Annotated in this window: 34 protein-coding genes; 17 read left to right on the forward strand and 17 right to left on the reverse strand. The window is 45.7% G+C overall.

Annotated elements, in window-relative coordinates:
- The first annotated feature begins 454 nt into the window (after nucleotides 1–454).
- Together QUA16_RS18250 and QUA16_RS18255 are read left to right on the forward strand one after the other, a co-directional pair.
- The gene (locus QUA16_RS18250) at nucleotides 455–1,297 is read left to right on the forward strand and encodes an SH3 domain-containing protein (RefSeq protein ID WP_333103944.1); all 843 of its coding nucleotides are present in this window, start codon (nucleotides 455–457) and stop codon (nucleotides 1,295–1,297) included.
- Between the two features lie 256 nt (nucleotides 1,298–1,553).
- Nucleotides 1,554–1,877, forward strand: a complete 324-nt coding sequence (locus QUA16_RS18255) for a transcriptional regulator (RefSeq protein WP_333103943.1) — start codon at nucleotides 1,554–1,556, stop codon at nucleotides 1,875–1,877.
- Between the two features lie 256 nt (nucleotides 1,878–2,133).
- Here the strand turns inward: QUA16_RS18255 and QUA16_RS18260 are convergent, their stop codons facing one another.
- From QUA16_RS18260 to purB, 3 genes are all read right to left on the reverse strand, one after another.
- Nucleotides 2,134–2,859, reverse strand: a complete 726-nt coding sequence (locus tag QUA16_RS18260; protein WP_333103942.1) for a M15 family metallopeptidase — start codon at nucleotides 2,857–2,859, stop codon at nucleotides 2,134–2,136.
- 73 nt (nucleotides 2,860–2,932) lie between these two features.
- Nucleotides 2,933–3,772: a Uma2 family endonuclease gene (locus QUA16_RS18265; protein ID WP_333103941.1), complete on the reverse strand. Its 840-nt coding sequence runs from the start codon at nucleotides 3,770–3,772 to the stop codon at nucleotides 2,933–2,935.
- Between the two features lie 169 nt (nucleotides 3,773–3,941).
- Nucleotides 3,942–5,237, reverse strand: coding sequence for an adenylosuccinate lyase (gene purB, locus QUA16_RS18270; RefSeq protein ID WP_333103945.1), 1,296 nt, complete (start codon nucleotides 5,235–5,237; stop codon nucleotides 3,942–3,944).
- A 215-nt stretch (nucleotides 5,238–5,452) separates the two neighbouring features.
- Between purB and QUA16_RS18275 the strand changes: the two genes are divergently transcribed.
- Nucleotides 5,453–5,659, forward strand: coding sequence for a type II toxin-antitoxin system HicA family toxin (locus QUA16_RS18275; protein ID WP_106148795.1), 207 nt, complete (start codon nucleotides 5,453–5,455; stop codon nucleotides 5,657–5,659).
- Nucleotides 5,656–5,886, forward strand: coding sequence for a type II toxin-antitoxin system HicB family antitoxin (locus QUA16_RS18280; RefSeq protein WP_293354324.1), 231 nt, complete (start codon nucleotides 5,656–5,658; stop codon nucleotides 5,884–5,886). The genes QUA16_RS18275 and QUA16_RS18280 overlap by 4 nt, the downstream gene beginning before the upstream one ends.
- A gap of 142 nt (nucleotides 5,887–6,028) precedes the next feature.
- Here QUA16_RS18280 and QUA16_RS18285 read toward each other — a convergent pair whose 3' ends face one another.
- Nucleotides 6,029–6,352 carry a DUF2281 domain-containing protein gene (locus QUA16_RS18285; protein ID WP_333181288.1) on the reverse strand — a complete coding sequence of 108 codons (324 nt, stop codon included), beginning with the start codon at nucleotides 6,350–6,352 and terminating at the stop codon, nucleotides 6,029–6,031.
- A gap of 499 nt (nucleotides 6,353–6,851) precedes the next feature.
- Between QUA16_RS18285 and QUA16_RS18290 the strand changes: the two genes are divergently transcribed.
- Nucleotides 6,852–7,298 (forward strand): helix-turn-helix domain-containing protein, encoded by a 447-nt coding sequence (locus QUA16_RS18290; RefSeq protein WP_333103939.1) that lies wholly within the window; start codon nucleotides 6,852–6,854, stop codon nucleotides 7,296–7,298.
- A gap of 19 nt (nucleotides 7,299–7,317) precedes the next feature.
- Entirely contained in the window at nucleotides 7,318–8,115 is a 798-nt protein-coding gene (locus tag QUA16_RS18295) for a PIN domain-containing protein (RefSeq protein ID WP_333103938.1), read from the forward strand.
- A 380-nt stretch (nucleotides 8,116–8,495) separates the two neighbouring features.
- On the opposite strand, the gene QUA16_RS18300 is transcribed toward QUA16_RS18295, so the two are convergent.
- Genes QUA16_RS18300 through QUA16_RS18310 form a run of 3 tightly spaced genes read right to left on the reverse strand, consistent with a single transcriptional unit; the run spans nucleotide 8,496 to nucleotide 17,314 of the window.
- Nucleotides 8,496–14,273: a DEAD/DEAH box helicase gene (locus QUA16_RS18300; protein WP_333103937.1), complete on the reverse strand. Its 5,778-nt coding sequence runs from the start codon at nucleotides 14,271–14,273 to the stop codon at nucleotides 8,496–8,498.
- Nucleotides 14,274–14,289: 16 nt separating this feature from the next.
- Entirely contained in the window at nucleotides 14,290–15,288 is a 999-nt protein-coding gene (locus QUA16_RS18305; RefSeq protein ID WP_333103936.1) for a hypothetical protein, read from the reverse strand.
- On the reverse strand, nucleotides 15,281–17,314 hold the full coding sequence (locus QUA16_RS18310; protein WP_333103935.1) for a hypothetical protein: 2,034 nt from the start codon (nucleotides 17,312–17,314) through the stop codon (nucleotides 15,281–15,283). Before QUA16_RS18310 ends, QUA16_RS18305 begins: the two co-directional genes overlap by 8 nt.
- Before the next feature lie 272 nt (nucleotides 17,315–17,586).
- Between QUA16_RS18310 and QUA16_RS18315 the strand changes: the two genes are divergently transcribed.
- Nucleotides 17,587–17,811, forward strand: a complete 225-nt coding sequence (locus QUA16_RS18315; protein WP_333103934.1) for a type II toxin-antitoxin system HicB family antitoxin — start codon at nucleotides 17,587–17,589, stop codon at nucleotides 17,809–17,811.
- Here QUA16_RS18315 and QUA16_RS18320 read toward each other — a convergent pair.
- On the reverse strand, nucleotides 17,777–18,952 hold the full coding sequence (locus QUA16_RS18320; RefSeq protein ID WP_333103933.1) for a DNA cytosine methyltransferase: 1,176 nt from the start codon (nucleotides 18,950–18,952) through the stop codon (nucleotides 17,777–17,779). The two genes, QUA16_RS18315 and QUA16_RS18320, sit on opposite strands and share 35 nt — an antisense overlap.
- Nucleotides 18,953–18,983: 31 nt before the next feature.
- Entirely contained in the window at nucleotides 18,984–19,208 is a 225-nt protein-coding gene (locus QUA16_RS18325; RefSeq protein ID WP_333103932.1) for a hypothetical protein, read from the reverse strand.
- Between the two features lie 226 nt (nucleotides 19,209–19,434).
- On the opposite strand from QUA16_RS18325, the gene QUA16_RS18330 reads away from it, so the two are divergent.
- The 3 genes from QUA16_RS18330 to QUA16_RS18340 all read left to right on the forward strand — a co-directional run bounded on the left by QUA16_RS18330 (nucleotide 19,435) and on the right by QUA16_RS18340 (nucleotide 23,303).
- Nucleotides 19,435–21,036, forward strand: a complete 1,602-nt coding sequence (locus QUA16_RS18330) for a metallophosphoesterase (RefSeq protein WP_333103931.1) — start codon at nucleotides 19,435–19,437, stop codon at nucleotides 21,034–21,036.
- Nucleotides 21,037–21,102: 66 nt separating this feature from the next.
- A complete protein-coding gene (locus QUA16_RS18335) occupies nucleotides 21,103–21,945 on the forward strand; it encodes a DUF3891 family protein (protein WP_333103930.1) in 843 nt (280 codons plus the stop codon).
- Nucleotides 21,946–22,334: 389 nt separating this feature from the next.
- Nucleotides 22,335–23,303, forward strand: a complete 969-nt coding sequence (locus QUA16_RS18340; RefSeq protein ID WP_333103929.1) for a YegS/Rv2252/BmrU family lipid kinase — start codon at nucleotides 22,335–22,337, stop codon at nucleotides 23,301–23,303.
- Between the two features lie 52 nt (nucleotides 23,304–23,355).
- Here the strand turns inward: QUA16_RS18340 and QUA16_RS18345 are convergent, their stop codons facing one another.
- Entirely contained in the window at nucleotides 23,356–23,712 is a 357-nt protein-coding gene (locus tag QUA16_RS18345; RefSeq protein ID WP_190740317.1) for a hypothetical protein, read from the reverse strand.
- A gap of 830 nt (nucleotides 23,713–24,542) precedes the next feature.
- On the opposite strand from QUA16_RS18345, the gene QUA16_RS18350 reads away from it, so the two are divergent.
- Genes QUA16_RS18350 through QUA16_RS18360 form a run of 3 tightly spaced genes read left to right on the forward strand, consistent with a single transcriptional unit; the run spans nucleotide 24,543 to nucleotide 29,726 of the window.
- Nucleotides 24,543–29,036 carry a WD40 domain-containing protein gene (locus tag QUA16_RS18350; protein ID WP_333103928.1) on the forward strand — a complete coding sequence of 1,498 codons (4,494 nt, stop codon included), beginning with the start codon at nucleotides 24,543–24,545 and terminating at the stop codon, nucleotides 29,034–29,036.
- Nucleotides 29,037–29,055: 19 nt separating this feature from the next.
- The gene (locus QUA16_RS18355) at nucleotides 29,056–29,295 is read left to right on the forward strand and encodes a hypothetical protein (RefSeq protein ID WP_333103927.1); all 240 of its coding nucleotides are present in this window, start codon (nucleotides 29,056–29,058) and stop codon (nucleotides 29,293–29,295) included.
- Entirely contained in the window at nucleotides 29,283–29,726 is a 444-nt protein-coding gene (locus tag QUA16_RS18360) for a PIN domain-containing protein (protein WP_333103926.1), read from the forward strand. The genes QUA16_RS18355 and QUA16_RS18360 overlap by 13 nt, the downstream gene beginning before the upstream one ends.
- A gap of 256 nt (nucleotides 29,727–29,982) precedes the next feature.
- Here the strand turns inward: QUA16_RS18360 and QUA16_RS18365 are convergent, their stop codons facing one another.
- Both QUA16_RS18365 and QUA16_RS18370 read right to left on the reverse strand, forming a co-directional pair.
- On the reverse strand, nucleotides 29,983–31,740 hold the full coding sequence (locus QUA16_RS18365; RefSeq protein WP_333103925.1) for an ABC transporter ATP-binding protein: 1,758 nt from the start codon (nucleotides 31,738–31,740) through the stop codon (nucleotides 29,983–29,985).
- Nucleotides 31,741–31,962: 222 nt separating this feature from the next.
- Nucleotides 31,963–32,445, reverse strand: a complete 483-nt coding sequence (locus QUA16_RS18370) for an FxLYD domain-containing protein (protein ID WP_333103924.1) — start codon at nucleotides 32,443–32,445, stop codon at nucleotides 31,963–31,965.
- Between the two features lie 284 nt (nucleotides 32,446–32,729).
- On the opposite strand from QUA16_RS18370, the gene QUA16_RS18375 reads away from it, so the two are divergent.
- Nucleotides 32,730–33,506 (forward strand): Uma2 family endonuclease, encoded by a 777-nt coding sequence (locus tag QUA16_RS18375; RefSeq protein WP_333103923.1) that lies wholly within the window; start codon nucleotides 32,730–32,732, stop codon nucleotides 33,504–33,506.
- 139 nt (nucleotides 33,507–33,645) lie between these two features.
- On the opposite strand, the gene QUA16_RS18380 is transcribed toward QUA16_RS18375, so the two are convergent.
- On the reverse strand, nucleotides 33,646–35,373 hold the full coding sequence (locus QUA16_RS18380) for an NAD(P)/FAD-dependent oxidoreductase (protein ID WP_333103922.1): 1,728 nt from the start codon (nucleotides 35,371–35,373) through the stop codon (nucleotides 33,646–33,648).
- A 93-nt stretch (nucleotides 35,374–35,466) separates the two neighbouring features.
- Here QUA16_RS18380 and QUA16_RS18385 point away from each other — a divergent pair, with 93 nt between their 5' ends.
- Nucleotides 35,467–36,381: a PPC domain-containing protein gene (locus tag QUA16_RS18385; RefSeq protein WP_333103921.1), complete on the forward strand. Its 915-nt coding sequence runs from the start codon at nucleotides 35,467–35,469 to the stop codon at nucleotides 36,379–36,381.
- 79 nt (nucleotides 36,382–36,460) lie between these two features.
- Here QUA16_RS18385 and QUA16_RS18390 read toward each other — a convergent pair whose 3' ends face one another.
- The 4 genes from QUA16_RS18390 to ribD all read right to left on the reverse strand — a co-directional run bounded on the left by QUA16_RS18390 (nucleotide 36,461) and on the right by ribD (nucleotide 41,981).
- The gene (locus QUA16_RS18390) at nucleotides 36,461–37,945 is read right to left on the reverse strand and encodes a DNA-processing protein DprA (RefSeq protein WP_333103920.1); all 1,485 of its coding nucleotides are present in this window, start codon (nucleotides 37,943–37,945) and stop codon (nucleotides 36,461–36,463) included.
- 4 nt (nucleotides 37,946–37,949) lie between these two features.
- A complete protein-coding gene (locus QUA16_RS18395; protein WP_333103919.1) occupies nucleotides 37,950–40,046 on the reverse strand; it encodes a RecQ family ATP-dependent DNA helicase in 2,097 nt (698 codons plus the stop codon).
- A 110-nt stretch (nucleotides 40,047–40,156) separates the two neighbouring features.
- Entirely contained in the window at nucleotides 40,157–40,753 is a 597-nt protein-coding gene (locus QUA16_RS18400) for a hypothetical protein (protein ID WP_333103918.1), read from the reverse strand.
- 52 nt (nucleotides 40,754–40,805) lie between these two features.
- Nucleotides 40,806–41,981 (reverse strand): bifunctional diaminohydroxyphosphoribosylaminopyrimidine deaminase/5-amino-6-(5-phosphoribosylamino)uracil reductase RibD, encoded by a 1,176-nt coding sequence (gene ribD, locus QUA16_RS18405; RefSeq protein ID WP_333103917.1) that lies wholly within the window; start codon nucleotides 41,979–41,981, stop codon nucleotides 40,806–40,808.
- 6 nt (nucleotides 41,982–41,987) lie between these two features.
- Here ribD and QUA16_RS18410 point away from each other — a divergent pair, with 6 nt between their 5' ends.
- Together QUA16_RS18410 and QUA16_RS18415 are read left to right on the forward strand one after the other, a co-directional pair.
- The gene (locus tag QUA16_RS18410) at nucleotides 41,988–42,260 is read left to right on the forward strand and encodes a hypothetical protein (RefSeq protein ID WP_333103916.1); all 273 of its coding nucleotides are present in this window, start codon (nucleotides 41,988–41,990) and stop codon (nucleotides 42,258–42,260) included.
- Between the two features lie 40 nt (nucleotides 42,261–42,300).
- Nucleotides 42,301–43,161, forward strand: a complete 861-nt coding sequence (locus QUA16_RS18415) for an FAD-binding domain-containing protein (protein WP_333103915.1) — start codon at nucleotides 42,301–42,303, stop codon at nucleotides 43,159–43,161.
- The last annotated feature ends 161 nt before the right edge of the window (nucleotides 43,162–43,322 follow it).

Raw genomic sequence — 43,322 nt, forward strand, 5'->3', positions numbered from 1 at the left:
ACTCATATATTTTGTTCACTTCAAGCATTTGTAAAATTGGAGTTTATGCGGTCTGAAAAAATAATTAGTAACTGGTATGAAGTCCAAAGGAATTTATTCACTTCAGTTATACGTGAGCATATTTTGGCAAACCGATTCAGTGATGGTATCGTCTAGAATACATAGATGATATTTTTTGTCAATGCGTAAGTCCTAATTTTATCTAAAAATCCTGACCAAAAATTTCTTGATGGTATCCGCCACGTGATTTATCCCTGGAATCAATCCAAAATCTCAAATCTAAAATCCTCAAGCCCCCGAATTTATCTCGCGCAAGTCAATCCAAAATCCAAAATCTAAAATCTAAAATCGAATGACCCTGTGGGCCGCACTAGGTATTTCCACTATAAATTAACTGGCGATCGCCCCAACTCCTAAACAAAAATTATTAATATAGATACAGAGAGGGTTTTTTATGTCATTTACGAAGGGTCAAATCATCACAGTAAGCTTAGCAGGAATGGCAACAGCGGTGGGAGTAGCTGTTGCCACTATACAGTCGGGTGCGATGAAACAATCCAATCCTCCCCTTGCAGAATCGCCCGCATCCACCAGAAACCAGATTGCAGGGCCGACGAACAACCCTGAATCTCGGCAACCAGAACCTCTGCAAGCACAAACCCAGGCCGCACAATCTCCGAAATCCGAACCCCAACCTGCAAAAACACCAGCACTTCAATCCTCGCTAGTTGCAGGAGTCTCTGGATCAAAAGTTGAGCCAGTAGTTGTCACACCGCCAAATTCGGGTTGCAAAATCACCCAGGCTGTAGTCAGCGATCCGAATCCACCGCTAAATGTGCGATCGAGCCCGCAAGTAAGCGGCAGCCAAATATTAGGAAAACTTAAAAATAATACCTTTGTTTCAGTCGCCGAAGAACAAAACGGTTGGCTGCGAATTACCGATCCAGTTCCCGGTTGGGTTGCGAAAAGACGCACCGAAAGCAGTTGTTCTAACGTCAACCAGCCGATTAATTTTCTACCGGGAGGAGATGAGGCAATTGTTAAAGGTCGAATCATCGGCGGCGGCAGCCACTCTTACCGGATTCGCGCCCGAAAAGGTCAAACAATGACTGTTAGGAATCGGAAAGATGTTTTCCCGCAAATTATAACTCCTCGTGGCAAAGTTTTAGCCGGAGATCCTTATCAAGGCAATGAAACAGAGTGGACAGGAAAAGTGCCAGTAACAGGCAATTACACATTACAATTAGACTCAAACTTCCGGGGATACGAATACGAATTTTCGGTACAGGTGCGTTGACATACTCACCGCCCTTTCATGTGCGGTGGTTAGTGAGCGTAGTCGAACTATGATTCTTGACGCTTCTTTGGGGTCTGCTACCTTCGGTAGTCTTACGTCCCCTCTGCGTCGTCAGTCAAGCGAGTCGTGGCAATGCCCTATCCCGACTTTGTTTGTATTTTTGGCTGCGTTGATTGACTGTAAAATGAGTTATTCTGGTATAATACAGGCGATACAATTATGCCGGCGGTAACTCCTTAGCTAGTAGAAAACAGGAATGTCAACAAAAGTAGAGGAAAATCTAGCGATCAATACTGGAATCCATAAACGTCTCGGTCAGTTAATAGAGGCGTTGGTGGAGGATGAGCGCGTTGGTAGTTCTAGGGAACTAGGAAGGATTACAGGAGTTTCATTCAACACCCTGGTGAACTGGAACGAGGGCAAAGCCGATCCCAGATTGCAAAAGTTAGTTCAGTTTGCCTATGCTATCGGTTGGTCTATGACAGAGTTGATGCAATATGCGGAAGGGGATGAAGATCCCTATGAAGCGATCGCTCGTAAAAAAAGAGCAGGACAGCAGAAGTATCGGAAATCGTCTTAACCAGAGAAAAATATCCATTTATTCAATATTTCAATGCCACGCTAACTACCGAACAAATTCCGAAGCGCGACTTATTTTTACAGCGTATTAAATACGTTATTGAAGGGTTTTGGCAAGCGGTCTCGACTTTCCTGGTGCGATCGCCTGCTAACACAATTCTTTCTGACGGCGGGATTTGTGCGATGTAGAGCTTCATTAACCGATGAACGATCGGGCCCTTGTATCTTGTAGTGCCTCGTAGACGCTACTCCAGTAATTAAGGAATCTCGGCAAGTGATATATCAAGAATCGCAAATTTCTGCCAATCTTCCGAATCAAAGTGCCACCATTCTGTTGTGATACCGATAAATCCGTGTTTTTTCATCGCCTCCTTAAGCACTTGACGGTTTTTCCGAGATTCTGCGCTGCCGCCTTGATAATCTCCGTGAGCTTTTTCGGTAAAATCATCGTAAGGTGTTGGCATTTCTAATTCTTTGCCAGTGCGATCGACTAAAGTCAAATCTATAGCAGCACCGCGATTGTGCCGGGAACCCCTAGCAGGATTAGCAACATAGCGCGGATCTGGCCAAGCTTGCCACATTTGCTTAGTCACAGAGAAAGGCCTGTAGCAATCGTAAACTTTCAAACCCAATCCGATTTTTTCCAAATCTGTTTGAACTAGCCCTAACTGTTGAGCAACAGAACTTCTCAAGGCGCATTTCGATATAGGGTAAAGCTTTCGTTTCAAGAAATTGTTAGTAGTGGCGTATCGGATATCGAGGCGAATGTTGGGATTTACGCTGCGGATGTCAACCAGTCGCGCCGAACTGGGAAGTTGACTCATGAAAATACTTTCAGGTACTACGGGGTTTGGTTCGGGTTGGGTAATTTGCACTTGTGGCGGCTCCTGGGCGCGGACAAATGTTGTATGGTGCAGACCTATCGCACATAGCAACACTAGCATAAATGCGATCGGGTATTTTCTAAAACGTTTAAATTTCATAGCTGTTCTGATTGTTAGTCTTAGAGAGTAGATTACAACCAAAAGCTAAATGCAACACACCGATCGCCAAGGCTCAAATCAGATCGGGATCAATACCCTGCGAGCGCAAATAAGCCGCTAATCGTTCTTTTTGTTGCTGTTCCCGATCGGCTCGTTGGCTCTCAGCTTCAGCCCGTTGGCTCTCAGCTTCAGCCCGTTGGCGTTCCTGTTCGGTATGAAGGCGTTCGAGTCGGGCTTGTTCGCTTCCAATCAGCAACAAATTACCCTGGTTATCCCACCAACGCAACCATCGCTGTGTTTGATTTTGATAACTACCTTCCCATACACCCAACTCCACTCCCATTAGTTCGATCGAGTAGTGTCCGCGATCGTTTGGTTCCAAGCGAATATAACGAGTATTCACCCAGTTGTAGACTTCTAGTTCACCGGTTTTGATGATGTAGATAGCGTAGTAGGGAATCCGAATAATCTGCTCGTATACCCAGAACTTTCCAGGCTTCTGAGTTACACCTTCTGAGCTGCGAGATAGAGGAGTATTATCGCGTTCTTCCGAACCATTTCCACTAGCAAGCTCGATCGCAATTAGCGGCACCATATACTCGCGCCACAACACGTAAGAGCGACGAATTTCTCCATCCACGAGGGGTGGAACATTGGGGACGTAGAACCAGTCGGGGGCTTCGGCTCCGCGTTCTGGTGGGTCGGTTTCACGCCAGTAGATGCCACTATCTTGCCCGATCGCATACATTCCGTCGGGGTGGAGAGTTTGCAGCGTGGTTCCCAGGGAGTCGGTGAGCAGAATACACTGAGGATGTTCTTGGAAGTTTTTCACAAACGTGCCGTCGGATTCGGGGAGTTGCGTGTGATCGGGGAAGGCGCGGACTGGGGTTATAGGACTAAGGCTTTGGGTCATGACGGGTACGCGATCGATTGGCGATCGGGACTGATGCTCTGTTCACAGCATAGCGATTGCTGCTGCAATTGTGTCGATCGAAGCAGGTTTTGACATAACCTAGTGGGACTTAGACAAAAACTGAGGTTAAAATGTCTAAGTCTCATTAGCTAGAAAATTCCCGATTTCTTCAAATTCCCAAGCGCTGATACACTAAATCTAAGTGCCTCAATTGATACTGCGGATCGAAACAATCATCAATCTCTTTGGTGGTCATCTTAGCTGTTACCCGATCGTCCTTAGCAATTAAATTGTAGAAATTGCCGCCCGGTTTGTTCCAAGCTTCGTGAGCACAAGATTGCACAATTTTGTAGGCGTCTTCGCGACTGGTGCCTTTTTCTACTAAGGCTAACATCACGCGCTGGCTGAAGATGACTCCGCCGTAAAGGTTCATGTTTTGCTTCATGTTTTCGGGATAGACTAGCAGGTGTTTTACTAAGTCTGTGGTTTCTACTAACATGAAGTGAGTTACTGTAGAACTGTCGGGCAAAATCATTCGTTCTACGGAACTGTGAGAGATGTCTCTTTCGTGCCAAAGCGCTACGTTTTCTAAGGCTGCGACGGCGTTGGCGCGGACGATTCTCGCCATTCCTGTGAGTCTTTCCGATCGAATCGGGTTGCGTTTGTGAGGCATGGCGGATGAGCCTTTTTGCCCTTTGGAAAAGAATTCTTCGACTTCGAGAACATCGGTGCGTTGCAGGTTGCGGATTTCTACTGCAAAACGCTCGATCGATGCTGCTAAGAGTGCTAAGGTTTGGACGTATTCGGCGTGGCGATCGCGCGAAATGACTTGAGTCGATGCGGTATCGGGTTCGAGTCCGAGGTTTTGACAGGCGATCGCTTCAATTCGCGGGTCAATATTAGCATAGGTTCCGACTGCGCCGGAGATTTTGCCGACTGCAATGGACGATCGCAAATTCACCAATCTTTCTCGGCTGCGAAACACTTCTGCCAGCCATCCTGCTAGTTTAAAGCCAAAGGTGATGGGTTCGGCGTGAATTCCGTGCGATCGGCCAACCATGACGGTATTGCGATGCTGTTGAGCCTGATAGCGAATAGCTTGACTCAATTCTTCGACACGTTCTAACAAAATATTGACGCTAGCGACTAATTGCAGCGCCAAAGCGGTATCGAGCACATCGGAACTGGTTAAGCCGAGGTGAATGTAGCGGCCGGCATCGCCTACATATTCGTTGACATTTGTCAAGAAGGCGATCATGTCGTGGCGGACTTCGGCTTCAATTTCGAGGACTCGTTTGGGGTCAAAATTAGCCTTAGCTTTGATTTCTTCGACTGCGGCGGCGGGGATGTAGCCGAGTTCGGCTTGAGCTTCGCAGACAGCGATTTCTACTTGCAGCCAGCTTTTGAGTTTGGCGGTTTCAGTCCAGATGTTGCCCATTTCGGGCAAGGTGTAGCGCTCTATCACGGTGGGAGTTGGGGAATGCGATCGTCCTATTGTACCTCTGCGAGGGGATACAAGAGTCATAGGACTTACACATGGGCCCAGAAACCGGGTTTTTTACGAAAATACTTTGTTTCAGCCCGCAGATTTGGTAAAAACCCGGTTTCTTAAATCAACTCGGTTTTTGTCGTTTGGGCGATCGGCTATAATATCCTAAACCTCATTAGCGGGCATCACTCATGCCTAAAAAAATCAGAGAATTGAAAAGCCTATTACTAAAAGCCGGCTTTACTTACAGACAGGGAAAAGGCAGTCACACTGTATGGGAACACCCATTATTACCTGAAAAAATTACACTATCAGGTAATGATGGTGATGATGCACCCAATTATCACGAAAAAAGAGTAATTTCTGATTTACAGAAGCTCAAGGAGATAGAAGAATGAATAGCCATTACAGTATCATTATCCAGTGGTCAGAAGAAGATCAACTTTTTGTTGTCAGTTTACCTGAGTTTACCGATGTCATGCAGCCTTGCACTCACGGACACACTTACGAAGAAGCGGCCAAACACGGACAAGAATTGTTAGAAACATTGATTGAACTCTATCAAGAAGATGGCAAACCTCTACCAGAACCTCAGACCTTGGGGAAACGATTACAGATAGCGTAAAATGAAACAATTGAGGTGCTTAGGCAAATCGAAGCAGAGGAGAAAGTATGAGTTGGAGCGGTGATAATATTCGTCGCTTGTTGCGATAAGTTTTGGGGAGAAATCGCCAGCCAAATCAAGACGTGCGTATCCAGCAAAATATTCATGCTTCACCCAACCAAAACGCATCAGGAAGTGGCTCGTTAAAATCCTCACTCATCCAGCCCATCCCTTGATGCAGGCCCAAAACCCGTTGTTGCCCAGGAGGAGGTTCAGCTTCAACTGAAGTGTTTTCGGGGATCGATCGCATCTGTCGTTCCAGCAAAAACTCTGCAAAAGTTAACAAAAGCTGCTGATTTTCCGGGAGTAAGTGCTGTAACTTGCCTAGCAAATCTTCCAAAAGTTCGATCGTTTGAGAAGTCATCTTTTTCCCCTCAATGTTGGCGATAGTCTCATTATCCGTTATTTTTTGGCGATCGATGCTCATCTTGAAACAAAAGCACCATTGATTTCAACACTTGCTACTGGCCGAAAACCAGCTTGCAATAAACCTGTTTCTAGTTTTTTACTGCGTTCTATCTGATGTTGCCCACTTGGGGCAGGGTGTAGGGATCGATCGCGCTTGGAGTCAGAGAGTGCGATCGTCCTATTGTACCTCTGCGCGGCCTCCGTCTTCAGTCGGGAGGGGGAATTTCGGGCGATCGAACTTTCCGATTTCTGGATTTGAATATTTCGTTTGTTTCGGATATTGCGTTTATGGCACAGTAAGTGTTATCGTGAAGGAAACAACCAAGTATATGCCGGCCAAATACTTACATACCCTTCCAGCAATGGCTGCACAGGTTTTCCCCAATCGCGGCCTCTGTCTGCTGACCAATAAAACGGGGTCTGGTATAATCAGCGGTTTAAACCGCTGATTATACCAACTTATACCACCATATTGACTCTGTGCTTCAAAAACAATCACATCAAAAAAGATATTAATTATGTTGAACCAAAAAGCATCGCTTGAGTCAGTTTTGATTCCCGAACAAAAACAAGAAGAAATAGCAAAATTAGATCGGATTCTCAGCCACGAATTTGCACAACCAAAATTAGTCGGAAGTAACGGAGAAGAGATAGTAATTCCTGAATCAGTCTACAGCATTTTGCGTCAGGTCGTGCGTGCAATGGCATCAGGTCAAGCTATCTCTCTAGTACCTCACAATCACGAACTGACAACACAAGAAGCTGCTGATATTCTGAATGTATCCCGACCATTTCTGGTCAAGTTACTAGACCAGGGAGAAATTCCTTGTATCAAAGTAGGAAAGCATAGACGTATTCGTTTGGAGGATTTAACTTTATATAAAGAACATCGAGACAACAAACGTCGCAAACACTTGGATCGGCTAATCGAGATGACCGAAGAAGCTGGTTTGTACGAGGCATAGAAATAATTCCAACATTAATATGTCTAAGCTTAGTGTTGTCCTCGATGCTTGTGTCCTGTTTCCTATGTATCTGCGCGATACTCTGCTTTCCACCGCCGAGGCTGGTCTGTATTTACCGTATTGGTCGCAGAAAATCCTTGATGAAGCAATGAGCAACCTTGTCCGCCAAGGGATATTATGCCAGGAGAAAGCAATCCATCTTGAAGCGGAAATCAATGCAGCCTTTCCCGAAGCAATAATTGAAGTACCTGTCGGCTTAGAGCAAATCATGAAAAATGACCCTAAAGACCGTCATGTTCTTGCTGCTGCTGTAACAGCCAAGGCTGATGTCATTGTTACCAGCAATCTAGCGGATTTCAAAGAAAAGGATTTAGCTCCTTGGAACATCAAATCGCTGTCACCTGATGAGTTTATGGGCGAGCTATTTGACGAATACCCGGACTTAATAGTGAGATTATTACGGCAACAGTCGGAAAGGTACAAAAAACCTCCGAAGACTGTTGCTGAATTACTTGAATTTTTGGAAAAAAAAGCAGGTATGCCCAAATTTGCTAGTGATATTTTGTTATATGAATATAGTCTAGATATTGTGCAAACTGCGGAAACAGTTTTAAGGAACTACGGCAGACAAATACCCGAAGGCGGTAAATTTCTTGAGGGAGAGCGGTATCGTATTTGGCAGCAAGAAGAGACGCTTACAATTACTGCGAAAGATGGTAGAGGTGAAATTCTACGATTTCAGAATCAGGAAATTGAGGGGAATATCTCATCAGAGGATGTCAAAGCCTTAAAAATATTTGCTCAAAGCTTGGATTGAGAATTAACAATAAATAGGGTTGAGGAGCAACAAGCTGATTAAAATAACCGATTTGCAGAAGCTCAAGGCAATAGAAGAATGAATAGCCCTTACAGTCTCATCATCCAGTGGTCAGAAGAAGATCGACTTTTTGTTGTCAGTTGGCCTGAGTTTACCGATGTCATGCAGCCTTGCACTCACGGACACACTTAGGATGACGCGGCAAAACACGGGACAAGAATTGTTAGAAACATTGATTGAACTCTATCAAGAAGATGGCAAACCTCTACCAGAACCTCAGACTTTGGGGAAACGATTACAGATTGCGTAAAGTTGTTAATACCAAGAATTATCAAGCCACTTTGTTGCAGGCTATCGCCGCAATAATTTGAAGTTTCGCTTTAATCACCTAGTGACTGATAGCACCAACTGGGACGCCGCAAGAGATTGAAAGTATCTAGGTATTGAATCCGATCGGGTTCTGCGACTGTAGCAGCGGCTTCATTCGCTTCATTCAATAAGCCTTGACGGCAATCTATGTTCCAAAAAGGATGAACGATAATAACAGTTATATCGCCCACAGTCAAACCCGGTAGAGGGCCGAACTGTTGCCCGGAACAACTAAACGAAGCACAAAACGTATCGCGCAAAGCAGTTGCTTTCAATACCCAATCTTCTAAGTCTGGAGTAGAAAAATCTCCATCCAGTCCGCAACGAAAATCACTACTAGCTAATCCCCTCAGCAAGGAAAGCCCCAAACGCCAATCCAGCAGACCGTGATAGTTCATATTGCGGTACTGCTGCAAGCAATCATAACAGGAAGAGTCGCATTTTTGGCGATGTTCAGGTGAGATTATCGCCTCAGCAAAGCTATTTTGATAATTTATAATCTTGTCTAAAAGGATGTCTTCCCAGTGATTAGCTAGCCAGTAGGTAAAGCCAGATCCGTTTGCAAGGCGATCGCTAATTACAATTTCTCCTACTTTTTCCTTAGTATCGTCTAATTCAGCCTGTCGCAAACCGCTCACGTCTAATTCTTCAGGATCAATGTCTAACTCCTGTGCCGCTACAGCACGAACCATGAAAGCGGCTGAGTAGAAAGCAGCTTTGACGGCGGAACCGCGTGCAATAGGATCGAGGCACAATCCATCTGGTACAGCAGCAGGTTTAATTCGCAGGACACCAGTGGTTTTTGGGGCAACGATCGCAATTTTTTCTGACTCGCCTTGCGGTTTAAACTTCACCCCATCATTTTTATTCTGAAATCGCTCATCAATCCACTGATTTGTTAACACTTTATCACCGCGCCCAAATGTTGCATTTCCTATTGCTCCTTGAAATAGCTGTCCTCGATTATCATTCACCCGAAAAACGCGGCCTGATTCGGAAAAAGCTGTCTGAGTATTTGTGTTATTTACTAACTCAAACTTTTGAGGTTGTGATTCGGCTACGCTGCCAGCACCTGTAATTAACGCATCGTATTCATCTTTAGCATCCGCCCCAGGATTGAGGCTGGTACGGAAAGCTAAAGGAACAGCCCACTGAAAAACTCGAAATCCCTGTTCGTCAGTTGCCCCGCATTTCGGACAGACTGTATCTTCAAAGATTGTATTAGAAGTGTTCGTATGTTGGCATCGCTGACACCTCAACATCCATTGGCGATCGCTCAGAGGTTCGCCAGCAGGAACCAACCCGTTTTTAGTGTCAGGAATTAACGATGCTGTAAACCCGATCGCGGTATAAATTCGCTTGTCTTTTGTTTTTTCTGAACCGGGGGCAAATTCAGAGACAGCTAAATCTAAATCTCGATCGATAGTAGGAACTTTTTGTTTTCGGGACGGATCGTGATGATACAAATCGCGCACTCTTGAGGGCATCCCGTACATTGGCAAAACCCCGCCTTCAGCAAGGCGTTCTGCCAATCCATCTCCAGTCAATTCTAAGTTATTGGTACACTCGTCAATCTTTTTAAACAAATCCTGACGTGCATACTCTTCAAGTTTGTTGCGATCGATACCTTCAACACCGACTAGCAGAGAATTTATGATCTCGGTGACTTGCTTTGATTTCTCTAACCAATTACGAACTTGTTCGCGGCGTTCTTCCGTTTCCTTCCACTTTTTAAGCGTCCCAAATTCGCCGTGACTGTCCGGTTTTTTTTCTACTTCCCAGCAGGTGACACTAGCATCCTTAAATGCAGGTCTCAAACATTCTTTGGCTAGGAGGCGTTGCACAATCTCAACCTGTGACATAGAAAGAAAAGGAACTGGCGGCGGATCGCCCGTAATTTTTTCAGGATGGCGGTAATAAAATTCATCGTGCGATCGACCCCGACAAAGAGTAAGTACGATCGCGAAAGCCTGACCGCGGCGACCACCGCGACCCGCACGCTGTTGGTAATTAAACCGCATCGGTGGCATATTTGCCATCACAACAGCCATTAAACTGCCAATATCAATTCCCACCTCCATTGTGGTAGTGACGTTCAAAATATCGATGATATCTACTGCTGGGATAAAATCTCTTTTTTGTTCGCCAAAATTCACGATGATGTTGCGGAAATGTCGCTGTCTTTCAGCTTGATCGTCGGTTTGTCCGGTCAACTCTTCGCAGTGCAACCGCAACGGTTGACGCTTATTTACAGCTTGGGTGGCGAAATAATTGCGATCGTATAAATCTGCACATATTTTATTAGGTTCCGCCGATAAATTTGCCAAGCAATTAGTATTAGTACAAATACCTCCCGCACGGTGCAGGTGAGGACGCTGGCAGAAATTGCACTGCCACACCGGGTCGTTCGGCACAGCAACTCGTACAGATAAATGCCGGGGATTAAGTTTAAAGTGGTGGTGCTGACCGCATTCGCAAATAGCAGATTTCAATGCCTGCTGCAATTCCTGTTCTGAAATTCTCCAAGCTTTTGCACACTCTTTAATATATTTCCGAAATTTTGATCGCACATCACCCCAGTCTTTCCAGTCATCCAGCGGATAATCTTTTTTAGGTTCTTGCGGATACCTGTACAATTCACCTAAAATTCGCAAGCTGCCATCACAAATATTCTCAAATACTGAAGGTGAAAGTCCGCATTGGATTGCTAACTGTTCTAATTGATTTGGCGGTAAATTCAGGCGAACATAACCCAGACCCGATGCTTCAATCCCAAAGTACAGGCGACTAAAAAGTGTGTCGCAGACCTCAGATTTAACTTTAGAGCGAAGTTTGTTTTCTCGCCTTTCCTCTGCGCCAGGAGACAATTTAGATTTCCATCCTGCGGTATCAGAGGAAAAATCAAACAATTTTGTCCAATGATGCCAGTCACTATCATAATTAAATTCCTGGTAATCGACATCATTACCAGCAGGATTGACTCCCAACACTTTCAATCGCTGTATGAGCAAACCAGGATCTTTATTGTCAGGATCTTCACTGTCTGGTTCAAACATTATGCAGAGAGGAACTGTGCGGGTATTAACTATTTGTTGAATTTCGTTGAGTACCTTCTGAGCCTGATCTTGCCGATTTTGATACATTTCCAAATCTTCTGAATCAAGACCTTCTGGCCAGGGTTTATTAACATTTTTAATAGCTTTTTGTAACTCTTCAAAAACTTTTGGGTTACGTTGAGCAAATAACTGGGCTTCAGAACGAGTAGGCTGACCGTATTGTTGAATATCTTCTAACAGGTGCGATTTTCCTACAGCGAGTTGTCCAAGTTCATCAAAAAGTGCTTCTCGTATTAGATCGTCATAGTGAACCCGCTCAATTCCATTCGATATAGAAGCTGCATCTTCACGACTATCAGAAAACACGACTAATTTGCGGGATTCTGCATCTTCCGGTAGCTGATAAAACAGTTCTTTGGAAAGTAATTGACTAACTTTAGAAAAACCAGTGCGGAACCATCGAATTGAAGATTTGCGAAACTTACGTTTCCTATAGTCTGCACCGCAGCATGGACAAATTGAGGGTAACGAGCCAATAAATTCTTGCTTCTCTGCTGAGAGCGATCGCAAGTGAAACAAATAGCCTTTCACCCACTGTTCTTCCAGGGAATCTGGATCTCCTAGAATAACGCGACCACTGCGGGTATCTAGCGATGCTTTATCCCACCAAGCCTTCTCGCCACCTTCACCTTGTCTCGATGGCTGTTTCCAACCTTTGCAAACATCTTCATCAATATTTCTAAAAGGCCAAAATACGGCAAACTCTTGATACTTGCGGCGATCTAAAGCTATGGCTGTTTTGCGATCGGGAATTCCCTCAATATCCGGTTCTGTAGGCAAAAGTTCCCATCCGTCATTATTCTGTCTTGTCAGCCTGTTTCCCCCAAAAAATACAGTTTTGCACTGTTCGCAGTAAAGAAGTTCTAAAACTCGGTAATTATCGCAAAGTATGGGAGGATTTTCTACAAATAGTTTGCCGACAGGTCTATTTTTACCAATTTCGTTTTCCTCACACCCGTGATTTGGCTTAGTGCAAGCCCACAGCCCTTCGATATTCCTGAAAAACCAGTGCAGCCTGAACGATGGCAAGGAAGTTTGCTCGGACAAACCGCGAGCGACAAGCAATCCTCTTACTGCCAGTTTGAGATTTTCATTTGTTAAGTCATTGCCAAACATTTTTTGACCAAAATCAGCGAGCGATACGGCACGGATTTGGTCATCAACTGTACAAGCATTGACCATTCTAGCGCCAACAGTCGCATTTTCAGATTCCACTATTTGGCGACAAGCATTGTATGCAGGCGTTTCCGACAACGTTTCTATATTGTTTATTTCTGGTGCTGATGCCAAGGAGATGAACGGTTGGGATTCCAGAAATTCTTGACCCTCAATTGGTGGAATTGGTTCTAAATGACCGGGTATAATCTGTTGGGAATCCCATTCGATACCGAAGAATTGATTCAGGAATTCTAAGCTTTTTGGATCGTCTGGTTCCAGAGATGCACTAGAGGCAAGAATCCGCAATTTTGGATGACCTGGATGCAGCCCCAAGCGTTGCAGCAACAGTCGCAGTAAATAAGCGACTTCAGTCCCAGAAGTACCACGATATAAGTGCAATTCGTCAACAATTAAATGAAAGACGCTGCCATCTTTGTTTAACCATTGCTTCGTTTTTTCAAAGATATCTCGATCGATATCGCGCATCAGCATGATACTGAGCATAGAATAGTTGGTGATTAAAATATCTGGCGGGGCATCTTTCATATCCCAGCGACAGCGCATTTCTGACCCATCAAGTCTGGGAAAGAAAAAAGTCACTTCTTTGGCTTTCTCTGTTGCCTCTTCAAAGGTATAACCCTGGTCTATTAGTTTGTCACGCTCCTTCTCGGCGTGTTTCCTAGCTCGCGTGGCTGATTCCTCCATTTGCTGCATTGCTTCCAGCAGTTCTTCTATTTTTTTGCTATTAGGTCTACCATTTTCTTTTAATTCATGCCCCGGTACGGGTGTAACGCCGTTGTATCTTCCAAAATAGACTCGGTTGCCTTTTCTATTATCTTTAAACCAATCTCGCGCTTCTTCAGAATCTAAAGCGCGGCGCAGCCTGGTAAGTTGGTCTTCAACTAAGGCGTTCATGGGATATAAAATCAGGGCGCGAACGGCTGCATCCCGCTGTTCGTGACTCCTTTGAGGGACGCGATAAGATTTCTTAAAACTGCGTTTTGTCTTCACCAATGGGTTGCATTCGTTCTGCCAATCTTTATTTTCCCACCAGTCATTGAGGTAGGCTGGCTCTGGTTTAGGAGCATTCCAATTCCTCGATTCTTGGGCAAGGTAAGCAAATAGCGGCAACATAAAAGATTCAGTTTTCCCTGAACCAGTACCCGCCGTTACTACCGCATTTTGACCTTCTAATGCCTGCCGCAGCATTTCGATTTGGTGGCTGTACAGTTCGTAATTGCCTACAAGTCCGCAGGAGGCAAGCTGTTTAAAATCTTGAAGGGCAGATTCATCTAATCCCGGTAGGTTTGAAATATCTAAATCATTGATGGTTTTACCCGACCTTTGGTAGCGGGGCATCGGTTCAATCCAGGGTTCTTGATGGAATGCACCGGGTTGGCGCAGCAGTCTTTCGCGTTCTTGTTCTATTTCGGAAAATTGAGTTCCGAAAGCTGTTTTTATGTATAGTAAGAAGTTGTCGCGGATGGTGTTAAAAGCGTTAATTGGGTCGTGCATAAGTTTCCTCAGTATGTTATATTAAAGATTGCGACAAAAGTGTTTGCCTTAATTTAGCTGCGGTCATTTCTGCTATTTGAGGGGGAATGGCGGAGAATAACTTGAATCCCTGAATTTGCGGATCGTGCGGCAATTTTGTTACATATGTTGCTGCATAACCGGAACAAAGAGTCAAGGCTCTTTCTAGGAGTCGCGGCAGATTCGCGCTGGCTGGTACTGCCATAGTGAATCTGCGTTTGTCGTAGATTAGGACATTCCGCCGCAGTGCTTTGAGAACGGCATACCTTCCCCAATCAAGGTCTATTTCCGTACCCCTTCCGTCTTGCCAAAGATAACAAATTTTTGTGTTTCGGGAGGGATGACTGTATCGGCTGATACGGATATTAGTGTCTGTTTTTTCGATAAACTGTAAAGAAATAGGGTTAAAGGTTTGGTGCTTCCACTTCAATTCTGGAGCGTTAGACCATTTGAGGGTAGCTAAGTAGTCGTCAATACTCGCGGCAAAATGCAGCAAAGACCAAGCTGAAGGCGTTTCGATAAAAGGTATACCGACAGAAGATGCGATCGCCTGTAATTCCCTTATATCCTCTGCTTGTACAGCCACTCGCTTCGGTATCAGCCCTAATTCACTCGCTTGTTCTTGGATTTCAACGTTGATGTGATTTCCCACAGACTGACAAGCATCTGATAATTGTTGAATAGTAGTAGGCGATCGCGCTCCTGCTAAAATGGCTTGAGGAAAGCCGGCACTTGGCAATCGCACCAATAGAGGGGGAGCAGCATAGACCTTACTCTTGCTGCTATCATCGCTAAAATTAAAGTCACAGTGACCCAGAGAATCGAGGGCGCGAATTACTTGAAATCTTTTATTCTTAATTCCGTCTTTGTCCGTGTTTTCCTCCCTCGCCCCCGTCTCAAGATTATACAAATAATCAAAGGTTTCCTTAAAGGATAGCCAAGTCACTTCCTTTTTTGCCGAAATAATGTAGAGCAGTTTTTCGCTAGTTTCAGACACGTTCTGCCTCCTTTTGAAACTGTTGCCACAATACTTTCAAGTTAGAACGATCGGGCGGGGAAATTTTCTTGCGATCGTGCCACAATATTTCTTTCCAAGCCCGCATCTTCTTGCGGTCTTTGCACTTTGACATCGACGGTTGTGACTCGGCTAAATTGGTGCTGCAAAACATTACTTGACCGCGATGACGACCTTTGGAAATAGCCCAAACAGGCTCCCAATTTGTAGGCAGTGATTCCGCAGGCCAAATTGCTATTTGACCTGGTTCTTTACCAACAAAAAAAATCCGCTGCTTTCCTTGTATTGGTAAAAAAGTGTTGAAGTTAAAGTCCGGGAAATCAAGGCCCTGCACAAATGCGCCAGCAACGCCCGCGCTCCCATTATCTCCTGTCTGGAGCTTCCCGAAGCGATCGAACTGTTGGGAATTGGTTTGGGATGGCAAAGAATAGTTTTCTAGCAATAACAGAGAACAGCGCCTGATAATATCCTCTCCACTGCGTGCTTCAATTAGCAACTTTGTTTCCGCTGGAGTATCGGCTGGCAGTTCATAAATATCTGCTGCTTCCGTGGAATTTAATAGGCGAGCGTTGCAATATACTTTTATTGATTCGCTTCCACCTTGCAGCACCAATTTTGGCGGTGCAAATTTAAAGAATTTATTACCTTTTTCCAGGCGGATTCCCCCAACTAACTCTAGGCGTATATTAGTCGGGAAAGCTAAGATTGGGTATTCTCGTTTAACAAGCTCGTCACTGTAAGCACCCTTCGCTTTGAAGAAGTGCCACCCACTGGGCAAACCATTTATGATTTGCAAATTTTCAAAGTCTTGACAGCTAGAGTTTCCCCATCTTGTCAGCAATTCCAAACACTCTTGATGAGCTGCTAAATAAAATGGCTTTTGAATGGGCAACTGTCGCACTTCTACAAATCCCGGTAATCCCTGACTACCTCCATCAACGAATACTCGAATGGGTGATGCTGGCAGCCTAAAACACCATTTAGAGTCATCAGAACGCACTTGCAGACCTTTCAACCAATCAAATTCAGAGGCAACCAGTGGTTTTCCGTCTGACTCAGATATCAGAGTTGAAGACCAACCCCCACTATCTTCGTAACAAGAGAAGGGCTGACAATTACCATCGGAAAATAACAATAAATCGTCTTCTGAAAATTCGTGTTTTGTACTGCAACGCAAGGTTATAGTGGCGCGTTTGGCAATTGGATCGAGTTGGCAGCACAATCTCAATAGTCCGTAAATCTGCGTTCTATCTGAAACTTCAGCCGTTCCATCCCAACCACGCAATTCATCAATAATCCATTCGAGCAATGCTTGGCGATGTTCGTCACTGTCCCTGGTTTCTTCTAATAAGCGCAGCGTCGGTGGTCGCAGTTGTTTACGCCCGTGCTTGGCTAACAAAGGTGCGATCGCCCCCTCAGTAGGATGTGAAACAGGATCTAAGTCAGCAGCCGCAAATATAGCAGGTAGTGCGCGACGCTCTTTTTCAGTCAAAAGAGTTTGGGCGATGGGTATGCCAACATGAATCCGACGCCCAGCACTGTTGATATTGAAGATCCCTACTTCACCTGATTTGTATTCATTTGCCCATCGCGCTAAGTCATCCCAAAGCCTCCTCATCTGGTCGAAGCCTCGATACTGTCCAGATGTAGATTGTTCACGCAGTAATGCCCGGAGACGGCGGTAGTAGGCATGGGCTGCAAAATCTTCTTCGATACCAGCAGCGAGGACGAATAGCGCCAAAAAGCCGATGTAAAGAGGATAACCTTTTTGTCCGTGTCGGTACTTCCAGTCATCCATACTCTGCAAGGCTTTCTCGCAGATGCCCTTCCCTTGCACCCCAATAGGACCAGCCTTAACTGCCTTAATAAAATCGGGAAGATCCGCACCGCTTTCTTGACCAATATCTGTTATTAGTTCCTCTGTGACATACAGGTGAACGCTGCGCCCTGCCATTTCCTTTTTGAAAAAATGAGCTGCGATTGAATTATTCCATTTTAAATAATCCATCTTTATATTTCATATAATTTAAGTGATCTTGGTAATTTCAAGTATTATAGCCCATGAATAGCCATTATACTCCGATCGTCCAGTGGTCAAAAGAAGATAAACTTTTTGTTGTCAGCTTGCGTTAATTTACTGAGATCAGGTAGCCTTGCAATCGGCACACTTACGAGGAAACCGCCCAACAAAGACAATAATTGTTAGAAACATTATTTAGATAAGTTAGTCAACGAAACAATTGAGGCGCTCAAGCAAATCGAAGCAGAGGAGACAGAACCATGAAATATACAATTGTTATCCAATGGTCAGAAGAAGAGCGATGCTTTGTCGTATTTTTGCCTGAATTTGAGGATGTAATGCAACCAGTAACTCACGGAGATTCTTATGAAGAAGCTATCTACAATGCGCGAGAGGTACTAGAGTTACTAATCGAGAGTTGTCAAGCTGAAGGTAAACTATTACCAGCAACTAAGAAGCTAGAACGATTATTTCAGGATGCTTAAATTTGTTCAAAGCAATGTCAGCCAAATATGGAATAAGTGCAAAACCGATACACTCTGCTAAGCGGGGCGGCACGGCATTTCCAATTTGCCACATAGCCTTTTTCATCGAACCTTCAAAAATAAATGAATCCGGGAAAGTTTGCAATCTCGCCATTTCACGAGCTGAAATCACGCGGTTGAGATAAGGATGAATATGAGTGCCGCCGTGATTTTCCTTAACAGTCATACTCGGTTTTCCCGGATACTGTCGCTTGAAAGCATCGGCGTAGCTTTCATACAAAGAACCGCCAGGTGGAACTTTAGCAAGTCTTTCCATGTACTCAACAGAATGACGAGTCCATTCGTGGTTAATTTCCGGTATGCGAGTATACTCTGGTAAATCATTAATTGCTGACTCAATCGCTTTGTATTGTTCTGGAAACAATTGCGGCTTCGGATAGGGATTTTGCATCCCGAATCTATTGGCAATAAAAATGGCTCGCGGGCGGATTTGCGCGACTCCATAGGCGGCTGATTCCAGAACAGCAACCGACATATGGGGATAGCCAATTTCCTGAAAAGCCTCGCAAATGGCTTGCTTAACAGCTCCTTTTTGTATAGTCAATATTCCGGGTACGTTTTCCATGACAACATACCAAGGACGTATTTCAGAGACAATGCGGACAAACTCTCTAAATAAGCGATTTCGAGGGTCGTTGGGGTTGCGTTTTCCTGCAACTGAGAAGCCTTGACACGGCGGCCCACCTACAACAACATGAACTTCTGGCGAACCAATTTCAGCGAGCAACTTTTGGGGATTTAAGTTTTTTATATCGCCGCACGAGTGATGGCAATCTGGAAAGTTTTTTGTATGAGTTGCCGAGGCGATGGGATTAATTTCAACACTTGCTACTGGTCGAAAACCTGCTTGCAATAAACCTTGGGTCATGCCGCCCGCACCGCAAAAAAGATCGACAAATGTATAGTCGGATTTTGGCAGTGACTGAGATTCAACATCAATGAATATCTTGTAGGGGTCGCAGTCATTTGCTTCTAGTTCGCGTTGGATGCGTTCGTAACGCCCTAATTTTGCTTTCTTCTGCTTTTTGACAGGACTTGGTTCTGACTCATTTGAGAATAAAGACAGTTGTATTGCTTCCATTTTATATTTTTTTACTACGTTCTATCTGATGTTACCCATTTCGGGCAGGGTGTAGGGATCGATCGCGCTTGGAGTCGGAGAGTGCGATCGTCTCACATATTGCACCATTCTCGCTTAACACGCTTTCCGACCCGTTCCACAAAGAGTGAACTTTCTTGTGGGGTGAACCCCAGAGCCCGCCCATAACAGGCTTATTGAGAATGCGACAAGATGTGAGTTCTAACTGAGATGTTGCACCATTCTCAAGAACAGGCAAGATGCCTGTTCCACAAAGAGTGAATTTTCTTGTGGAACAGGCATCTTGCCTGTTCCTAAAAGGCTTATTGAGAATGGTGCAATATGTCAGTTGTCAGGCAGTATTCTCCTAAAAACCAGGTTTCTGAGTACCCGCGCGTCGATTTTCAGCTTTTAGAGAGATGTAAAAACTCGCCCGATCGCTACACTATTAACTAGGAACTCAGCAATTTTGGAGAAGAGGTGAATTGAAATTCGTTTCCGACCCGCAAATAAAAGTCAAAATCCGCAAAATGAACGAGCGGGTGCGGTGGCAAGAACAGTCGATCGTCCATCGGGGAATCGACCAAACTCGGATGGTTTTGGAATCTCAAACCACCGACTCTCCAGAGTTTTCGTTTTTAGTCGTAGGCGACAGCGGCACGGGCAATCACCGCGGCTACAATCCCCAGCGGCAGATTGCCGAACAGATGGTCTCGGAGCGCGAAACCTGCCGTTTCGTCCTCCACACGGGCGATGTAGTTTATCTCGTCGGTTCCAGCGAATATTACTTGCAAAACTTTATTCGCCCCTACCGAGAATTTATAGTCGGCGGCGAGCATCCGTCTCGGATTGCCTACGATCGCATGGTGTTTAACTTTCCGTTTTTGCCCGTACCGGGAAACCACGACTATTACGACTTGCCGATAGTCTACGGCATTCTGTCGGCGACAGCTTTGCCGCTGCGCCGGCTGTTGGGTTCCAAGTTGGATCTCGATGTCGGCTGGCACGGTTCCGATCGCGGAAACACCTACGCCAAAGCCTTTCTCGACTACCTCAAAGCTCACAAAATGCCGGGAGAACTCGATCGCCACCTAGACGCCCACTACACCGCCAGCACCAGCACAGGCCGCTGCCTCCGCTACCAACCCGGACGCTTTACCCGCTTACCCAACCGCTACTACACCTTCCGCAGTGGCGGCATCGACTTCTTCGCCCTCGACTCCAACACATTCAACGAACCATTACCGATCCCGAAAACCAAACAGGGCGACATTCGCCGCCAGGATTTGGAACTCGATCGGCAGAAGTTGGAACAAGAAAAATTGGCAATGCTCGAAATGTGCGATCGGCTCAACCCCCAAATTCCCGAAGAAGCCGAACAGCTAGACGACTTGGGCGCCAAATTAGAGCAAGTTGACGAAATGTTGATGGATATTGACAAACAACTGTCCCCCGACAAAACAGCCGCCACCGACATTGAACAGCTCGAATGGCTGAAAAAAAGGCTGATTAACTCTTGGGGCGATTCCGAGGTGCGGGGGCGGGTAATTTACCTGCACCATCCCCCCTACGTGACCGAGGCGACAAAGTGGAATCAAGCTCAAACTTTGGCGGTTCGGTGGCGATTGCGCGAGGTACTCGATGGGGTGGCTGATGCAGTTGGGGAGGTGGCGCAGGGGCGTCCGCTTGTAGATTTGGTGCTGACTGGCCACGCTCACTGTTTGGAATACCTGCGGACAGGGAATACCGGACATGGCGACTCTGGGATTAATTGGATTGTCTGCGGGGGAAGCGGCCACAGTCTCCGCCGCCAGCGCCCGGAAGGGCCGATGTTGCAGGAAGCATTGAGTCCTGAAGCTTATCGGTTGGCGCGGGAGTCTGGTTCCGAAACAGCCAGCAGGCGGGTAGCGGAATCTTTGCTATTTGTCGGCCGCAGCGGCCAAGGTTCCCACAAACGCCGTCCTTATTCGTGTTTGCGGATTGATGTTCTCGACGGATGCCCCCCGAAGTTCCGCATCCGACCTATGGTTGTCGAACGATTTGAGGGGAAATGGCAGGAGATATCGATCGAACCTTTTGTGATTTAGCATCAGTCATTCAATTTGATTGCGGGGAGTAGGGGTTGGACACGCGAGCCCGCCCAAACAGGCAAGATGCCTGTTCCACAAAAATTCAATTTGATTGTGGGTTGGGCACGCGAGCCCGCCCAAACAGGCAAGATACCTGTTCCACAAAACCAACCTCACTTAATTCAGGAGAAAAATTCCATGATTGCTAACTTAACCGCCACCGGCTGGGAAATTATTTACCACCGCGCCCATGCTTTGCTCGCCGCCCAACTTGGCGGACAGTGGAAGCGCTCGAAATCTCCGCTTCGCTTGTACGAAACCATAGCCGCGATTTCGCATCACGATGATTTGGAGAAAGAGTGGGAAGAAAATATTTTGACTGAAGCGGGCGCGCCCTTTGATTTTACGTTGCAGACGGAAACTTCTCTGCCTAAAATTAAAGCCATGACGCAGAATGCCCTATATCGCGGTAGGTGGGTAGCAATGCTGATTTCTATGCACATGAGCTATCTCAATGAAGGAAAGCGGGGAGAGTCGAAGGAACTCGACGAGTTTTTGGACGAACAACTGGAAAATCAAAAAAAATGGCAAAAAGAGTTGAATATTTCTCAGGAAGATGCTAAGGCAGCTTATGCTTTTTTCCAGTGGTGCGATCGGCTATCATTAATTCTTTGCTGCCGCGAGTTACCCGCCGGAGAACGAGCTTTAGAAATTACTGTCGGCCCCGACGGTAAGCGCTACGATATTGTACAGCACAGCAACGAACTCGTTACTGTAACTCCTTGGCCTTTTGAAGAAGATAAGTTTACTGTGAACGTCGAAGCGTGCCTTTTGGATAAAGTCAAGTTTGATAGCAACGAGGAAATTAAGGAAGCGCTGCACAAAGCTCCCCGCGAAGTCTTAGAGTGGACTTTTGTGAAGTCTTAACTAAACCTTTGAAAAATAGGTGAGGGTTGTTGTCGAAGTTTAGCGGGCATGGCATTTGTGTTAACTTAATCTTAAAACCATGTCTCATATTATGTTGGGTCGATTACCCCTAATACGGTAGGGGCGGGTTCACGAAAAATATTTGCCAATAATTGACAATCTCAAAAACCCGCCCTGTTAATCGCGGTCACTCGATCGGACATGATATCAATCAGCGTTATAGTTGAGTCTTGCTCCCCCTTAACTCCCCTTAATCAGGGGGGGATAAGAACAGTCAAAATGGGTCTTATTAAGGGGGATGCGATGGCTATCGAAACTTCGAGACAAACGAAAAAAAATCGAGGGTTTCAGTTCAGCCATTACCCATTACCTATTACCTATTACCAACTATGAAACGTTCAGCTTGTCTAATTTTCAATCCCGTCGCCGGTAACAGCGACCCCGACCAAGACTTAGCTAGAATTCAGGAACTTTTAGACCCTTTTATTGACTTAGACATTCGGCTGACAACCCCAGAAATAGACGCAGATCAAATCGCCCGCGAAGCAGTTGATAGAGGAGTTGAGGAAATTATTGCTTGCGGGGGCGACGGCACATTATCAGCAGTTGCTGGGGCGATTGTCGGCACAAATATTCCTTTAGGAATTATTTCGCGGGGAACGGCTAATGCTTTTGCTAATGCTTTAGATATTCCGAATACAATTGAAACCGCCTGCGCCACTATTTTTGGAGGGTTGACGCGGGTGGTGGATGCAGCGATTTGCAACGGTGAAATGCCGATGGTTTTGTTAGCGGGAGTGGGTTTTGAGGCAGAAACTGTCGAACTAGCCGATCGCGAAATGAAGAATCGCTGGGGAATGCTGGCTTACATTCTTTCAGGAATTAAACAGTTAAACAATTTAGAAAGATTTGAAGCGGAAATCGAAACCGAAGATAAAATTATCAGCCTTACTGCTGTGGCCGTCACCGTGGCGAATGCAGCGCCGCCTACTTCGATTTTAGCTCAAGGCCCGGCGGGGATTGTTTTTGATGACGGCTTGCTGGACGTGACTCTGGTTGCGCCTCAGAATAAAGCTGGGGCGATCGCAGCTTCTTATCACCTTTTGCAAACAGCTTTGAGTGGCAATCCTACCGATCGCGACGACATCGGTTATTTGCGGGCAAAAAAAATAAAAATTACTACCGATCCGCCTCAAAAAGTGGTTTTAGATGGGGAAATCATCGGCATGACTCCGGTTTCTATTGAGTGCGTTCCGGGAGGTTTAACTATTTTTGTACCGCGAATTGAAGAAGAGCCGGTGGTAGAAAAACTCACTGGTTTAGCGGACATCGAAATTACATTGAAACCCTCAACTTAAAATTTTTAGCGACACAAACAATAAGAAAGACCGCGCGGGCGGTCTTTGTTTTTTAGGCTTCTAAAATTTGGCGAATGCGGCGCTCCAAACGTTCGAGGTCGAGTCCGCCTTCATCGCGGCTGATGCGGCGCACGGTGACGTTAACATTGCTCAAATCGGCAAGCAAATCTTGCAGGATTTCTTGTTGCTGCCGAGCTTGAGTTATTTCGCGCGGTTCCTGCACCAAATCGCGAACAATTGTATCTTCCGCGCGCGAAGCAACGATCGGGTCTGCTTCGCCGTCTACGTGCACGAAAGTGCGCCGACCAGGCCCCCGTTCTTCTTCAATTGGTATTACTGCTGTTACTCGATCGGATCGTACATATTTGCCAAATCCCAGGTGGACTAAGACAGAAGATTGTATTTTCATAGATAGCAAGTTTTATTTGTTAGTTATCTATATTTTAACTTTGCCAACTCTGAGATGACCACTAATATGAGAGCTATTATTACTACAATTTATGTCGGTTTTTCCGCGATATTATCGTTGTCATGTTGCGGGAAAAAAGGTAATATTTTTGGTTGATTTTCCGCCGTCTGATTTCGCACTATCTGACAGTCCTGCAGGGGTTTCAACCCCTGCCTCAAAGCTAAAGTCCTCTTAAGAGGACTGAAGAATTTATTCAAAATGCTCGGAGTTGTGAATTGAATTTCATCAAGCAATCTTATTATATATCATATCAATTTCGGTTGGATATGATATGTGGCACCATTCGTGTGATGTAGGGGCGGGTTCGCCTAGAGCCTTTTGGGGTGCAAATAGGTTAAATAAAGCCGCCCGACCCCATCGAAAATCCCTTTATTGACTCTTTGTGCAACATCGAGCGTTCGATCGGAATGATTTAACCACAGAGAACGCAGAGAACACAGAGAAAGAGAAGAGAGAGATTAATAATTCTGATGTTAATAGATTTGATATCATTCAATATCTGGGTTGAATCAAATTACTAAATAAAAATACGGTTCCACAGTCCTATGCAAGAGGAGTTTCGCTCTCTCGACAGGGGTTTCAACCCCTGGCGGGATGTCGGACTGTGCGAATATCTGTGAAAATCTCGGACTGTCAGTGGGCGACTGTTGGCTGATGGGTTAACATAAAAATAGAGCAGTTTGCGATCGCCCGCAGCGCATTTCAGGGACACAGCCTACCGATTCTAGATTTGAGCATTACTTCCACGGAAAAACAGGAAAGCCTAAATCATGTTAATTAGTCTCGACTTAGTTATCAGTATCCTGACGACAATTCCCTTCGGCACCATCAAAGACAAGTTTCAGCGCAACGAAACTGTCATCAAACTATTAAAAAAATTTAACCTCGACCCCGATGCTCCGCCGGCAGATTTTAGCGGAGTTTATGTTTATACTTTAGTAGAGTACGGCGCTGGCAAACCCAAGCAGATTTTAGAACTGTTTCGCCAAAAAGAGATTGAATCAGCATTTCGCAAAGCCTTCGAGTCCGATAGCCCAGCCATTTTAATTAAAGCAGGCGATGACTATCTGAATGAGAGTGCTTTAGGCAAAGAAATTCGAGATTTAGGCATTGACCCCAGACGGGAATTTATGGCCTTTGCCGCCGTGTTTATGGAAGTCGCAAAGCGGACGCGGACGCTGGGAGATGTGATGATGGAAAATGCGATCGCCTCTTTGCAAAAACGCCTATCTATGGTAATGGATCGCATCGAACGCCTTCCCACGCTGGAAGGAATTCGCACCGAGTTTGCGCGCTTGGAAGCAGAAGATTATCCCGCACTTCCCGCAGCACGATCGACTAATATTCACAACTCTCAACTCTTTATTTTATCACAACAAGTGCGCGGTTGGTTTGAAACATTAAGTTATAAGTTTGAAACCTATCAAATCTCGGAAGATAACTATTTTGAATTGATTATCAATGTTCCAGTCAGGCGCAAAAAGTACGATCGCATTTTAGTGCGCGGAATTGCCGGAGAAGCCGGACTCAGGGACATCTCAGCCTTGCGCGAATCCGTGGAAAAACAGCGCACCGATGAAGGTTGGTTAGTCACCGCCCGCCGCATCAGTCGCGCCGCGCGGGATGAGGTAGAAAAAGCCGAAAACCGCGATCTAGCTTGCTATACTTTCGATGAATTACTCGACCAAGATGCCGATTTTTCCGCTTATCTGGATTGGCTAGAAACAGAAATAACCAGCCGGGGAATTGATACCAAATATGTGCCGCTAGCTTGTACAAAAGAAGAAATTGACCCCGATACTCACCGCAAGATAGGCGTGAGTCATTATGGAGAGCGAGATGGGTGGATTGAAGGTTATATTGACCTGTGGTTGAATGATCCAGTAAAAGAACATATTTCAGTTTTAGGAGAATTTGGAACCGGGAAAACTTGGTTTGCGATGCACTATGCTTGGATGGCGCTGCAACACTACCGATATGCTCAAAAGCGCGGCTTAGAACGTCCGCGTTTGCCGTTAGTAATTCCTTTGCGGGATTACGCCAAAGCAGTTAGTGTCGAGTCGCTATTTTCCGAGTTCTTCTTTCGCAAGCACGAGATACCTTTGGCGGGTTATTCTGCCTTTGAACAACTCAATCGCATGGGCAAGTTTCTGTTGATTTTCGATGGTTTTGATGAAATGGCCGCTAAGTGCGATCGGCAAGAAACCATCAACAACTTCTGGGAACTAGCAAAAGCCGTCGTTCCCGGCGCAAAAGTCATCCTCACTTGCCGTACCGAACACTTTCCTGAAGGCAAGGAAGGACGGGCATTGTTCAATGCAGAACTGCAAGCATCAACAACCATTTTAACAGGCGAAACTCCCCAATTTGAAGTCTTAGAATTAGAGAAATTTAACGACGAGCAAATTGGGCAAGCGCTGTCATTTCAAACAGAAGCGGCGACAGTAGAAAAAGTGATGGGAAACCCGCAGTTATTGGATTTAGCGCGGCGCCCGGTGATGACAGAGTTAATTTTGGAAGCATTGCCCGATATTGAAGCTGGAAAACCAGTCGATATGTCGCGGATATATCTGTATGCGGTGCGGCGGAAGATAGAGAGAGATATCAAAGCAGAACGTACTTTTACTTCTGTAGCAGATAAGCTTTACTTTTTGTGCGAACTGTCTTGGGAAATGCTGTCTACCAACCAAATGAGTATCAATTATCGCGGTTTTCCCGATCGCATTCGCAGCCTGTTTGGTTCCGTCGTGCAAGAGGAAAAAGACTTAGACCACTGGCACTATGACATGATGGGTCAAACGATGCTGATCCGCAATGCAGATGGGGATTATACTCCGGCGCATCGTTCGTTGTTAGAGTTTTTTGTCGCTTATAAATTTGCAGCAGAATTGGGAGTTTTGGCTGCCGATTTTACCGAATTAGTTGCGCCGGAACAGTCTTGTGTCAATCCTGATGCAGAACCTCAAGAATATACTTGGTCTAATTATTGCCGGCTTCAGGCAGAGAAAAGAAATAAGCAGGAACTTATCGCGCCTTTTAAGGGATTTGTTGCTGAAGATTTAGGCCAAATCCGTCAGAGTTTCGGACAAGCGCCACTGACGAAAGCAGTCATGGATTTGTTGTTACCGATGGTAGGGGCGGTGTCCTCGTGCCGGCCCTGCCTCGATGTAGGGGCAGCTACGGAGGAATTATTGGAAATTCTCGAAGCAACGCGGGGAAAAACTGAAAGTGAGATAGGTTATGTGGGAGGGAATGCGGCGACGCTGTTGGTGAAAATCGATGGCACTGCGTTAGAAGCAAAAGACCTTTCTCGTGCAGTTATTTTAGGTGCTGATTTTACAAATGCTAGTCTGCGCCGCGTCAATTTTGCTGAAGCGAATTTAGCCGAATCTGTTTTTGCTAAAATTTTTGGCAGTGTTCGATCGGTAATATTTAGTCCAGATGGCAAACTGTTAGCTACAGGTGATACTGATGGCATAGTTCGCTTGTGGGAAGCTAGCAGTTACAGAGAAATATTGACCTGCAAAGGACATACCAACGTGGTGGAGTCTGTCGCCTTCAGTCCTGACGGTAAGATACTTGCTAGCGGGAGTTATGAAAATACAATCAAGTTATGGGATGTCAAGACTGGTGAATGTTTAAAAGTTTTGCACGGACATACCGAATCAGTAATGTCAGTCACCTTCAACCCAGATGGAAATATACTCGCTAGCGGGAGTTTCGATCGCACGATCAGGTTATGGGATATTCACACTGGTGAATGCTGCAAAATTTTGCAAGACCATACTAAAGTTGTATTTTCAGTGGCTTTCCATCCTGCTGGTGAGATGTTGGCCACTGGGAGTGGTGACCAAACATTAAGGCTATGGAATATCAACAGTGGTGAATGTCTGAAAATTTTGCACGGTCATACTCAAAACGTGTTTTCAGTTGCTTTCAATGCTACTGGTGAAATACTTGCTAGTGGTAGCGCCGACAAAACAGTGAAGCTGTGGAATATAGGTACTGGTGAATGTCTCAAAACTTTGGAGGGAAATTTCGATCAAATACGGTCGATCGCCTTCAGTCCAAATGGCGAAATACTCGCTAGTGGAAGTCACGATCGCACAGCAAAACTGTGGGATATCAACAGCGGTGAATGCTTGAATACTTTGCAAGGGCATAACGATCGAGTAGGGTCACTCGCCTTCCATCCTGGCGGTGAAATACTTGTTAGCGGCAGTTATGATAAAACGCTGAAGCTGTGGGATATTAACAGCGGTGAATGCTTGAATACGCTGCAAGGGCATAGCACTCAAGTAAGGTCGATCGCCTTCAGTCCCAACGGTGAAATGTTTGCCAGCGCCGATGACGAACAAACAGTCAAGCTGTGGGATGTCAGCAGCGGTGAGTGCCTCCAAATTTTGCACGGGCATCTCGATCGGGTAAACTTAGTTGCCTTCAATCCTTCGGGTGAAATGCTTGCCAGCGCTAGTTACGACCAAACACTGAGGCTGTGGAATCTTCGCAGTGGTGAATGCCTCCATACTTTGCCAGAATTTGGCAATGAAACACGATCGATCGCCTTTAGTCCTTCGGGTAAAATACTTGCTAGTGCAGGTCACGATCAAACGGTGAGGTTGTGGGATATCCGTACTGGCGAATGCCTCAAAACCTTGCCAGGGGTTAAAAGTTCAGTATCTTCGAGTGCCTTCAGTCCTTTGGGCGAGATATTTGCCAGTGCAGGTTTTGACGGAACGGTGAGGCTGTGGGATATCCATACTGGTGAATGCCTCCACATCTTACAGGGGCATACGGGTTGGTCACGCGCGATCGCCTTTAGCCAGAACGGTGAAATACTTGCCAGTGGAAGTGTCGATCGAACAGTAAGATTATGGGATGTTCGCACTGGTGAATGCCTCCAAATCTTACAGGGGCATACTGATTGGATACGTTCAGTTGCCTTTAGTTATTCTGGTGAAATAGTTGCTAGTGGAAGTGTAGATGGAACGGTAAGAATATGGGATATTCGTACAGGTGAATGTCTAAAAATTTTGCAATGTCATAGCAGTAGAATTAACTCAGTTGCCTTCAGTTCAACTGGAAAAATTATTGCTGCTTGCAGTCGTGAGGGCACAATTAGACTTTGGGATTTTGAGACTGGTGAGTGCATCAAAATACTGAAAAGTGACAGACTTTATGAGGAGATGAATATCGCAGGAGTTACGGGTTTAACTGAAGTTGAAAAATGCACGCTCAAAGCTTTAGGGGCTGTTGAAAATTAATCATCGCCAAGGAGGAAATATGCAATCAGCAATACGGATTACCACCAAAGTTCTTGCAGGAAATAAACTTGAAATTCAAGTGCCGCCTGGATCGGTGGGCGAAGAGGTTGAAGTTTTTGTGATTATACCAGAAAAGCCTCAAGGGGGGCGGCGTAAAGTGTTGGAATTGCTTACAGAAATCCGCAGCCGTCACGTTTCCAGAACAGTTGCAGAAATTGACCGCGAACTTCAAGAAGAAAGAAACTCATGGGACAGCTAAACCTACCATCCTCTGCTACAATTTACTTGGATACACAAGTCATTATTTACACCGTTGAAGCTAACCCGAATTACTATTCGCTGCTTCAACCATTGTGGCTGAAGTTTCAAACAGGTGAACTTGAACTTATGACCAGTGAATTGACGTTACTGGAAACCTTAGTTTTCCCTCTGAAAAATGCTAACACTATTTTAGTCCGTGACTACGAACAACTTTTATTATCCTCAGAAATACAGCTAGTTCCCATCACTCAATCTGTACTGAGAACAGCAGCTAATTTAAGGGCTAATACCAATCTCAAAACCCCTGATGCTATTCATGCTGCGACAGCCATCAGTGAAGGCTGTACGCTGTTTCTCACCAATGACAATGGATTTCGTAATGTTCCAAATCTATCTGTTGTCATCCTGAGTGATGTTTTGGTATCATAATCATAGGCGATCGCATGAATATTATCAGAGATCAATTGTCTTTGGAGACGAGAGAGGCTTTTGAATGAAATTTTTGCTAGATTAGGACTTACGCACGGGTAGTCAGAAACCGGGTTTTTCCCTTGAATACTTCGTTGAGGCCAGCAGAAACGGCAAAAAACCCGGTTTCTTTGGTCGTAGTGCGTAAGTTAATCGGCGATTGAAATCGCTTCTACAGAAACAAAGTCCGCCTTCGCGGACTAAAGAATAATGTACCCTACTGACTAAACTGTTGAGCGTAGTAGCCAGCATAGCGAGATCCCTTTTCCAGCAACTCCTCGTGCGTCCCAGATTCCACAATTCTGCCTTTTTCCAAAACTAAAATGCGATCGGCTCTCCGCACAGTAGCCAAGCGGTGCGCGATAATAAACACAGTGCGATCGCGCATTAATCTTTCCAGCGCTTCTTGCACTAAACTTTCCGATTCCGAATCCAGCGCCGATGTCGCTTCATCCAAAATCAATATTCTGGGATCGAGCAAAACTGCACGGGCGATCGCAATTCTTTGTTTCTGTCCCCCAGATAAATTTACACCCCTTTCTCCTACCCAAGTTTGATAACCGTCGGGAAACTCACTAATAAATTGATGAGCGTTAGCAATCTCCGCAGCTTTTTGCACATCTTTCAGTTCATAATAAGATTGACCGAAAGCGATATTTTGAGCAATTGTACCCGAAAATAAAATTGTTTCTTGCGGTACAATTCCGATTTGCCTCCGCAGAGTATTTAAGGTGACATCTTGAATATCAATACCGTCAATTAAAATCTGTCCCGCTTGCGGATCGTAAAATCTCGGTAACAAGTTTACTAAAGTAGTTTTACCCGCACCGGATGCACCCACGAGAGCAATCATTTCTCCCGGAAGCACCAACAAACTCATGTTTTGCAGAATTGGAACCCCCCCTTGCCCCCCCTTATCAAGGGGGGGTTGAGGGGGGTAGGCAAAATTAATGTTGCGGTATTCGACTTTGCCTGTAACATGGGGAAGTTCGATCGCCCCAGGCTTTTCGACTACTGTTGGTACAATTGCTAATAGTTCAAAAATGCGATCGCTAGAAGCTTCTCCCTGCTTAAAATCTCCGTAATTAGCAGTTGTAATAGCAATGGGGTCAATTAAAAGTGCCACCCCTGCGATATAACTGATAAATTGAGTACCTGTCAGATTTCCTTGAGAAATTTGCCAACCTCCCAGGAAAAAGAGCAAAATCACGCTCATCGCTTCCAAAAAGCCAACTACAACGAACTGAAGTGCTTTTACTCTTTCTGACAAATACTTAGCGCGGCGGTTTTGTTCTGCTTCTTCTGCAAAGCGGGCAATTTCGTAGTCTTCAGCCACAAATGCTTTGATTAAACGAATGCCGCTGAATACTTCTGTCAGCAAAGCGGATAAATCAGAAATGCGATTTTGACTTTGCCGCGAGTAACTCAGCAATCTCTCGCCAAACCAGCCAATTAAGATAGCCATCAGCGGTGCAATAATTAATGCACCCAAGGTTAATTGCCAGTTGAGATAAATCATATATCCCATGACGGCAATTAGCTGCAAAACACAAGGGATAAACTGATGAAAAAATTTATTTACTACTTCGCCAATGCGGTCAATATCTTCGGTGAGACGGTAGGATAAGTCTCCGGTTTTGGCAGTTTCAAAGTAGCCGATATTGAGAGTTTGAAGATGGGAGTAGACTTTTTTGCGAATTTCTAAAGCAATAGTCAAAGCAGCTTTGGCCATCAGTGTATCTTGACCGTACTGGGCTGTACCGCGAATTAGAAAGATAATGGCGCTGAGTGCCGCAATTTGAGCGAAGCCTTGTAAATCTCCTTTACCTATAAATTTGGCTGTTTCGCCAACTAGCCACGCTATAATCGGCCAAAATATGGTAAATACTACGGTACAAGCTAATGCTTTACCGATGGTTTGTTTTTGGGGACGGAGGTAGGGTAAGATTTGCCAGTATGTCGATCGAGTTTTCAAGATATTTTGCCCTCGCAAATTCTGTTTTTGGGGATCTATGCAAGAATATTCAAACTTCGATCCCCCCCTAACCCCCCTTAATAAGGGGGGGACAAGATTATTTATTATTCAAAGTCCCCCTTAAGAAGGGGGATTTAGGGGGATCTCTGGGTCACTCATTGCGTAAGTCATAGAGATATCTGAGCCAGAATATGATAACAGCGATCGGACAAATCTCAACAATCATTCTTGAGCGTCTGCATGAGTAGCTACTACCTTAGCCCCCGCCACAACTGGGCCCCTAAAGGTGGCTGACTGTCCGGGTGCAAGAGTAACTGGTTGAGCGAAGATAAATCCGTTGTCAATTAAATTGCCTGACTCGTCCAAAACTTCATAATTGACTTTGACATTCTTGATTATTTTGCAGCCTTGATTAAGCACTTGACCGCTAAAAAAGTTGCCGTCATAATTTGCCGCCGCGATTGACACTTTTGCAGCGATGTTGGAACCGGGAATGCAAGTTTTGGCAGTTCCCGATGCTGGCTGTTTATCGCACAATCTGCCCAAGTCTACTGTTTTGCCGTCGGGGGTTTTCATGTAGCAAAACGGCTCATCAACTGGTGAATTTTGAGCCAGTGTATTTGTAGCGTATGCCAGCAAAGGACGAGCAGATATCGGCGATATTAGCAAACTCGATAAAGCTACGGTTAAATGTAAAAGGTTCATATTTATTCAGGATTTTTTCAAGTTAATTGTACTAAATAGTTTACCTAAAATTTCCGCTTACATATCTATATATAAATAGGTTTCACTTAATGTTATAAAAATGAGATTGCGTAGCTTGGCCCCGAATGAACTAACCCTCCGTTTCACTCCACCCAAATTTTTCGCGGCAAGGATGTGTTGGGTTTCGTTCCTCAACCCAACCTACAAATCTAAAAAGCTCACTGTCAACTGTCAACTATTTAAATTATGCTATCATAAGACATCACAATTTAGAAAATAAAGTCATGGTCGTTACTCAAAATAACCCAGGACAAAAAACGTTAGAACTGATCGTAACTTGGGAGAAGTTGCCCGACGACTTCCAATTAGAAGAAAAACCAGTGGAGAATACAGGTCAACCGCTAATTGCTGGAGCACTGCGAGAAATCTTAGAACTGAGAGGATTTATCGGGCCACGAATGCTGATAGCCAGCAACTTTGGCATTTGCGCTACTGTCAACGGCGAGTTAGTCATCAAAGCACCAGATTGGGTTTATGTACCGTCGGTACTGCCTGCCGAATCGAGAAGAGACCGCAAAAGTTATACCCCAAACTTGGAAGGAGAAATTCCCACCATTGTCATGGAATTCTTGTCGGAAACAGACGGCGGCGAATATTCTGTCAAACGTACTTTTCCTCCGGGAAAGTGGTTTTTTTACGAACAAATTCTGCAAGTACCAACTTACGTCATTTTTGACCCAGAAACTGGCTTGCTGGAAGTATATCGCTTGCAAAATGGCAACTACGAATTAGAATTTCCCGACGCGGAAGGTCGCCACTGGATGGCAGATATGGGTTTGTATTTAGGAACGTGGCGGGGGGAGAAAGAACAGCGTTCAGGCTATTGGTTGCGCTGGTGGGATGAAGCAGGAAATCTGCTTTTATGGGGTGTAGAACAGTTAGCAGGAGAACGTGAACGGGCCGATCGCGAACGTGAACGGGCCGATCGCGAACGTGAACGGGCCGAACGACTGGCTGAATATTTGCGCGATCGGGGAATTAACCCGGACGAGATTATTTGATAAGTTGTACGCCATAAGCTGTTGGGCATCTAAATTGTATTTTGGGGCGGGCTAGAAGCCCAACCCCTACTCCCCACAAGAATTAGATGCACGGGCTAGGAGCAACGGCAAACAAGAATTAGATGTACACCTTACGAGCTTATCTAATACTCGGCTTTCTATTCCCAAGATTCCGCGCTCCGGGAATTTTTCGGCTCGGACGGGGACTGTTCAAGCTGCTCGCAGTTCGAGTATTCAAAGCATTAGCAGAAGGTATCAAACCCAAGTCTTGCAAAATTTCAAAAGCCGCCCTTTGTCCAGTTTCACAACCGCCTTCCATGTAACCTTGATTTTCCAGCGAAGTGTGTTCCCCGGCAAAATATAAATTGCCTACTCGTTCGCCTTCAACGCCGTACATTTGCGTCCACTGTCCGACTAAATAGCAGGAATAAGAACCTTTAGAAAAGCGTTCTCCCGGCCAATAAGCTCGCACAGCTTTGCCCGATCGCAAATTTCTCACTCCGGGAAAAACTCTTTCAAATTGGTTTAAAAATCTTTGTGCTTGGTCTTCTGGAGTTCCCGCACCGATCGACAAACCCTGCTTTCCTCCTGTAAAATTAGTAACTAAACCGTTAGGAGTAGGGGCGAAAGGCGTAGCTTCCCAGGTACTCTGGAATCCTAAATCGCTATAAACAGAAGCAGTCGAGCGATAAAGTTCCCGCCAAATTCGGCTGCGGTAGCCAGTAATTAACTTAGAATTAGTACCGTAACCCAATTGCTCGATCGCCCTACGCTTCGGTTGTGGCAAAGGTACGTTAATTTTAACGTCTCGCAGAGTGCTAAATGGCAAAGTTAACAAAACTCGCTCGTAAGTGCGATCGAAGGCGCTTTGTCCCGATCGCAAATTTACGCGATAGCGGCCATCCGGCAAAAGAGTAATCGCTTCCAAAACCGTCCCCGCCTCGATCGAACCAGATAATTGACCGGCTAAACTGTTGATAATTTGACTGTTGCCGCCGTCAATTTGATAACGCTCATCGCTGTTGCCGTACAATTCAAAACTGCCAGATTCAGCACCGATTAAAAAAAGCAGATTTAACGCCGACTGTTCTTCAGGATCTCGACCGTATTCTCCCGTATAAGCAATGCGGAGTAACTGCCGGACAATAGTGCTAGTATCAGCTTGGTCTACATATTCAGCGATCGAAAGATTGTCCAATCTTTCCGCTGCTTCCGTAAAATCAAGATAGCTAATTTCATCGCCAACCGCCTGCAAATCTGCACTAATTTTACTAGCTAGGGGCGCAAAATCGGCGATTAATTGCTCAAGAGAAAAGCGCCGTCCTTCAAAGAAAAAAGTATCCTTCACCAGTCCACTCTGCACTTGGGCTAAGTCGATCGCCCGCAAACCCAATTCCGTCGCCAGCGAGATTAAATTAGTATGACCGGTGTCAATAAATTCTCCCCCCAAATCCGCCGGAATTAGCGTTCCAGCCACCTTGGGAACCGTGCGTATCCGCCCCCCCACGCGGTTAGTTGCCTCGATTATATCGGCGCGCACGCCCGCTTGGCCCAAGCGATAAGCCGCCGTCAAACCCGCAATCCCTGCACCCACAACCAAAATCGGCGATCGTCCGCCCTGTTGAGCAAAAGCTCCCCCTCCATCCCTGGTAAAAGTCGCAGCAGCGGCCGCCCCCGCAGCAGCTAAACCCCCGTGCAGCAACTGGCGACGAGATATGGCAGAATTAGGAATGCGATTCCCTACGGGATAGCTTCGCTTCACGCTCAGCATCCCCAGCAGTTCATCAGCCGGAATGCCCGTTTCCCTTGATTTCTGGGCAATACTCGCAGCGCGGCGCAGCATAGCCATCAGTGCAGACTTAGCCATAATTAAGACATCCTCACAAAACAAAACTTTGATGTAAACTGGATTCTCGATCGTGCACTTTCCAGACTAAAGTCCAGAGAGATTTTTTTAATAATGCTAACCCTCAGAACACTGTTCGACAGGAAATTTTATCTCGAAAACAACCCAGATGTCGCCGTAGCAGTTGCCAGAGGCACGGTATCGAGTCCCTTCGATCACTACCGAAAAATTGGCAAATTTGAAAATCGCGACCCGAATGCCCTGTTCGACGCCAGCTATTATTTAGACACCAATACAGATGTAGCGGTATCAGCCAAACTCAACGGCTTTTCAGCAGCCGATCACTTTATTAGATTCGGTCAATTTGAACGACGCAACCCCAATCCTTTTTTCGATGTTGGTTTCTATCTAGCAAGCAACCCAGACGTTCAGACAGCAGTCCAAACCAATCAATTTACCGCCTTTGAACACTATTTAAAAGCCGGTCAATTAGAAAACCGCAAAGCCAGCGTTTTCTTCGATCCCAGCTTTTATCTAGAAAAATATCCGCTGGTAGCAGCAGCCGTTCAAAGCGGCGCAGTTCAAAGTGCGATCGACCATTACATTCAATTCGGTCAACAAGAAGGACTGTTGAGCACTCTCCCCGATACCGCAGACAATTTGAACGTAGCAAAAAGCCTGGGTATTCTCACAGAAATTCAAACTGCGAGCGATTTTGTGGGATCTGCTGAACCCGCCGACATTTACAGTTTTATCCTCAATACTCCCAGCCTTTTCAGTGTAACTGTTGACGGCTTGAGTGCAGATGTTGATGTAGAATTAATTCAGGATCTCAACGGCAACGGCGCAGTTGGATTAGACGATATTATTGCTTCGTCTAACAATTTAGGCACGGCATCAGAAACAATTGTCAGCAATGGGGCTTTGCCGGCGGGGACTTATTTCGTCCGCGTTTCTCAATTTCAAGGCGATACAAATTATGACTTGAGATTGCTATCCGCTCCCTCAGTAATACCGCCCGAAATTTAAGGAGTCAATTGATGTGAAACTTTAAATCTTAGATGGGAAATTTGAAGAATTTACCCACGGAAGTTTGAGACACCGTGGGTTATGCACTTTCATCAAGCAAAGATAATAAAGCTCCTTTTTGATGGGCTACATAAGCCACGGGATTCTTAGTTTTTATCGCCTTACCTTCTGCCACTGCTCTTTTTAACCATAGCCGCATTTGCCCTATTTGAACATCCAGAAGTTCCGCAAGAGATTTATCATCTAACGGTTGCTCTAAATTACTGAGAATCAAGGGTAAAACTGCTTCGTAAATATCTTTTGGAGGAAATTGGACTGTTGGTGTTTTCTCCTGTACGCGCGGCGAAGCTATCCCGTAGGGAATCGCATCTTGCGAATTTCCATTAGATGCAATATTTGTTTCTTGAGAGGCTGGCACTGCCACTTCTGTTTTTGTAGATCCAATGGTCGATTCCGAGTGTAACGGCACTGGATATGCTGCAATTTCTGATGTTAATGAGCCTGTTATTTCCACTTCTGTAACTGGGGCTGCAATTTCTAACAGCGCACTTTGCTGTTGGGGATTTTTCCCGGTTTCAATTGCAGTTTCGATTGCTCCAAATTCTGATGCTTTAGCATCCAAAATTTCCCTTAATTTTCCCCTTATTGAACTCCCAGGTATAAATAATGCAAATGGCAAAGGTTGTGCTCCCCGTTTCAGCAGTTGGCGATTGCCTTCTGGTACGGCATCATCTAGCACAAAAACCGGGACATCTTTGATCTTTTCTAGCGCTTCCACCGCACCCGCCCAAGTACCGCCAGTACCGACTGAACAATTGATGACAAGGGCGCGATCGGCTAAGGCATAAATATATTTGTTTCGCCCCATCGCATTCCCAACATTAAAACGAGCATTGGGATCGCAAGCAGATACTAAAGTTAGTCGGCCTTCTTTAATGCCAGCGCGATATTTTCCAGCAACAGCAGAAGCGGCCAAACTGTCAGCCAGTACGCCAACAGCGGTTCCTCCCGCCTCTAGCGCGCTTAACATTGCCGCCGTATCTACCCCGCGCGCGCCGCCTGAAATTACCTGCATTTCTTGTTCGGCGCAAATCTGTGCAACTCTCTGAGTGCGATCGAGTCCTTCTTCATCAATATCCCGAGAACCAACAATAGCCAATCCTCCCTGAGATAGCAATTTTATGTTGCCAATTCCATAGATAATTGCTGGTGCTAAATGTTTCAATATTTGCTTGAGACGCTTGGGATATTGAGAGTCGCTTCTTCCCAATATCCACAGCCCTTGATTCGTCCATTTTTCAACAGCTAAACTCAGCATTACCCCTCGTTCTAATAATGCCGAAACTCTGTTAAAGTCAATCCTACTTGCCGGAATGGATTGTAACAGGTTTAAACAAGTTGGACTTAGCAAATCCGCAGGGCGCATCTGATTTTCGCGCAGCCAACCAGCCAAATAATTATATTCGCTAAGCGTTAGAGGCTGCGGTTCTGTTTGCCGATTTTGCCCGAAGCTGGCGCACAAGAGTAAAATTGCTTGAGTATCTGGTGGTAGTACATGATTCATATATCTAATCGGCAAGAGAGTTGAGGGATAATGCTAGAGGAAAAACTGACCCGCTACCAGCTTGACGTAAAAGTGCAGCAATGACTGTAAAAGTCCACCGGGAATCTACCATATCGTCAACTAATAAAACTGTTCCTTTTATTCCTTCCCAAGTGTCGATCGCAAATGCACCATCCAAATTATGAGCTTGCTGGTAACTATTATTCATCTCTTTTTGAGGTGGTGTTTGGCGAATTTTCCGAACAACTGGCTGAAATGGCAAATTTAATCGATCTGCCAGCTTTTGAGCAAAAGTCGGTACTAAGTCGGGACGATTTAAAGAAGGTACGCAAGTCACCCAAGTAGGAAACGGTTCAGGTTGCCAGCGCTGAATCATTTCAAAAGCCCCCTCAACCAGGGCATCATTAAAATTATTATCCCGATACTTACCTAGTTTAACTAATTCTCCCCAACCTGCGTCACCCCATAAAGACAGAGCTCTTCCGGCTTCGGCTATTAAATTAGGTTTAATATTTCCCGATAAACGGTAAACTGGAAATGCTTGGGTCGGCCATCTTTTACGGGGTTCGATAATTCGATTGCACCGCCGCAGGTACTGAATTGCTTGATTTACCATTTCCAGAGAAGGTGTTTCTGGCAGTAAAGGTTTACCCAAACACACAGCACATTGACCACAGTTAGTTGGATTGGGGTCATCTAATTCTCCTGCAAGAAAAGCCATGAGGCATTGTGTGCTTTCGCCTATGTATTCTCGCATTTTATCTTGTTCTTGGCGGCGAATTTGTGTCAAACGTTCAATTTTATCGGTGTCTGGCTGATACTTGACTGGGGTAGCGCACCACTTGGAACTTTGTTTGCTCACTGGGGCGGGTGATTCTAGGGATAGTAGTTTTAAAACTTTTTCAATCAGCCCTCTAGAAAGATTTAGTTCTTGCTCTAGTTCGGGAACAGATAAGCCATTATTGGCTTGGTTTAGTGCCTTTAAAATTAATTGTGTATGAGCTTGTGGAGGAAAAGCTGTTCTGATAAAATAGTTGGTAATGTCGTCATCTTCATCGCCGCTTAAAAGGATGCCATAGGCTTGTTCTACGGCTCTACCCGCTCGCCCTACTTGTTGATAATAATGAACGACGGAACCGGGACGTTGGTAATGAATGACGAATCCTAAATCGGGTTTGTCAAAACCCATTCCCAAAGCTACAGTTGCAACTAACGCTTTAATTTCGTTGTTGAGAAGTTGGTCTTCTAAGGCTTCTTTCTCTACATTTTCTAGCTGGGCATGGTAGGCTTTAGCATCAATTCCTTGAATGGTTAACCAGTCCGTAACCCGTTCGGAATCTCTGACAGTTAGGGTGTAAATAATGCCGCTTCCCGGTAAGTTGGGCAACTGTTCTGCTAACCATGCCATTCTTGCTGCTGAACTGCCCAGAGCGATATTTTGGAGTTGCAAGCTTTCTCTAATTAAGTTTCCTCTGATGACGCGGAGATTTGAACTTAATTGCTCGACGATATCGTTAACAACTCGGTTGTTAGCTGTAGCGGTTGTGGCTAAAACAGGTATGTTTTGAGGAAGAGCTTGTAAAATTCGGACAATTCGGCGATAATCTGGTCGGAAATCATGTCCCCAGTCGGAAATGCAGTGGGCTTCATCGACGACAAATAACCCAATTCTCTGAGATATTGGTAGCAGAATGGTGTTTGTAAAGTCTTGATTGGCGAGTCTTTCGGGGGAAATTAGGAGAACATCTATTTCTCCTGCTAGCAACTGAGTTTTTACGAGTTGCCATTCCTCTGTATTGGAGGAGTTAATTGTTGCTGCTTTAATACCCATTCGCTCGGCTGCCGCAATTTGGTTTCGCATAAGAGCGAGTAGAGGTGAAATCAGGAGTGTGGGGCCCGCTCCTCTATCTCGTAGGAGCCGAGTTGCGAGAAAATAAACTAAGCTTTTGCCCCAACCTGTACGTTGTACCACGAGCAGTTTAGATCGCTCTTCGATTAAAGAGGCAATCGCTTCCCACTGTCCGTCTCGAAAGTCAGCTTGTGTGTTGTTGAGGGCTATCTGGAGAAGCGATCGCGCCCGATTTTTCAATTCTACTGTCATATTGCTAACCTGTTGGTGAAAGTTCCTGATTTTGTAATTTTGTGCTAAAAATAACAGGACTAATTACTAACATGATATCACCAACTACCCAAGTCTTAATTCGTACTTTCTTACCCCCTGGGAGAAGGCAAAGATTGAACAGGTGTCGGAGGCCAATTAGAGCGACTTCTGGTGAGAGTGGTAGACACCAAAGCATAGCCCAAAATAGCAGGAAGCACGATCGCACTCAGAAACACGATCGTCGCAGCCCAAGTCATCGCATTCGAGAGCGGGCCGTAATGAGTGCGGTAAGGGTCAAACGTTGGTAAATTAGGCATCGGGGCATCCCGCAGCGCGATCGGACGTTTGAACCGCACCCGCCTGTCGTCTAGCTTTTCGAGCAAAATCCAGCCAACTTCCGCCTCTTCCCGGCATAGCTTCTGAAAAATCGCAGGATTGCGGAACAAATCGTTGCTAGCCCGCACAATCTTGTACTCCCAAACCGTCAAATCAACAGCATTAGGATCGGGTTTGGGATTGCCATTGGATGGCGCATTTTCAGGCGCATTAAAATTATCTTCTTGAGATTCGTACCGAGTCAAAACTTCCTCCTCCTCATCGCATTTTTGCCCCGCATCCAATTGCTCGTGGTTCACCAAAAGACCCACAAGCGCAGCCTCCAAGCCGAGACTGCCAATCATCAAACTCCAAATCAGAATTTCCACCATAAAAGGAGTTAAAAGTTAAAAATCAAAAACTCAAAAGACTCGCTTTTAACTTTCAATCTTTAATTTTTAAATAGCCTTCTACCACACAATCTGCACCCACCGCGCGCCAAGAAATCCGCTCTAAAGTCAAAGCCTCAGTCATTGCCGAAAAGCCCAAATCTCCCACGGGAGTTGGAGCTCCTTGGCCACCGACAATTTTAGGAGCAATAAAAGCCATAATTTTTTGAACTGCACCCTCAGCAATTGCCCTCGCGGCCAAAGTGCCGCCGCACTCCCAGAGTACAGAAAGAAAAGATCGATCGTACAAATAAGCCATAACATTAGTCGGTGTAAGAGGCGAGAGCTCCACAACTTCCACCCCTTTGGCGATCAAAAATTCCTGAAATTCCGGGTTAACCCCAGGCTCAGTCAGCACCAAAGTAGCCGCCACAGAGGTTTCCCACAACCAAGCCGACTTCGGCAAATCCAGAGTGCGACTCATCACCACCCGCAGGGGATTATTCCTATCAGGCTGGTGGCTCGTCAGTAGGGGATTGTCTAGACGCACCGTATTTCCCCCAACAATCACAGCATCGCAGCCGACGCGCACCCGGTGAACCTCGCTGCGAGCCTCCTCGCCTGTCACCCAAGCGCTGTGGCCGCTACTGGTAGCAATTTTACCGTCCAAAGTCATTGCATATTTCAAAATTCCAAAAGGCCGGCGGTGCAAAATCCGGTGCACAAAAGCCTCGTTGAGTTTCTGGCAAGCTTCCCCTTCCACTCCCGCCACCACTTCAATGCCAGCCTCTCGCAACCGGGCTAGCCCTGTTCCAGCTACCAAAGGATTCGGATCGACCATGCCAGCCACTACTTTTGCCACCTTGGCCTTAACTAAAGCTTCAGAACAGGGGGGAGTCCTGCCGTAGTGGTTGCAGGGTTCCAGGTTCACGTAGACGGTCGCTCCTTCGGCGAGTTCCCCCGCTTCCCGGAGCGCAAAAACTTCGGCGTGAGGTTGACCGGCACCGGGATGAAACCCTTCGCCGACAATCTTGCCGTCTCGGACAATTACAGAACCGACAAGGGGGTTGGGTGCGGTTTTGCCCAGAGCACGGCGAGCCAATTCTATGCAGCGGCGCATCATGGCTCGATCGAACTCTTGAACTTCGCTGTTTTCCAGTTGTTTTGTACCTTGCTGCTGTCGGTTAGCTAAGCTGGCGATCGCTTGAGCGTGCGCCGGAAAAGTTTCCATAAGATTTTGGTATTATATCTATCCCTGAGTGTACTGAACTTTGATGCTAATTTTGGCTGCGATCCGACGATCGATTGCTGCTGGGGCCAACTGTACGTTACCACTGAGATATTGCACTATTCTCAATTAGCCTTTATGAACAGGCAAGATGCCTGTTCCACAAAAGATAAATTTTCTTGTGGAACAGGCATCTTGCCTGTTGCTAACAATGGTGCAAGATGTGAGTTACCAGGAGTGAAAAGCAATTTAGGACATCGACCCGCACGATCGATCGCATAGCTTTAAGATTAAGAAACAATAGCAGGTGCTTGAAAAAAGAATGAGTCAGGACATGAAGCGGGAATTTGCCAGCCGCGACGAATTAATAGCCTACCTGCGCGAACAGTTCCCCGAAGCCCCCGCCGGGGACAGCAGCGTACCCCCAACCCCAGGCGGGCGGAAAGCAGCCGAGACAGCCCTGCAACAAATTGACCCCGGCAAGTACGCCTCAACCCGCAATTTCCTCAACGGTGCGGTAACGCGCTTGTCGCCCTATTTGCGCTACGGCGTTTTGAGTCTTGCCGAAGTCCGGGATGCCGTACTGGAGAAGGTGCGTCATCCAGAAGAAGCCGTAAAACTCGTCAACGAGTTGGGTTGGCGGGATTATTGGCAGCGACTGTATGCCGAATTGGGCAACGGGATTTGGCAAGACCGGGAAGCCTACAAAACTGGTTACACTGCTAAAGATTACAGCGAAACTCTGCCGCAGGATGTCGTCGAGGGCTCGACTGGTTTGGTTTGCATCGACAGTTTCAGCCGCGAGTTGCGAGAAACTGGTTATTTGCACAATCACCAGCGGATGTGGACTGCCGCTTATCTCGTACACTGGCGCCACGTGCGCTGGCAAGCCGGAGCTCGCTGGTTTTTGCAACATTTGCTAGATGGAGATCCGGCGAGCAATAATCTTTCTTGGCAGTGGGTAGCAAGCACTTTTAGTCACAAACCTTATTTTTTTAATCGGGAAAATTTGGAGCGTTACACTAAGGCGGTTTATTGTCGCGATTGTCCTCTGTATGGGCAATGCGATTTTGAGGGAACTTACGAATATTTGGAAGGGAAGTTGTTTCCTCATGGAGAAAAGGTCGATCGTAGCGGCGGTTCTAAAAGTTGGGATCGGCCTAAAAAAGGTCGCAGAAATTAAAAAGTCAGTAGTCAGTAGTCATTAGTCATTAGTCAGTAGTCAGTAGTCAGTAGTCAGTAGTCATTAGTCATTAGTCATTAGTTATCAACAGTCAACAGTCAACAGTCAACAGTCAACAGTCAACCGTCAACAGTCAACAGTCAACCGTCAACAGTCAACAG

It is taken from the genome of Microcoleus sp. S13_C3, from assembly GCF_036700905.1.
In the GTDB taxonomy this organism is placed as follows: Bacteria; Cyanobacteriota; Cyanobacteriia; order Cyanobacteriales; family Microcoleaceae; genus Microcoleus.

Coding starts and splice junctions, on each gene's coding strand:
- ribD (WP_333103917.1), bottom strand. CDS start 41,981: ATGGAAACTTTTCCGGCGCACGCTCAAGCGATCGCCAGCTTAGCTAAC.
- QUA16_RS18380 (WP_333103922.1), bottom strand. CDS start 35,373: ATGGCTAAGTCTGCACTGATGGCTATGCTGCGCCGCGCTGCGAGTATT.
- QUA16_RS18390 (WP_333103920.1), bottom strand. CDS start 37,945: ATGAATCATGTACTACCACCAGATACTCAAGCAATTTTACTCTTGTGC.
- QUA16_RS18285 (WP_333181288.1), bottom strand. CDS start 6,352: ATGAGCATCGATCGCCAAAAAATAACGGATAATGAGACTATCGCCAAC.
- QUA16_RS18260 (WP_333103942.1), bottom strand. CDS start 2,859: ATGAAATTTAAACGTTTTAGAAAATACCCGATCGCATTTATGCTAGTG.
- QUA16_RS18350 (WP_333103928.1), top strand. CDS start 24,543: ATGTTAATTAGTCTCGACTTAGTTATCAGTATCCTGACGACAATTCCC.
- QUA16_RS18340 (WP_333103929.1), top strand. CDS start 22,335: ATGAAACGTTCAGCTTGTCTAATTTTCAATCCCGTCGCCGGTAACAGC.
- QUA16_RS18310 (WP_333103935.1), bottom strand. CDS start 17,314: ATGGATTATTTAAAATGGAATAATTCAATCGCAGCTCATTTTTTCAAA.
- QUA16_RS18375 (WP_333103923.1), top strand. CDS start 32,730: ATGGTCGTTACTCAAAATAACCCAGGACAAAAAACGTTAGAACTGATC.
- QUA16_RS18280 (WP_293354324.1), top strand. CDS start 5,656: ATGAATAGCCATTACAGTATCATTATCCAGTGGTCAGAAGAAGATCAA.
- QUA16_RS18415 (WP_333103915.1), top strand. CDS start 42,301: ATGAGTCAGGACATGAAGCGGGAATTTGCCAGCCGCGACGAATTAATA.
- QUA16_RS18250 (WP_333103944.1), top strand. CDS start 455: ATGTCATTTACGAAGGGTCAAATCATCACAGTAAGCTTAGCAGGAATG.
- QUA16_RS18385 (WP_333103921.1), top strand. CDS start 35,467: ATGCTAACCCTCAGAACACTGTTCGACAGGAAATTTTATCTCGAAAAC.
- QUA16_RS18370 (WP_333103924.1), bottom strand. CDS start 32,445: ATGAACCTTTTACATTTAACCGTAGCTTTATCGAGTTTGCTAATATCG.
- QUA16_RS18335 (WP_333103930.1), top strand. CDS start 21,103: ATGCCTGTTCCACAAAAATTCAATTTGATTGTGGGTTGGGCACGCGAG.
- QUA16_RS18255 (WP_333103943.1), top strand. CDS start 1,554: ATGTCAACAAAAGTAGAGGAAAATCTAGCGATCAATACTGGAATCCAT.
- QUA16_RS18275 (WP_106148795.1), top strand. CDS start 5,453: ATGCCTAAAAAAATCAGAGAATTGAAAAGCCTATTACTAAAAGCCGGC.
- QUA16_RS18320 (WP_333103933.1), bottom strand. CDS start 18,952: ATGGAAGCAATACAACTGTCTTTATTCTCAAATGAGTCAGAACCAAGT.
- QUA16_RS18295 (WP_333103938.1), top strand. CDS start 7,318: ATGTCTAAGCTTAGTGTTGTCCTCGATGCTTGTGTCCTGTTTCCTATG.
- QUA16_RS18300 (WP_333103937.1), bottom strand. CDS start 14,273: ATGCACGACCCAATTAACGCTTTTAACACCATCCGCGACAACTTCTTA.
- QUA16_RS18290 (WP_333103939.1), top strand. CDS start 6,852: ATGTTGAACCAAAAAGCATCGCTTGAGTCAGTTTTGATTCCCGAACAA.
- QUA16_RS18360 (WP_333103926.1), top strand. CDS start 29,283: ATGGGACAGCTAAACCTACCATCCTCTGCTACAATTTACTTGGATACA.
- QUA16_RS18315 (WP_333103934.1), top strand. CDS start 17,587: ATGAAATATACAATTGTTATCCAATGGTCAGAAGAAGAGCGATGCTTT.
- QUA16_RS18265 (WP_333103941.1), bottom strand. CDS start 3,772: ATGACCCAAAGCCTTAGTCCTATAACCCCAGTCCGCGCCTTCCCCGAT.
- QUA16_RS18345 (WP_190740317.1), bottom strand. CDS start 23,712: ATGAAAATACAATCTTCTGTCTTAGTCCACCTGGGATTTGGCAAATAT.
- QUA16_RS18395 (WP_333103919.1), bottom strand. CDS start 40,046: ATGACAGTAGAATTGAAAAATCGGGCGCGATCGCTTCTCCAGATAGCC.
- QUA16_RS18355 (WP_333103927.1), top strand. CDS start 29,056: ATGCAATCAGCAATACGGATTACCACCAAAGTTCTTGCAGGAAATAAA.
- QUA16_RS18400 (WP_333103918.1), bottom strand. CDS start 40,753: ATGGTGGAAATTCTGATTTGGAGTTTGATGATTGGCAGTCTCGGCTTG.